Below are 56,865 nucleotides of genomic sequence, written 5' to 3'. Positions count from 1 at the left end.
CGGCGGCCTGCGGGACCTGGAGGACCCGGCCGCGGTCTGTGCCGGGGACCCGTTCCGGGTGACGGCCGCGTACGACCTCCACGGCGAAGCGCACGGCGGCCTGCGGGCCGCCTGGTTCCGGGCCGGACCCTCACTGATCCGGGACCAGCCGGTGTCCGGACGCGCCCTCGTCCTGCTCACCGCGCTCGGCGACGACGCGGACCCGCGACTGCGACCGGCGCTCACCGCGCTCGCCGCCGACGCCCCGTGGCGGGTCGACTGGACGCGGGTGCGAGGAGATCTCACCCCGCCCTGGCCCGGGCCCGTGGCCGCGCTGGCCCACGGCACGGGCCGCTGGGCGGACCATCTGCTCGTGTGCGACCAGCGCGGCACGATCCGATCGCTGCACCCCGACGACGCCACGCCCATGGCGGGCTCCGTCCCCATGCCCGTACGGATCACCGCGCTCGCCCCGCTCCCCGACGGCACGCTGCTGATGCTGGACGAGCGGGGACGCCCGCACACCCACGGCCGTACGCCGCTGACGGAGGCCGTCGCCGCCACCCTCGCGAAACACCCCGGCACGGCACTGGCGGCCACCGACGGTCTCGTCCTGGCCGGCGACCGGCACGGCTCCCTGCACGCGTTCGGCCTGCGGGGCCTCCACCAGGCCGCTCCGCACCGAGGCCGGGTGACATCCGTGACCGTGCTCCACGACCCCGCACCGCTGGTCTGCAGCGGAGGTGCCGACGGCACGGTCCACACCTGGTCCCCGGGCGGGTCGGCGGGCGGCGCGCCGCTCACGGAGCGCCCCTGCCCGGTTGTAGCGCTCTCCGGCCTCGGTCCCGCTCTCGCTGTCGCCTGGGCCGACGGCCTGGTGGAACTGCGCCGTCTCGACACGGGTGAGGTCCTCGGCTTCCGCCCCGGACAGCCGGTGCGCGGGCTTGCGGTCTGCGGTGACCGGTCGGTCGTCATCGGGACGGACGAGTCGCTGTTCCGCCTCACGGCACGACCCGCGCCCGCTCCCTGAGGCCGGACCCGGGCTGCTTTCCCACCTCCGGTGGCAGCCGGGTCCGCCCGGCGACGCCCGCCGGGCGCAGTCGGCTCCCGTGCGGCGCGGGCCCGCGTGGTTCAGCGCGGCTCTTCTGACGCCGGTGGCACGGCCGGCGGCTTGCGGCGACCGCGCAGCCATACGGTGAGGGCCCCGAGCCCTCCGGCGCCGACGAAGAAGGCCACCTTCGCGCCGACCTTGACAGAGACCCAGCCGAGCAGGACGGGGACGCGCCAGCCCTGCCACCACGCGACGCCCACCATCGCCAGCGCGGTGACCGTTCCGGCCGCGACCGCCACGGCGGTCCTCGCCCTCGTCCACATGTGCCCGTCCGCGCCGTCCCCCGTGTACGTGTTCATACGCGTCAGGCTAGATGCGGAACTTCCTGTACCCGTCCACCTGAAGGACGATCGCGAATCCGACTGCGGGACCGGTCGTGACGCTCAAGTCCGTGGACCGGAAGGTGCTTGTTTCCAGCGCCGCCGAACCGGACGTGCGGCGGCCGGAACGGCGCTCACCTGCGGCTCGGTCCACGGTGCCCGCCGGCCGGCCGCGCCGGGGCGTCACACCGCCGTGGCGGACGCCGGTGCCGTCTGCGCCGGCGGGGTCAACTGGTCGGCGAGCCACGTCGGTACGCCGCCCAGGAGACGGAAGAGGCGCCCGGCCTCGGCGCGCAGACGCTCCGCCTCCGGCTCCGGCTCGGTGTCGGCGAGGGCGGCGAGGGCCGGGGCCGTACCGACGAGATAGCCCAGCTCCTCGCGGATCCGCAGCGACTCCGTGAATCCGTGCCGCGCTTCGGCCAGTTCGCCGTCACGGAGGGCGAGCGCGGCCAGATGGCGCCAGGTGAAGGAGAGCAGGAGCGTGTCGCCCTGGGCGACGGCGCCCGCGTGGGCCCGGTGGTAGGCCGCGCGGGCGGCCTGGGGGGATTCGGCGAGGTGTTCGGCGACGAGGCCCCGGCGGAAGTCGAGGAGAGGGCGGCCGGGGGCCGCCGGTGCGAGCAGCGCCGCCGCCCGGCCGAGTGCGGCCCTGGCCTCGTCCGTCCGGTCACGGACACTCAGCACGGTCGAGGCGTACGCGAGTTGTCCGCGCTCGCAGGCCGCCGCGCCACGCTCGTCGTCGTCGCCGGCCGCGGCCTCCGCACTGCGCAGGGCGTCCTCGGCGTCCTCCCAGCCCTTCCCGGTGAACAGGCAGCGTTCCACCAGCAGCGCCGCGCGCTGCAGCGTGAGCGCGGGGGACGACGAGTGCGGGGCGAGCAGGGCCGCCGCGTCGGTCCAACAGCCGCGCGAGCGCAACCGCCATACCGCGGTCTGGAGGGCATCGTCACCTGCGGTGGTTCCGGAACCAGACATGGCGGTATCCGCCACATTGCCCTCCCCGAGCGCGCCATTGTGCTGTTGAGTCAGACCGAATCTCAGCATGGATAGGCATGCCTGGCCAAGAGGTCTGGTGAATCAGTTCACAATCACGGGGTGTTGCGCCGTTGCGGGCAGGTGACAGCGGCGCGACCCAGGGGCGCTCAGATACGCCTGCACGCCCCCGTTCGGGTGGAACGGCCCAATGGCTTGACCGTGGACCGCCTTGACGGCCGCTCGGGGCCGAGAGCGGGAGCAGCAGGGCCGTGGTCAGCTGATCCTCAGCGCCAGGAAGAAGTCCAGCTTGTCCTCGAGCCGCGACAGATCGCGGCCCGTCAGCTGCTCGATCCGGCCCACCCGGTACCGCAGCGTGTTCACATGCAGATGCAGCCGTGTCGCGCACCGCGTCCAGGACCCGTCGCAGTCCAGGAACGCCTCCAGCGTCGGAATGAGCTCCGCCCGGTGGCGCCGGTCGTAGTCGCGCAGCGGGTCCAGGAGCCGGGCCGTGAAGGCGCGGCGGACGTCGTCGGGCACGAAGGGGAGCAGCAGTACGTGCGAGGCGAGCTCATGGTGCCCCGCCGCGCACACCAGTCCTGGGCGGGCGGCGGCGACGCGGCGGGCGTGGCGGGCCTCTTCCAGGGCGCCGCGCAGGCCCTCCGCGGAGTGGACCGCGGCGCTGACACCGAGGGTGAGGCGGCCGTCGCCGTCGAGCCCGGCCGAGAGGGGGTCGCGGACGACGGCGAGCAGGGCGTCCGCGTGGAGTCCGGCGCTGCTGGTGCCGATGTCGGCCGCGGGGCCCTGGACCAGATCACCGGATGCGCCGAACGCCTCTGAGGCGGCCGTCGCGGCCACGGCGGGCAGCGGCACCAGCGCGATCGCCTCCTCCCCGGTGTGCGCGACGGCGATCCGGTCGGCCGACTCCGCCCCTGTCGTCGCGGGGTCGACCAGGATCTCCTCGAGGAGCGACTGGCTCACGGGCCCCGCCTCGATCGGGGCACCCGACTGCTGCTCCCACTCCACCCGCGCGACGACGACCTGCCAGTGCGGGGCGGTGCCGAGGCCGGGCAGCAGCACGGGCGCCGCGACCCGGAGCCGCGCGGCGATCTCGGCGGGCGCGGCGCCGGTCTGGACGAGCTCGAGGACCTCCTGGGCGAGTCTGCGCCGTACCGTGCGCGCCGCCTCGCGCCGGTCGCGTTCGACGGCGATCAGCTGGGTGACGCCCTGCAGCAGGTCGAGGCGGGCGGCGGGCCAGTCCGACGCGTCGGCCTCGACGGCGAGCAGCCAGTCGGACAGCACGGTCTGACGGACGTCCCGCGACGCGGGCGCGGCGCCCCGTCCGGTGTTGTGGATCGGGAAGAGCGAATACGTCGTTCCTCCGGTGACGACGCGGTGCGGGCCACGCCGGCCGGTACGGGTCGCGGCCAGATGCTCGCCGGCGAGCGCGGCGCTCACCCCGGCGGGCAGCGGATCGCCGGCGCCCGCGATCTGCCGGCCGGTGGGGGACAGGACCCAGGCGCGCAGGTCCAGGTCCGAGCCGAGGAGGTCGAGGACGACCTCGGGGCCGCCGCCGGCCGGGCCCGAGGTCATCATCCGGCGGTGCCGGTCCACGACGGCGGCCAGATCCCCGGCCCGCTCGCCCGACACCTGTCGAACGACATGCTCGGTGATCGTTGCGAAAGCGACGGACTCGTTCACGGCGAACAGTGGCAGCCGGTGATGCAGACAGGCCCGGACGAGGTCCTCCGGGATGTCCCCGAGCTCCGCCTCGCCGGCCGCGAGCCCCACGACCCCTGAGCTTGCGAGAATACGTACAAAAGGCTCGGAATCCTCGGCGGAGCGACGCCAGGCCAGGCCGGTGAGGACCAGCTCACCGCCCGAGAGATAGCGGCTCGGATCCCGCAGGTCGGTGGTCATCACGCCACGGACGGTGCGGTCCAGCTCGTCGTCGCCGCCGAGCAGCCGCAGTCCCAGCGCGTCGGTCTCCAGCAGTGCGCGCAGCCGCATCTCGTCGCCGCCGATCTGTCTCGTTGTAGCCGTTGGACTGGTCAGGAGGTTGTGCCGTTGTTTCCGGAGGAAAGCGGAGAGGTTACCGGGTTCCGCCTTTCGTTCGAATCTACAAGACGAGGGTGGCGACCAGCCAACTCCTTCATGGTTTCGGTGACTGCACCGCGCGGGACGGTGCTTGTGTACTTGGGCCACACCGCGTTAACAGGACATGAATATCCAGTCGAGGCCCGGCCGTCCCCAGGTCCTTGTGAACGACCGAATCACGTAGAAGAGAGCCACTCATGGACTTCCTTCGCCCTGCCAGCTGGGAGGAGGCGCTCGCGGCCAAGGCCGAGCACCCGTCGGCTGTGCCCATTGCGGGTGGCACCGACATCATGGTCGAGATCAACTTCGACCACCGGCGGCCCGAGTACCTCCTGGACCTGAATCGCATCGTCGAGCTGCAAGAGTGGGAAGTCGGCGAGGAGAACGTCCGTCTGGGCGCCTCCGTCCCGTACACCCGGATCATGGAGAACCTCCGGGCGGAGCTGCCCGGCCTCGCCCTCGCCTCGCACACCGTGGCCTCCCCGCAGATCCGCAACCGTGGCGGCGTCGGCGGCAACCTCGGCACCGCGTCCCCCGCCGGTGACGCCCACCCGGCCCTGCTGGCCGCGGGCGCCGAGGTCGAGGTCCAGTCGGTGCGGGGTGCACGGTTCATTCCGATCGACGAGTTCTACACCGGCGTCAAGCGCAACGCGCTCGCCCCCGACGAGCTCATCAGGGCCGTTCACATCAAGAAGGCCGACGGCCCGCAGCAGTTCTCGAAGGTCGGCACCCGCAACGCGATGGTCATCGCCGTGTGCGCCTTCGGTATCGCGCTGCACCCCGGGACCCGCACCGTGAAGACCGGCATCGGCTCCGCCGCGCCCACTCCGGTGCGCGCCAAGGCCGCCGAGGAGTTCCTGAACGCCGCGCTCGAAGAGGGCGGCTTCTGGGAGAGCGGCAAGATCGTCACTCCCTCGATCGCCAAGCAGTTCGCGGAGCTCGCCTCCGCCGCCTGCAACCCGATCGACGACGTCCGCGGCACCGCCAGGTACCGCCGTCACGCCGTCGGCATCATGGCCCGCCGCACGCTCGGCTGGACCTGGGAGCAGTACCGCGGAACCGGCCGCACGCTTGAAGGAGCTGCCTGATCATGCGCGTGAACTTCACGGTCAACGGCCGTAAGCAGGAGGCCGACGACGTATGGGAGGGCGAGAGCCTTCTCTACGTGCTGCGGGAGCGCCTCGGCCTGCCCGGTTCCAAGAACGCCTGTGAGCAGGGCGAGTGCGGTTCCTGCACGGTCCGCCTCGACGGTGTGCCGGTGTGTTCGTGCCTGGTCGCCGCCGGCCAGGTCGAGGGACGCGAGGTCGTCACCGTCGAGGGCCTGGCGGACTTCGCCAGGCAGCGCGCCGAGCGCGGTGGTCAGGGGCACCTCCCACGCCCGGAGGCCTGTGGGGGAGAGGCCGGCGCCTGCGGCACCTCCGACCGGGCCGGTACGTCCCTCCAGGACGCGCAGCACCGGACCGCCGGAGGCACCGACTCGCAGACCGGCGAAGGCACGGAACTCGCCCCGATCCAGCAGGCGTTCATCGACGCCGGCGCCGTCCAGTGCGGGTTCTGCACCCCGGGTCTGCTGGTCGCTGCCGACGAGCTGCTGGAGCACAACTCCTCCCCGTCCGACGCGGACATCCGTGAGGCGCTCTCCGGCAACCTCTGCCGCTGCACCGGTTACGAGAAGATCCTCGACGCGGTCCGTCTGGCTGCCGCACGTCAGGAAGAGGCGGTCTGAGCACCATGGCGCTGAATTCCCGAGTCGCCGCCACTCCGGCGGGCACTCCCACCAAGGTCACCCAGGGGTCGCAGACCAAGGGCGGTATCGGCGAGTCCACGCTCCGCCCCGACGGCACCCTCAAGGTCACCGGTGAGTTCGCGTACTCCTCGGACATGTGGCACGAGGACATGCTGTGGGGGCAGATCCTGCGCTCCACGGTCGCGCACGCCGAAATCGTGTCCATCGACATCTCCGAGGCCCTCGCCCAGGCCGGTGTCTACGCCGTGCTCACCTACGAGGACCTGCCGACCGAGGTGAAGAACTACGGCCTGGAGATCCAGGACACCCCGGTGCTCGCCAACGGCGTCGTACGCCACCACGGCGAGCCGGTGGCCCTGGTCGCCGCCGATCATCCGGAGACCGCGCGCCGCGCCGCCGCCAAGATCAAGGTTGAGTACAGGGAACTGCCCGTCGTCACGGACGAGGCCTCCGCGACCGCGCCCGACGCGCCGCTGCTGCACCCCGGCCGCGACGACCACCACGCGGCCCACGTCGCGCACCCGAACATCGTCCACCGCCAGCCGATCGTCCGCGGCAACGCCGACGAGGCCGCCCGGCGCGCGGACGTGATCGTCAAGGGCGAGTACACCTTCGGCATGCAGGACCAGGCCTTCCTCGGCCCCGAGTCCGGTCTCGCCGTGCCGGCAGAGGACGGCGGTGTCGACCTGTACGTCGCCACCCAGTGGCTGCACTCCGACCTCCGCCAGATCGCACCGGTCCTCGGCCTGCCCGAGAAGAAGGTCCGTATGACGCTCTCCGGCGTCGGCGGCGCCTTCGGCGGCCGCGAGGACCTGTCGATGCAGATCCACGCCTGTCTGCTGGCGCTGCGCACCGGCAAGCCGGTCAAGATCGTCTACAACCGCTTCGAGTCCTTCTTCGGCCATGTCCACCGGCACCCGGCGAAGCTCTACTACGAGCACGGCGCCACCAAGGACGGCAAGCTCACACACATGAAGTGCCGGATCGTCCTGGACGGCGGCGCCTACGCGTCGGCCTCCCCGGCGGTCGTCGGCAACGCCTCCTCCCTCTCCGTCGGTCCGTACGTCGTGGACGACGTCGACATCGAGGCGATCGCGCTCTACACCAACAACCCGCCCTGCGGCGCCATGCGCGGCTTCGGCGCGGTCCAGGCGTGCTTCGCGTACGAGGCCCAGATGGACAAGCTGGCGGCCAAACTGGGCATGGACCCGGTGGAGTTCCGCCGGCTCAACGCCATGGAGCAGGGCACGCTCCTGCCGACCGGACAGCCGGTCGACTCCCCGGCCCCGGTCGCCGAGCTCCTCCGCCGCGTCAAGGCCATGCCTCTGCCGCCCGAGCAGCAGTGGGTGACCACCGAGGGCGCCGACGTCCGCGCGCTGCCGGGCGGTCTGTCCAACACCACCCACGGCGAGGGCGTCGTCCGCGGCATCGGCTACGCCGTCGGTATCAAGAACGTCGGCTTCTCGGAGGGCTTCGACGACTACTCCACCGCCAAGGTACGCATGGAGGTCGTGGGCGGTGTGCCGGTCGCCACCGTGCACACGGCGATGGCGGAGGTCGGCCAGGGCGGTGTCACCGTCCACGCCCAGATCGCCCGCACGGAGCTGGGCGTCACCCAGGTGACCATCCAGCCGGCCGACACCCAGGTCGGCTCCGCCGGCTCCACCTCCGCCTCCCGCCAGACCTACGTCACGGGCGGCGCGGTGAAGAACTCCTGCGAGGCCGTCCGCGAGAAGGTGCTGGAGATCGGACGCCGCAAGTTCGGCTCGTACCACCCGGCCTGGGCCACCGCCGAGCTGCTGCTCGAGGACGGCAAGGTCGTCACCGACGGCGGCGAGGTCCTCGCCGACCTCGTGGACGTGCTGGAGGACGAGGCCGTCGAGGTGGAGCTCGAGTGGCGCCACCGGCCGACCGAGGCCTTCGACCTGCGCACCGGTCAGGGCAACGGTCATGTCCAGTACTCGTTCGCCGCGCACCGCGCGGTCGTCGAGGTGGACACCGAACTCGGCCTGGTCAAGGTCGTCGAACTGGCCTGCGCCCAGGACGTCGGCAAGGCGCTCAACCCGCTGTCCGTCGTCGGCCAGATCCAGGGCGGTACCACCCAGGGCCTGGGCGTGGCGGTCATGGAGGAGATCATCGTCGACCCGAAGACCGCGAAGGTGCGCAATCCCTCCTTCACGGACTATCTGATCCCCACGATCCTCGACACGCCGACCATCCCCGTCGATGTGCTCGAACTCGCCGATGAGCACGCCCCTTACGGACTCCGCGGCATCGGAGAGGCCCCGACCCTTTCGTCCACGCCGGCCGTTCTCGCGGCGATCCGCGACGCGACGGGTCTGGAGCTCAACAGGACGCCGGTACGCCCCGAGCACCTCACCGGCACCTGATCCCCCACACCTCTCCGGACGGTGCGTGCCTCCCAGGAACCGCGCTGGTCCGTCCAGGAACGGCGCGGCTCCGTATGCCCGCACCGCCCGGAGAGCACGTACCGCACCGCTCGCGGTAGCGCACCACCCGGCAGCAGCCGGTAGCAGCAATCGTTCGTCTCGGGCCGTCCCCCGGGTCGTGCAGCCAACGCAAGATCCCAAATCCCGCAGCTCTTCCGGCGTTCGCGCCGTATGCGGGTGCCCCTTTGAACCTTGGGAGTAGGCATCATGACCCAGTCGTCAGTGGAGCCGAGGACCACGGCGGAGGACGCGGGCCCCGGCTCGCGCGTCCCCGCCGGACGGTCCTGGCTCGACCGGTACTTTCACATCTCCGAACGAGGATCGACGGTCTCGCGCGAGGTGCGCGGCGGCATCACCACCTTCATGGCGATGGCATACATCCTCCTGCTCAACCCACTGATCCTCAACGGCAAGGACGTTGCGGGCAACGTCCTCGGCCAACCGGGACTCATCACTGCGACTGCTTTCGCAGCCGCCGCGACCACCCTGCTGATGGGCTTCTTCGGCAAGGTCCCGCTCGCCCTCGCGGCCGGGCTGAGTGTCTCCGGCGTCCTCGCCTCGCAGGTCGTGCCCCAGATGACCTGGCCGCAGGCCATGGCCATGTGTGTGACGTACGGCGTGGTGATCTGCCTCCTGGTCGTCACCGGCCTGCGTGAGCTGATCATGAACGCGATCCCGCTCCCGCTGAAGCACGGCATCACGATGGGCATCGGCCTGTTCATCGCCCTGATCGGCCTGGTCAAGTCCGGCTTCGTCGGCAAGGGTTCGGAGTTCGGGCCGCCCGTCACCCTCGGCGCCGGCGGCGAGCTCGCGGGCTGGCCCGTCCTCATCTTCTGCTTCACCCTGCTCCTGATCTTCATGCTGCAGGCCCGGGCCGTGCCCGGCGCGATCCTGATAGGCATCGTCGTCGGAACCGTGGTGGCGGTCGTCGTCCACAACGTGGCCGGTCTCGATGCCAAGGCCTGGAACATGGCCCCGCCCGAGCTGAACGGCGGCGCGGTCTCCATGCCCGACTTCTCCCTCTTCGGGCATGTCGAGTTCGGCGGCTGGGGCCAGGTCGGCGCGATGACCGTAGGCTTCATCGTCTTCACGCTGGTGCTCGCCGGCTTCTTCGACGCGATGGCCACGATCATCGGTGTCGGAACCGAGGCCGGGCTCGCCGACGAGCGCGGCCGGATGCCCGGTCTCTCGAAGGCGCTGTTCATCGACGGTGCCGGCGGAGCGATCGGCGGAGTCGCGGGCGGTTCGGGACAGACCGTGTTCGTCGAGTCGGCCACCGGCGTCGGGGAGGGGGCGAGGACGGGTCTCGCCTCGGTCGTCACCGGGCTCTTCTTCGCCGCCTGTCTGTTCTTCACCCCGCTCACCGCCATCGTGCCGCCGCAGGTGGCCTCCGCCGCCCTGGTCGTCATCGGCGCGATGATGATGCAGAACGCCAAGCACGTGGACTGGAGCGACCGTTCGGTCGCCGTCCCGGTCTTCCTGACCGTCGTGCTGATGCCCTTCACCTACAGCATCACCCCGGGTGTGGCCGCCGGAGTCATCTCCTATGTCGCCATCAAGGCAGCCCAGGGCAGGGCCCGTGAGGTGGGCGCCTTCATGTGGGGCCTGAGCGCGATCTTCGTGGTGTTCTTCGCCCTTCACCCGATCGAAGGCTGGCTGGGCGTCCACTGACCCCGCCGCGTCCTTCACGTATTCCCCGACCGTTGAGGAGACCGACATGCTGGACATCGCCGACGAGCTGCACCGGTGGGTCGAGCAGGGACGCGACTTCGCCGTCGCCACCGTGGTGGCGGTCGGCGGCAGCGCGCCCCGCCAACCGGGTGCCGCACTCGCCGTGGACGGCGAGGGCACGGCGATCGGGTCGGTCTCCGGGGGATGCGTGGAGGGCGCCGTCTACGAGCTGTGCCGGCAGGCGCTCGAGGACGGTGTGAGCGTGTCCGAGCGCTTCGGGTACAGCGAAGAGGACGCCTTCGCCGTCGGACTGACCTGCGGCGGGATCATCGACATTCTCGTCACCCCGGTGCGTGCGGACGCTCCCGCCAGGGCCGTCTTCGCGGCCGCACTGTCCGCCGCCGCCGACGGCCGGACGGCGGCGCTCGTACGGATCACCGAAGGGCCCGCCGAACTGATGGGCCGCGCCCTGCTCGTCCGGGCGGACGGTTCGTACCAAGGCGGGCTGGGCGGTCATCCGGAGCTCGACCGCAGCGCGGCGGGCGAGGCCCGCGCCATGCTGGACGCGGGACGCACCGGCACCGTCGGGCTGGGTGAGGACGGGTCCCGCTGCGGGCAGCCGCTGACCCTGCTCGTCGAGTCCAGTGTGCCGCCGCCCCGCATGATCGTCTTCGGGGCCGTCGACTTCGCGTCGGCGCTGGTCAGGGTGGGGAAGTTCCTCGGCCACCATGTCACCGTGTGCGACGCGCGGCCCGTCTTCGCGACGAGGCGGCGCTTCCCCGACGCGGACGAGATCGTCGTCGAATGGCCGCACCGGTACCTGGAGTCGACGGAGGTCGACGGCCGTACGGTGCTGTGCGTCCTGACCCATGACGCCAAGTTCGATGTGCCCTTGCTGGAGCTGGCGTTGAGGCTTCCTGTCGCGTACGTCGGTGCGATGGGCTCCCGCCGTACCCATGAGGACCGCAACAGGCGGCTGCGCGAGGTCGGCGTCACCGAGCTCGAGCTCGCCCGGCTGCGCTCGCCGATCGGTCTCGACCTCGGTGCCCGGACGCCGGAGGAGACCGCGTTGTCGATCGCGGCCGAGATCGTCGCCGACCGCCGGGGCGGCAGCGGCGTGTCCCTGACGGGCGCGCACACCCCGATCCACCACGACGGTCCGCGTGCCCCGGCGGGAGTCATCGGGTCGGTCGCCTGAGGTCCGTCGCCTGACGCTGCCATGACGCTGCCATTTACGCCCATCGAGCGATAAAAAGGGCAAAAAGTTAGAATCGAGTCATGGGAGAGCGTCCCGTCGTGCCGAACGCGCCCGAGCTCGTCATCGAGACCGACGGGGGCTCGACGGTGATGAGTCCCGGCAGGGAGTATCACGTCGGGCGTGACCCTCTGAGTGAGATCGTGCTGGACGACGCCCGGGTGTCGTGGCATCACGCCGTGCTGCGCAGCGAGGCCGGACACTGGCTGCTCCTGGACGAGAACAGCACGAACGGCACCTACGCCGACGGTCACCGCGTCCGTGAGCGGGATGTGGGGCCGGGCAGCGTCATACGGTTCGGCAATCCCGCCGACGGGCCGAGGGCCGAACTCGTCGGACCGGCGGGGCCCTCCGCGTACAGCCGCCCTGCCCACGGCACCGGCCCACCCCCGGCTCCCGAGGCCCGTTCCGGTGCCGCCGGACATGCGTCCGCCGCGCCCCCCGGTGCGCACCCCGCAGACATGCAGGCGCCCTCCGCCGACGGGTACCCCGCAGCCGACGGACACCCTCCAGCCGACGCCCACCCCTCCGCCGTCTCCCTGCCTGCGGCGACCGGCACATTCAGGCAGCCGACAACGGTGCGCCCGCTGCCCACCCGGACCATCCGCATAGGCCGTGCCCCCGAGAACGACCTCGTCGTCGACGACCTCACCGTCTCCCGCAGACACGCCGAACTGCAGGCCCGCCCCGAGGGCACGTACGAGATCGTCGACCTCGGCAGCCACAACGGCACCTACCTCAACGGTGTGCGCATCACCCGCGCCCGGATCTCCCCGGACGACATCGTCGGCATCGGGCACTCGGCGTTCTGCCTCGTCGGCGACCAACTGCAGGAGTTCGTGGACTCCGGCGAGGTGTCGCTCGACGTCCAGGACCTCGCCGTGGCCGTGGACGGCGGCCGCAAGGTCCTCCTGGACCATGTGTCCTTTCCTGTGGGAGAGAAGTGCCTGCTCGCGGTCGTCGGACCGAGCGGCGCCGGGAAGTCCACCCTCCTCAACGCGCTCACCGGGCTGCGCCCCGCCGACCAGGGCACGGTCCTCTACGACGGCCGCGATCTCTACCACGACTACGCCGAGCTGCGGCAGCGCATCGGACTCGTACCGCAGGACGACATCCTGCACCTCCAGCTCACCGTGCGCCGGGCCCTCCAGTACGCCGCCGAACTGCGCTTCCCCGGTGACACCGCGGAGACCGAACGCGAGGCCCGGGTCGAGGAGGTCATCCACGAACTGGGCCTGGAGCAGCGCGCGGACCAGCCCATCCACACCCTCTCCGGCGGCCAGCGCAAACGCGTCAGCGTGGCCCTGGAGCTGCTGACGAAACCGTCGCTGCTGTTCCTCGACGAGCCGACATCGGGACTGGACCCCGGCATGGACCGCTCGGTCATGCACATGCTGCGAGGCCTGGCCGACGACGGCCGCACCGTCATCGTGGTCACCCACAGCGTGCTCAGCCTGGATGTGTGCGACCGGCTGCTGGTGCTCGCGCCCGGCGGCAGGGTCGCCTACTACGGCCCCCCCGACGACGCCCTCTCGTTCTTCGGTTTCGATCACTGGCCCGAGGCCTTCGAGGCGTTCGAGAACGACCGGGACCGCGACTGGGCGGGCAAGTACCGGACATCGCCCTTCCACCACCAGTACATCGCCTCGACCATGCAGCCCCGGCTGGCCGGAGGCCGGAAACCTCCAGGCCCGCCCGCGCCGCCCCCGCCGACGGCGCAGAGCTGGAGTGCCCAACTGAGCACCCTCGTGCGGCGCTACGCATCCGTGCTCAGTGCCGACCGCACCTTCATCATCATCATGATCGGGCTGCCGTTCGGGATGGGTTTCATGGCCCGGGGCCTGGCCGAGGGCAGATTCACCCAGGAGACCGCGATAGACGCCCTCCTCGTGCTGTGCGTGGGCGGAGTCCTGACCGGTATGGCGAACGCGGTGCGCGAGCTCGTCAAGGAACGCGTCATCTACCGGCGGGAGCGGGCCGTAGGGCTCTCGCGGTCCGCCTATCTGATGTCGAAGGTGGTGGTCCTGGGCGTCATCACGGTCGTCCAGGCCGTCGTCCTCACCCTTGTCGGACTCTTCGGGGTCAACCTCAGCGCGCCGGGCGGCGACGGTGTCCTGATGCCGCCGCTCATCGAAATCATCCTGGCCGTCGCGCTGCTGTCGTTCACCGCGATGATGTTCGGCCTCCTCGTCTCCGCCCTGGTGCCGAAGGAGGAGGTCACCATGCCGCTGCTGGTGCTCCTCACCATGGTCCAGGTCGTCTTCTGCGGTGCCCTGATGAAGCTGGACGGAGTCCTGGGGCTGGAGCAGTTCGCGTGGCTGGTGCCGGCCCGGTGGGCGTTCGGTGCCATGGCGGGCACGGTCGACATCCACCGCATCGTGCCGGGCCCGGACACCGCCGATCCGAGGTTCGACCACTCCGCCGGGGTGTGGCTGGTGAACATGGGCATGATGGTGGTGCTCTGCATCGTCCTGTGGTTCGCGGTCTCTGTGCTGCTCCGGCGCCACGAGCCCGCGATCATGAGGAAGTAGAGGGAGTGGAGGAAAGGGCGACGTGACCGATTCCGCTGCCGTGCCCGGGTTCCGGCCCACCCATGTCGTCCCCGGCGACGGGCTCCTCACCTGGGAGGCGCCCGACATCAGCCGCCCCAGCACGCCGCTCGACCCCTTCCTGCCGGTGGAACTCGTGGACCGGATGGGCGAATGGGGGCGCGTCCTGTGCGCCAACGGCTGGTCGGCCTGGGTCGACGGCCGCCTTCTCGTCGCCGTACCGCAGTCCCCGCAGATCACCGGACAGCCGCCCGCCCGCACGGCGGATCCCCGGCCGCTGCTCGCCCGCGCGGAGGAGGCGCTGGCCGAGTACCGGCGTGCGGCGGAGTCCCTGGCCTCGGGACATTCGGACGGCGAGACCTTCCGCCGGCTCACCCACGGGATGCGGGTGGGGATGGTCGTGGACGGCGAGGCCCTCTGGCTGTACGACGCCGAGCACGAGCGCTGGCTGTACTGCGACGGCACCCGGCTGGCCACCTTCGCGACCGGGTCACCCCCGCACAGCGCTCCCGCCGACGGCTCGGCCGCCGTCGGCGCGGCAGGCAGGACCGAGGCCGGGGCGGCCGGGGCGTCCCACGCGCCGCCGGGCGGGCCCCCCACGGCGGCGGGGCATCCGTCCACCCGCATCGTCACTCCACCCAAGTCCGCCCCGGGCGGGAGCGGTGGTGGGACAGGCGGGCGGTGAAGGACGGGGTCGCCGGGCGGTCGGGACGCCTCTTCGCGGACTGCTCGACCCTATCCGGGGGGACCTCCGGAAGCGCCGCCGCTGCCGTCGTCCCGCCGAACCCGGCGGGTGCTCCCGGGGCCGTCCGGCGGAGCGGCCGGCGTTGTCCCGGGGCCGTCCGGCGGGGCGGCGGCCGGCACCTCGCCCCTTCGCCGCACCGGAGCGGCGAGCAGCGACCCGACCAGTCCGGCCACCAGTCCCCAGGCCAGCCCGAGACCGATCGCCCCCCACAGCCGCGGCTCCAGCGACACCTCACCGCCGAGGCCCTCGACGTCGCCGATCCCGATGAGCGACAGCCCGTAGCGGGCGGTGACCCGTACGAGGAGACAGACGACCAGCATGGTCAGGGCCAGAGCGACGCCCATGTGCAGGGCGTGCCGCCACGGCCGGATCCGCGCCGGTGACCGTACGGCCATCAGGAACGCCGCAGCGACCAGCAGCACGGCGGCGATCACCAGCAGCCACCACGCCCGGCCGTCGCGCTCGGAGAGCGTGGAGAGGTTGAGCGTCGTACCGCCCGGGGTACGCAGCACCTCGTCCAGCAGCCGGGGAACGGGCAGTCCGAACAGCCCCTCCACCTTGCCGTCCCACGACGCGCCGAGGCCCAGAGTGAGCGACAGCCAGACCAGATTGGGCAGCCCGAGCAGGATCACGGCGAACGTCCGGTCGGCGTGGCCACGCGTCGCGGCGACGACCAGCCCGACGCACAGCCCGACGACGACGTACGCGAGCAGCAGCGCCACCATCGCGAACGCGGCCGGGCGTACCGACTCCTGGAAGCGCACCAGCCGCGCGGGCAGCGGGGCCCGCCGTGACACCAGCAGCGCCAGGGCGATCACACCGATCAGCCAGAGCAGGCCGAAGAACAGCGTGGACCCCACGTCCGCCGCGAAGCCGACTTTCGGCGTGGCGTCGAGGAGGTCGCCGACGTCGCCGAGCAAGGAGTCCTCACCGAGCGAGATCTCGAAGGTGTGGCGGGCCGCTCCGGCCAGTCCGGCGAGCGCCAGGAGCCACAGCAGCGCCAGCCGGACGAACCGGCCGAGCAACTCGCCGGTCCCCGCGACGGCACGGTGCCGCAGGGGGCGCAGGAACAGTTCCGCCGTCACCAGCGCACCCACCAGGCTCACGGACAGCGGCAGCACGGTGAGCTCCGCCTGCGATTCGGCAATGACTCCGGCGTCGCCTGCGAGGTTCACGGTGCCCCCCGCCGCCATGACCACGACGGCGGCGACGACGTGCGGGAACGCGTTGTCAGGGAGACCGGTCCCGCCTGCCGCCCACAGACCCAGAGCGGCCACGACGATCATGGCGGCGAAGCCCCCCACGACCGCCACCAGGGCGTCGACCCAGTCGCGGACGTCCGGCGCGGCGCCGCCCCGGGCGTTCGATCCCCGCTGGTTCACGCTGCCGAGGTGCTGGCTCACGCTGCCACGGTATGCAGCAGTGGCGGCCCCCGCGCGCCGGGAGGGCCGACCGTAGACGGCCGGGGCCGGTCCCGGCCCGCAGGCGGGTGCGGCCTCCTCACCCGACCCCACACACGAGCCGCTCGGCCCCGGCGGACGACCGCGCCCGTCCGCCGGGCCCTGCGGACGTCGGCTTGCGGGCCTTGCCGAGCCGGAGCACACAATTGTGGGCAAGAGGCATATAGGTGAGGAATGAGCTCCCCCGTCCGGAGGAAGAGCCCGTGAGCGACCAGCCGCCGCCTGGCCGGCCCGAGGGACCTCCCTCCGGCCCGCTCTGGGGCAGGGAACCGCCGCCGCCGCCGCAGCCGGCCGGGCCGCCCAGTGGTCCGCCGACCGGAGGCGGCTCCGGCCGTACGGGCGGGGGAGCGGGAGGCCATCAGGGATCCGGTGGCGCCGAAGGGGGCGGCGGACCGTGGTACCGGTCCGTGCCCAAGATCGCCGCGATCACCGCGCTGACCGTCGTCGTGATCGCTCTCGCGGTCGTCCTCACCCGCCCCGGCGGCGGCCCGGCCGGAGCCGAGGTCTTTCTTCAGGCCGCCGACACGACCGGCCCCGACCCCTTCACCGAGTCCTCGGCCACCGGCACCGCCGACGCACCGCCCGCCGCCCTGCCGACGTCGGCCGCGACCCCGGCGCCGACGGGGAATGCCGTGCGCGGCGTGGACGGTGCGACCCCCGGCCTCTACGGCGGTACGCAGAAGTCCGCCAGTTGCGACATCGAGAAACAGATCGGGTTCCTCACCTCCGCGCCCGAGAAGAACCGTGCCTTCGCCTCGGTCCTCGGCATCGAGCCGTCCGCCGTCCCCGGCCATCTCCGGTCGCTGACCGCCCTGCGGCTACGGCTGGACACCCGTGTGACCAACCACGGCTTCAAGGACGGCGCCGCGACGTCGTACCAGGCGATCCTGCAGGCCGGGACGGCCGTCCTCGTCGACGACCGCGGAGTCCCGCGGGTGCGGTGCGCCTGCGGCAATCCGCTGACGCCCCCCGTCCGGGTCCAGCGCGCCGTCGAGCGCAAGGGCGAGCCCTGGGCCGGTTTCGAACAGTCCCGCGTCGTGGTCGTCGTGCCCGCGCCCCGGCCGGTGGACGTCTTCGTGGTGTACGACCCCGGGAACGACGAGTACTTCGCCCGCGACCGCGGTGACACGGGCGTGCACGACAAACCCGTTCCGCCGCCCCGGGATCCCTTGACCCCGACCCAGGTCCCGGCGGAGCCGACGACCGACAAGCCCGCCGGCCTTGAGGAGTCGCAGCGGACGGAGACCTGCGCATCCGGCGACGCAGCCGCCACCTGCCCGCCGTCGTCTCCCTCGTCCGGAGGAACCTCTCCCGGCGAGCAGTCCCCCGAGAGCCCGGCGACACCACCGGCGCCGTCGCACACACCGCCGGAAGGGTCGACCACCGCCGGGACCACGGTCGAGCCGCCGCCCGACGGTTCGGTGTCCCCGGACGGGACCCCACCGCAGGAACAGCAGCCACCGCCGCAGTCGCCGGCACCGGAGTCCCGGTCCCTGCCCGGGACCGCCGCCGCCTCCCGTACGCAGTCGCTCGAATCGCCCCCGGCCACCCGGGAAATGCCTCCCGTGGCGGCTTGGAGGCCGCGCGAACAGGAGTGATGAGGAGCTTCGGTTGCGGGACAGAACACAGGGCGAGCGATCACGGGGCTCACACGAAGCGCAGCAGTTGCAGCAGCTTGTCGAAGACGATCCGGTCGCTGATGCCGACGGTGACGGCCAAGCGGACGACCCGGGTGATACTCCGGCCGTGGCGCTCCAGAACACCGATCTGCGCGACCTCAGAGGCCCTAACTGGGCAGGCCCTGCACCTGCTGTTCCTCCCCGCCCTGGGCAGCGCGGCGGGGGCGGATGCGCGCCGCCAGAAGTGCCACGTCGTCCTCGGCGTCGTCCGCGCCCAGTTCCCTGACCACCGCGTCGACCATTTCGTCCACCGGCGTGCCGGGCGCCAGCCGCACCCGGGTGAGCCGTGCCAGCGACTCGTCGATGTCCTCGCGGCGCCGCTCGACCAGACCGTCCGTGTACAGCAGGAGGGTGTCGTCCGGTGTGAGCTCGCGGGTGATGAGTTCGTACCCCCCGAGGCCGGTGCCGAGCGGCGGCCCCGCCGGTACGTCGATCAGCTCCGCCGTCCAGTCACTGGTGAACACGACGGGCGGCAGATGCCCGGCGCTGGCGAACGAACCGAGGCCCCGCGCCGGGTCCACCCGGACCAGCAGACACGTCGCCGGACGGGCACTGGTGTCGGAGATGGCGATGTCGAGCTGCCGCAGCACCCGGTGCGGCGGCAGATCCGCCGCGGCGACGTCGCGCAGCATCGAGCGGTACATGTTCATGTCGACGGCCGCCTCGACGCCATGGCCCATCACATCCCCCATGACCAGCAGAGTCCGCCCGTAGTGCAGGCGGACGGTCTCGAACCAGTCCCCCCCGACCAGATTGCCGCTGCCGACCGGAAGATAGCGGGTCGCGATCTCGAGATTGGGATGCGGCTTGCCGGGATCGGTCAGCAGCGCGCGCTGCAGTTCGGCCGTGGTCCGCTGCTCCGCGGCGAACTCCCGGGCGTGCGTGATCGCGACCGAGGCGCGGCGGGCGGCGTGCCGGGCGATGAGGATGTCGTTCCCGCCGAACCCGGAGTTACGGGCCAGCAGGACGACTCCCATGACCTTGCCCGAAGTCTCCGTGAGCGGCACCGCCAGCACCTCTGTGCCCGTGACTGCGTGCCCGGTGGCGGGCAGACCGGACGCGACGGCCCGCGCGGCGGCCGACTCGCCGGCGTGGCCGCCCCGGCCCTCCCGTTCCGTCGCGCCGAACAGCTCCGTCGCCCCGGCCGAGGCGGCCCTCCGCATCCTGGCCGGACCCGGGCTCCTCCTCAGCGTGCCCTTCGGTGGCGGAGCGGGGAACAGGTCGACCGCCACGGTGTCCGCGAGCCAGGACCCCAGGAAATCCGTCAGCTCCCTGCACGTGGTGTCCTCGTCGAGGGTCGTCCCGATCCGCTCGGCGGCGTCGTCGCCCGCGGCGAGGCGCACCTGGACCGGCTCCAGCCCTTCGTACGGTTCGGCGACGGGGTTCTCGACCACGACGCACAGGACGCCGGTCACCGCTCCGTGTTGCTCCAGCCGCACGCAGGTCGTGTGGAAGCGGGCGCCGGGGCCGGTGACCCGGGTCCGGGCGACGCCGTCGTCCCGCACCCCGGCCAGCACGTCCGCGGGACCGAGGTACTGCTCCGCGAGCACGCCGGGGTGCCGGCCGACGAGATTTTCCGGCGACTCCCCGGCCATACGGCAGTAGGCGGCGTTGGCGAAGAGGTAGCGGAGGTCCGTGCCCAGAACCGCGAAGCCGGCCGTCGTGCCCCGCAGCACCTCGTCCAGGGCCCAGGTGCCGAGACCGTCGGCCTCGGACGTGCGGAGCCCGTGGCGGCTCTGGAGCCACTCCGGACGATCGGCTGCCACACGATCACCTCCTCCCCTCCCGGGGCGGTGACCCCAGCTTGCTCCACAGCCCCACCGCTCGCATCACCTGAAGATAACTCCCGTGCTCATTCGGGCAGCGTCCGGCTCCGAGGGGACGGGCCGAGGCGAGACTCCAGTGTCAGCGCGAGAACCGCCTGGTCGTCCTTGTCGTTGTCCGACGAACCGGCCGACCAGCGCTCCGTGTCGGACCGCAGGAACTCCACGACCGCCTCCGGGTCCGGCGTGCGTGCCCCGTCGAAGCGGTCCGCAAGCCTTTCCAGGACCGGGTAGAAGGTGCCGTTCGCGTCACGCGCCTCGCTCACCCCGTCCGTGTGCACCACGATCACCTCGCCGGGCCCCAGCGAGTGCACGGTGGTCTCCACCTCCCCGCCGGGCAGCATGGCGCCCAGCCCGAGCGGCAGCGCGGGAGCGGTCACCAGGCGTCGAGCGCCGTGCGGGCCGACGACAATGGGAGGGGGATGGCCGCGGTCGACGACACGCACCTCGCCGTCCGACGGCGGGAACTCCAGCAACAGCGCCGTCACGAACAGCTCGGGGTCGCCCTCGTCGCCCGCCGGGCCGTTGCGGGCGATGCTGAGCTCGAGGCGCTCCGCGAGACTGCCGAGGCTCGGCCACTCGTGGGCGGAGACCCGGAAGCTGCCGAGCACGGCGGCGACGGTCTGGACCGCGTCCAGTCCCTTCCCTCGGACATCGCCGATGAGAGCCCGCACGCCGTACGGAGTCACGCACACCTCGTACAGATCGCCGCCGACGAGCGTGCCGCCCTCACCGGCCGAGTAGAACCCGGCGGCCGTCACCCGACCGAGCCGTTGCGGCACCGGGCGCAGCAGGGTCCGCTGCATCGCCTCGGCCACCGAGTTCACCTGGATCAGATGCCGCATCGTGCGCTCGCGCTGCCAGGCGAGGGCGGTGCTGGCGGCCCCGATCAACAGGGTGGCGGCGTACACGGCCACGTGGTGCTCCTCCCCGAAGTGCCCGGGGCGGAGGGCCGCCATCAGCATCTGCAGCCCGAGGCAGACGAAGGTCGACAGAAGGGTGCCCCGCGGGCCTCGTGTCGCCGCGGCCAGCGCGGGCACACCGATGAGCAGGAAGCTCACGGGTTCCTGGCCGCGAACGGCTGCCTCAGCGGCCAGATCGAGCAGTACCGCGATGAACGGCAGCCACCACACCCATCCCCGGCGCGGGAACAGGCGCCCCTCGGGTGGCGTACTCCTGTGGGGCATGGACGCACCTCTCAGGAACCGTGGCCGTCCGGACCGGGCACGGGGCGGGCGATCTCGCGGACGGAGGCCTCGATGTGGGCGAACTGGCGGTCGAGGCCGCGCAGCCACACCTCGAGGTCGATCAGTACGGGCAGGGGCGGGGCATCCGCCGGTACCGGGGGAGGCGGGTCCGGGGCGCGCGGCTGCCGTGAGTCCTCGGTGGCCAGGGCCGCGATCCGGTCGGCGGTCGCGGCGAGGCCGGCGGCGGTGGTCCGGGCCCAGTCGGCGGCCCCGGCAGGGACGGTGGCCACGGGCAGGTCGATGCGGGGGAGCCACAGGGCGCCGAGGAGGATCTGGTTCGTGGCGATGAGCAGGGCGTGCCAGTCGACGAGTCCGCGGGACCCGATACCGGTCGGCTCGCTCCGGTACTGCGCGTACGCGGACTCCGCGAGCTGCAGCCGGCTCAGCGTCGGCAGCGTGGACGGCGGAGGTCTGGCGCCGGGCGGGGTGGCCAGCAGCGTGGCGACGGTCCCCGTGATCAGCGGGCCGCAGGAGCGGATCAGGCCGGCCATGGTTCTTCGCACCTCGTGCCGGGCGCCCGCGGGCCATGCGAGCAGCCCGCACAGCAGGCCCACGGCGCTGCCCGTCACGACATCGACGAGGCGTTGCTCGGCCAGGTGCCAGGACGCGGGGGCTATCTGGGCGAACGCGGTGGCCACGACGAGCGTGAACAGCGCCTGGGCCCAGGCGATCCCGAGCAACGGCCCCAGGGCGAACGCGGCCAGCATGCCGGGTACGAGGACCGCCGCGTACGCGTCGGTGTGCTCTCCGAAGGCGACGAGCAGTGCGCCGGCCGCCACCGCCCCGACGAGGTTCCCGGCGAGTGCCTGGCGGACCGCGGCCCAGGTCTCCCCGGCCGTGGTCCGGCCCAGCGTCAGCACGACGAGCAGTACCCAGAATCCGTGGGCCAGATCGAGGGAGCCCGCCACCAGTCGTGCGGCGCCCAGGCCCAGCGCGGTGCGTACGGCGTTCTGGAACTGCACCGAGTGCAGCGTCATGTTCCCGGTGAGGCGTTTCAGCCACAGCCGCGGGGTGCTCGTCTCCGCGTACCAGAACAGTTCCCGTGGCGGGATCGGGGCCGTCCTGATTCCGTCCGAGGCCACCCGCAGGGCGGTCTCCACGATCCGGGCGGACTCCGCGACAGCCACCACCGCGGCCTGGCGCCGCAGCACCGGCACGGGCGGTACGGCATCCGGCGGTCCCTTGGCCTGTCCGATCCGCAGCTGCTGGAAGTCATGGATCGCCTCCTGCAGCTCACCGGGCCGCGGGGGCGGCCGGTCGTCGCGCAGCGCGACTGCGGTCGCGCGGCACAGGACGGCGACGCGACGCAGGAGCGCATCGCAGGCCGAGAACGCGAGCTCTGCGCCGCCCTCGCCGGTGCCACTCTCGCCGGTGCCACTCTCGCCGGGGACGGCGACCGGCTCCGGGTGCGCGGCCGAGGTGGTGGCGGGATTCCCGGTCGAAGTGGCGGACGTGGCCGATGTTGCTGGTGCGGCGGTACCGGGCCGGCCGGTGGGAGTGGCGGCGGACGCGGTGCCCGGCTGCCCGGTGCGACCGGCCGACGTGGCGGTGCCCGGCCGCGGAGCCAGGGCGCTCGTTTCTTCGAGATGGGCCAGCTGGTCGAGGAGGCGGCGGGTCGCGGAGCCCGCCTGGGCCAGCGCACGGTCCCGTCGGCCGGGACCGGCGGGCCGCTCCGCCGGGGGGAGCCTGGAGAAGCGCAGCCCGTCGCCGGTGGCACGCAGTTGATCCGGGGAGGCGCCGGCCGGACGGTCGGCGGCGCCGGCGGCGAGAACGAGAGCCTCTGCCAGACGGATCCGGTAGGAGACGGGGGCGGGTGCGGGGAGGAGGAACACTTCGCATGCCGCGAGCAGCAGGACGCCGACGGTGAGTCCCGTCAGCCGCATGCCCAGTGTGTCCGGGGCGTACGGAGGGAAGCAGGCCAGGATGTAGAAGAGCTGCAGTCCAGGGGCCGCGCCGGCCGGGCGGGGGCCCGCGACGGCGGCGAAGACGAGAAGGAAGGCGACGACGAGCATCCCGAGCACCGCGGCCCAGGTGCTTATCGCCAGCGCCGTCCCCAGGGTGACCAGCAGCAGAGCGACCGGGAGCGCCTTGAGCATCACCACGGCCCGCTGCCTGCCGGATCCGGGGATCGACGACAGGACCCCCATGGCGACGGGCGCGAAGAGGGCGTACAGCGCCAGCGTGGGTTCATGGAACCCGTACAGAAAGATGTAGAAGCCCGTGCTCGTGGCGACGGTCACGCGCACAGCCCGGCGCAGGATCGCCGTCCGCTCCGGCCCGGTCTTCACGATCGGGCCTCCCCGGCCGCAGCGCCACCGTCCGCCGCGTGCACGGACGGTGGCGGGAGTCCGGTTGCCCGCCGCCGGACGGTCGGGGCCGTGACACCGGACCGGTGCGGGTGGCCGGGGTCGCCGGGGACGACGCGAAGGACCGGGGTGGTGGCGGGGACGGCGGGATCGAGGGCGAAGAAGCCGGCCCGGATACGGAAAGGCGCGACCGTGACCGCGATGAGGGCCCCCGTTCGCGCGGCCGACGACGACTCAGCGCGCATGGGCACGTTCCTCTCAGACGGCGCCGTCTCGGCGTCGTGAGTGGGTCGGGCGTGCGACCTGTTCCCATTGTGGGGCGACGCCGTTCGGTCCGCAGCCCGGCCGTCCCGGATCGCGGGGGAGGGCGGGCCGGGGCCACCATGGCAGGAAGCGCGAGGCAGAGGCGGGAGGTCGTACGGTGCACATGCTCCTGCCCGTCCTCTTCGCACTCGCCGCGGCGCTCAGCAACGCCGTCGCCACCGTGCTGCAACGCCAGGCGGCCCTGAGCGTGCCGAGCTCCGCCGGCTTCCGCGCGGGCCTGATGCTGGATCTGCTGCGCCGCCCCGTGTGGCTCGCGGGGATCCTCGCCGTGATCGCCGCGGGACTGTGCCAGGCCCTGGCCCTGAACTCCGGGCCGCTGACGATCGTTCAGCCGCTCTTCGTCCTCGAGCTGCCGCTCACGCTCATCGTCGCCTCGGTCCTGATGCGCCGGCACCTCGCGCGTGCCGGCTGGGTGGCCGTGGCCTGTGTGGTGGTGGGGCTCGGCGTCGCCCTCGCGGCCCTGGCCCCCACGGGCAATCGCACGCATGTGTCCATGGATCGCTGGCTGCCGGTACTCGCCGTCTGCGTGGGGGCGGTCGTCGTACTGGCCGCCGTGGCCCTGCGAAGACCCCAGGGCCGGGCCCGGGCGGCCTGTCTGGGCACGGCCACCGCCATCTGCTTCGCGCTCACCGCGGCCCTGATGAAGGAGGCGACCCACATCCTGGACGACTACGGGGCCGAGGCGTTCTTCACCGCGTGGCAGACCTACGCGTTCGCCGCCGCAGGCGCCGGTGCGCTCTTCCTGCTGCAGAACGCGATGCAGGCGGGCCCTCTGGTCGCCTCCCAGCCCGCGATCACCCTGGGCGACGCGATGGTGAGCCTTGCGCTGGGCGTGGCCGTGTACGAGGAGCATGTCCGTGCCGGTTGGTGGGTCCTGCCGCAACTGCTCGGCTTCACCCTGATCGCGGCGGGTGCCGTGGCCCTCTCCCGTATCCCGCTCACCCAGTCCCTGGTCGCGCCCGACGCGACGGCCGACGCACCTCCTGCGGCCACGCAGCCACCGTGATCGGCATGCCGAACGCCCTCCGCCCCGCGCGGGCGTGACTCCCGACGTCCCGGGGCACGTCGGCGTGAGCCCGGGGCCGTACCCTCGGCCACGTGTCGCCAGGGGCGGCTCGGGCGACCGTGACCCGTACGCGGGCGACGGAGGCCATCGCGCAGACGCGTGCTCACCTACGTACGCCGGGGGTGAGCAGGTCCACCGAGAACTGAGGCAGGCGGCCCACCCCGCACCGATGCCGTCGGTACCGGCTGGGACACTCCCACCATGGACACCACACCCGAGCAAATAGGCTCACGGGCAGCGGCCGGATGGACCGTCGCGCTCGCGGGCCTCGGAGCAGTCACCGGCTTCGTCTGGGACGGGCCGTTCCTCGCCGTCACCTGCGCCCTCTCCCTGGGAGGCGGCGCCGCCCTGGGCACGGTCCTGTCCCGCCGTCGAATGATCGAAACCATTCGGGAAGGCCAGGGGAAGGCCGCCGCGCTCGGGTACGCCGACGGAATCGGGGACATGGTGGTGCTGGGGATATCCGCGTACGGAGCCTCCGTCTTTCCGTTGTCAGGCCCCGACGCGGTGGACCCGGCCGAGCGCAAGGCGCGCCGTAGGGCCGCCTACCACCTCACGGCCGCCGACGGGCTCCCCCACCACATTCGTGAGGCCGCGGCCGCCGCTCTCGAAGCGATCGATGACGCGCGTGACGACGACACCCGGTCCGCCATCGCGGACCTCATGAAGGCCGTCCACGAGCAGCGCCGCCGCACGTGACCACAACAGGCCCGGGACGGTAGCCCCCTGCGCCTTCCACGTTCCCGTCCTCCCTCCTGCCGCTCCCCGGCGGCCGAGCGTGCGAGAGCAGGACGGAGTCCCGCCGGCCTGTCGCGGCGAGCAGCTGGACGACGCGCCGCCACTCCGCGAGCTCCACTGCACCGCGGCCGGCGTCGTCGGCCGCCTCTTCCTGCCGGGGGTTGAGGTGGCAGGCGAGCAGCCCGCTGAGCACCGCGGTCGGCCCGGCCTCCGGCGCGGCACTCGGCGGGAGGTACGGCACCGGGCCGCACCGAACTCGGCGGGAGACCGGTCCCCCCTTTCGAACCGCGACTGCGCGCTCAGCTGACGGCAGCGCCGAACCACTTGGGCAGCTGGCTGAGCAGATCCTGCTGGTCTTCACCGACCCACGCCACATGGCCGTCCGGCCGCAGCAGCGCCGCGGGCGCGTCCAGTTCCTCGCTGACGTCGACGACGTGGTCGACCCGATCTGCCCAACCTGCCACCGTAAGCCGCCCGGTCTGGTCGAGCAGCAGCCCGCGGCCGCCGTGCATCAGCTCGTAGAGGCGCCCCTGCTTCAGCTTCACGTCCCGCAGCCGCCGGCCGAGCAGTTCGTGGCCTTCGCCGAAGTCGTAGCGGACCCCGACCGCGGTGATGATCCCGGTCACGTACCGGTTCACCTCCTCGAAGTCCATCAGCTTCGAGAACAGTTCCCGCAGCGCGGTCGCACCCGGATCGGTCCCCAGCAGCGTGATCTGCGCGCGGGTGTTGTCCAGCACGCGGGCGCCCACCGGGTGCCGTTCGGCGTGGTAGCTGTCCAACAGCCGCTCCGGTGCCCAGCCGTTGACCGCGGCGGCCAGCTTCCAGCCGAGGTTGAACGCGTCCTGCACGCCGAGGTTGAGGCCCTGCCCGCCGGTCGGCGGGTGGATGTGCGCCGCGTCGCCGGCCAGCAGCACCCGGCCGACCCGGTAGCGCTCGGCCTGCCGGGTGGCGTCGCCGAACCGGGACAGCCAGCGGGGCGAGTGCACACCGAAGTCGGTGCCGGCAACCGCCCGCAGCTGTTGCTTGAACTCCTCGAGGGTCGGCGCGGTCGTGCGGTCCTCGGCCACGCCGTCGGCGGGCACGACGACGCGGTGCGTCCCGTCCCCGTTGGGGATGGTGCCGAACCGCAGTTGGGTCTTGCGGACTTCCTCGACGACGGCGGCGACCGTCGCCGGATCCTCGGTCATCTCCATATCGCCCAGCAGCGTCTCGACCTTGGCGGGCTCGCCGGGGAAACCGACGCCGATCCCCTTGCGCACCGTACTGCGGCCGCCGTCGCACCCGACGAGGTAGCGCGAGCGCAGGTGCGTGCCGTCCGTCAGCTCGACGGTCACCCCGTCCTCGTCCTGACTCAGCCCGACCACTTCGCAGCCGCGCCGGATCTCGGCACCGAGTTCGAGGGCACGCTCGTTGAGCAGTCGCTCGGTGACCGGCTGCAGAGTGGAGAGACCGTACGGATGCGCCGTGTCCAACCGGTCAGGCCACGGCTTGTGGATGCCGCCGAACAAACCGCCGACCTGGAACTTCTCACTGACCGCGAGGAACCGGTCCAGCAGGCCGCGCTGGTCCATCAGCTCGACGCTGCGCGCGTGCAGGCCCCGCCCGCGGGACTCCCCGGTCGGCTCGGTCAGCTTCTCCAGCACGACCACCTGCACGTCGTGCAGCCGCAACTCGCCGGCCAGCATCAAGCCGGTCGGTCCGCCGCCGACCACGATCACGTCAATCATGAAAACCCCCCATTTCAACAACGTTGCATTCGGCCAGCTGCTCCGCGCAGTCCGGCAGCGCGTACACCCGCACCTTCGTGCCGAGTTCCCGCAACCGCACCGCGAGTCCCACCGGAGGTTCGACGCCCGCGAGACCCACACGTCAACAAAAGAGCACGTACTTCGCGAATCCCTGATTTCCACAGGTTCTGGCTTCAGCCGGAGATTCTGCAGGACGACCCGGGCCTTGCCGCAAGCCCCCCGGTGCGCTATACCTTGAGAGTGGCAAGGAGTGGGTAACCTCCTTGCCTTCGCCTTTTGTCGTCCGCTGCGGACGGACAAACTCCTCCCGAAGCGGTGGAGGGTCCGGTACCGGAACCATCGACGGTGCCGCGGCGGCGCAGCCCTCTCAACGTGAGATCTGGCGCGGTGTGTGCCTCCGATCAGGGGCGGCGGTCCGCAAGGACGCAGAACTCGTTCCCTTCCGGGTCGGCAAGTACGACCCAGCTCTCACCGCCTTGGCCGACGTCGGCGTGTCGAGCACCTAGGTCGAGCAGGCGACGGACCTCTTCGTCCTGCTCCCTGTCGGTTGGGCTGACGTCGAGGTGGAGCCTGTTCTTGACGGTCTTGCCCTCGGGCACGTGCGCGAATGTCAACGTCGGTGGCACCGGGCCGAGGTGCTTCTTGTCTTCAGGCGCCATTGGGGGGCCAATGGTGACAATTCCGTCGTCTTCGTCTTGCACGTCGTAGTCAAGGACCGAGCACCAGAACCGGGCGAGACCGTTGGGATCGGCACAGTCGATCGCAAGCTCGGTGAACTTACTGGCCATGTCAGGACCTCCCAGTCAAGTAGCGGTCCGCCAAAGGCCACACGTCAGTCGCAGTGCTCGACGGCGAGGACACCCAATTTCGCCACCCGGCCCGTCATCGTCAAGGCCCCCAGCCTGGGGCCACATCGTGCTGCCGGTCGTCCTGATCGGCGTCGGCCTGCTCATCCTTATCGAGGGTGGCGCCTGACGAGTTCCCCCGCGATTGAGACGGGGGTGAAGCGGGCGATGGTGTGGTGCGGGCCCGCGCCCGATCGCCGTCCTGGCAAGATGGCGGCATGGAACGTGTGCTTGGAATCGGTGGGTACTTCATGCGGGCCGCCGACCCGTCGGCGCTGAGTGCGTGGTATCGCGATTGCCTGGGCCTGGACGCCGATGAGCACGGCCTGTGGCGCCAGGGAGCCGGGCTGACGGTGTTCGCGACGTTCGAGTCCGAGACCGACTACTTCGGGTCCCGCGCCCAGCAAACCATGCTCAACTTCCGCGTCCGCGACCTGGATGCGATGCTCGCGCAACTGCGCGCCAAGGGAGCGGACGTGGCCGAAGAAACGCAGGACATGGAGGGTGTCGGTCGATTCGGCTGGGCCACCGATCCTGAGGGCAATCGGGTCGAGCTGTGGCAGCCCGCCTGACCGCGTCGTCACGCAGGCGGTGACGTGCGGGTGGCCCACCAGGTTGTCGAGGGGTGAACCTTGGTCAGGCCCGCGCGGCCATGTCCCACTGCGCCGGTTGCGGGCACCCGTTCATACAGACGTGGTCGACTCACGAGTCCGGTCTCGTCCGCGGTCTGCTGTGCAACCTGTGCACCAACGTTGAGGGGACTGCGCCGCCGCGCCATCTTCGGGGGTTCCCCGTACGGGTCCCTCCCGTCTGCGGTGATCCGCGGCTTGCGCCTTCAGTACGGGAAACCGGTGACTCAGGCGCGGAGAGCGGCGTCGAGATCGCGAATGAACTCTCCCACGCGCCCGCCACCGGGAGGTGCGGCGGGCAGACGGCCGAGCACCGCGGTGAGCGCTGTCGGTGCGTGATGACGCGCCCATTCAAGAGTCCCCGCAGTGACACGCTGGTCTTCTCCGGATGCCAACTCTTCTGCTCGTGCCGCATGCGCTGCCGCACCGAGAATGTGTTTCACCTGATGAGCGCTTGCCTTGGGATGAAGGTACGCAGCGGCGGCCGCATGGCTCGCCGCTCGTGCCGCGTCGACCGCAGCGGGTGAAGCGGCTTCTTGTGCCGCTCTGTACGCCGCCCACGCGCTCTGCCGCAGAGCGCCCGTGCGCCGGCCGCCCCCAGCGAAAGCGTGTGCTGCATCGATGGCGTCGCGAGGGCGCGTGTCAGCAGGAAGGTTCTGTTCGAAGATGGACAGCGTCCTGCGCGCACAATCAGCCGCGTAGCCCGCGATCTCGCGAAGTTCGTGTTCGCTCAGCTCGATCTTGTCCGACTCAGTAGGCACGGCTCAATCTTGCCGCAGGTCGCCGATCGGGACCCGCCGATCCGGTCGGACGACTGCTGTTCAACATGCTCGGCACCGTGGCCGAGTTCGAAGCCGACCTCATCCGGATGCGCACCCGCGAAGGCATGGCCGTCGCCCGGCCGAGGGCCGACTCCGCGGCAAGCACCCCCAAGCGCCGACGTTCCGACAGGACTCCGGGCTGTACTGGTCTTTGAACGGCGTCATCGACCTCGGAAGTACCCCTGTGCACTCAACAGCATGTCAGATTCTGGGAGTTCACCGGCTCGGGAGCGCCGTGGCCACAGAACGCCAGTCGTCGATGGCGTCGACGGGCACACTTTTATGAGACCGCGGCACAGGTACGGCAGAAGGACCTGGAGGAACACCGGCTCCGTCTGATCCAGCACCCGCCGGCCGCCCACCCGCTTCCGGCCCGGCATGGGCGCGGGCAAGAGCGACCGGACGAACTCCAACTCGGCATCCGACAACAGACACCTGGCGGCCCGGCAGGTCCGGCGGTGCCGAGTGCCGGGCGGTGCGGGGTGTCTCACACGACGCAGAACTCATTGCCCTCGGGGTCCTGGAGCACCACCGCGTAGTACTCCATGGCCGGCTCGTCCATGATCCGCAGCACGGTGGCGCCGGCCTTCGTCAGCCGCTCCACCGTGCTCGTGACCCGCTGCGTGCGGATCGCGACCGGTACGTCCCGGCCGCCGCCGACCTTGAGATCCAGATGCACCCGGTTCTTGGCCGTCTTCGGCTCGGGGACCTGCTGGAACCACAACCGTGGTCCCCGGCCTTCCGGATCGACGACGGACTCCGGTGTCTCACCCGCGCCGTCGGTCAGCTCCTCCTCGGGCACACCCATGTCCGCCCAGTAGTCCCGCCAGCTGGCATGCCCGCCCGGCGGCGGCTCCGGCACATAGCCGAGGGCCTCGCACCAGAAAGCCACGAGCCTTTGCGGGTCGGCACAATCGATGGTCACCTGCAGCGTCATCTCCATGCCGGGAGCATCCCAGACGGGTCCGACAGTCCCCGCGAATCCGTTGACCAAAACGGCACAAAAAGCGTTTCATTGCAGGTGACGGGCCAATGCAGGCTCCCGGAGGAGGCGGCCCCCATGACCACACATCCCAGCATCGAGCAGCACCCCGACCTGGCCGAGATGCGCGCCCGCTTCGAACGGGCCACGACCACGCCCCGTGCCCAGGCGATAGAGACACTGGCCCTGCTCACGGGCCTCTATCTGGCGGCCTCGCCGTGGATAACCGGGTTCAACGGCCTCACCACGCTGGCCGTGTGCAACCTCATCACCGGTGTCGCCTACGTCCTGTGCATGAGCGGGCTCGGCTCGGCGTACGAGCGGACCCACGCCATGGCCTGGTGCGCCATCGTCATCGGTGCATGGACGGTCATCAGCCCGTTCGTCGTCGCCGGTGATGTGACCACGACGCGGACCGTCGTCAACAACGTCATCGTCGGCCTCCTCGCTCTCTGCCTCGGCCTGGCCATGGCCGCGATGACCGGAGGACGCCCGGCCGCACGTCCTCGTGCCTTCCGGGCGGCCGCACGCGGCGGCCGGTCGAACATCGACCCCATGCGCTGACGCGCGCCCCGCTCCACTGGGCCCCGGCCCGGGAAGGGCCGGGGCCCTTCCCGTCACCGAGCCGTGTTCAGTCGCGTACGCGGGCGATCAGCAGCGCCACATCGTCCTGGCCGGTCCCTCGGCGCAGGGAGTCGAGGAGTCGGTCACAGGTCTCCTCCAGACCTGGCTGCGGGTCGTCGAGCAGCCTCAGCAGCACCTCCAGGCGGACATCGATGTCCTGGTCGCGCGTTTCCACCAGCCCGTCCGTGTAGAGCACGAGCCGGTCGCCCGGTTCGAGGTCGACGGTGACGGCCCGGAACGGGACGCCGCCGACGCCGAGCGGGGCGCCGGTGGGCAGTTCGAGCAGACGCGGCGGGCTGCCGGGCCGCACCAGCACCGGGGGCAGATGGCCGGCGGTGGCGATGGTGCACTGCCCCCGGTGGGGGTCGTAGAGGGCGTAGAGACAAGTGGCGATGTACGACTCGAGACCGATGGTGATCGCATCGAGGTGGCGGAGCACCTGCGCGGGATCGAGGTCGAGCACGGAAAGGGTCCTGGTGGCCGTGCGCAGCTGGCCCATGGCCGTGGCGGCGTTGATGCCGCTGCCCATGACGTCGCCCACCACCAGCGCGGTCCGGTCCCCACTGAGCGGCAGGATGTCGAACCAGTCACCGCCGACCTCGCCGGCGGCACCGGCCGGCTGGTAGCGGGAGGCGACGTCCAGGCCGACCACGGGCGGCGGCTGCTGGGGCAGCAGGCTGCGCTGAAGCGTCAGCGCGGTGTTGCGCTGCTGCTGGTACCAGCGGGCGTTGTCGATGCACACAGCTGCCCGGGCGGCCAGTTCAGAGGCCAGGAGCACATCGTCGGAGTCGAACGGCAGCGGATTGCGGAAGCGCTTCAGGTCCAGCGCGCCGAGCACCTCGCCCCGGGCGATGAGCGGCACGGCGAGATACGAATGGACGCCTGCCTGCGCCAGCAGTTCGGCGGACTCGTCGTCGCGCGCGATGCTCCGCAGGTCATCCTCGCCCACATGCGTGACCACGACCGGTTGCCCGGTCTGGACACACTTGGTGACCAGGCGGTCGGAGTCGTACCGGGCGAGCTCGCCCGGAGGATCGGCCGCCCGGACCGCCGGGGTGGGGTCGACCGCGGAGACGGCGAGAGCCCGGATGAGAGCCTGTCCGCCCGCGGGGATCTCTTCGCGACGGCCCTGGACGGCGGAGTCCAGGACGTCCACGGCGGCTATGTCGGCGAGCTCGGGCACGGCGACGTCGGCAAGCTCCCGGGCGGTCTCCCGCAGATCCAGGGTGGTGCCGATGCGCACCGACGCATCGGCGACCAGGGAGAGCCGGTGCCGGGCCCTTTCCGCCGTCCGGGCCGCCTGGTGGCGGTCCGTGACGTCCACGACCGACGCCGCCACCCCCAGAATCCGCCCGCCGGGGTCCTCGAGCCGGTACAGCGACACCGACCACGCCTGCTCGGTGCCAGGGTCGGAGGGGATACGTCCGACCACCTGCCGGTCCAGCAGCGGTGTCCCCGTCTCCAGGACCTTGCGCATCGCCGCCTCGATGGTGCCGTCGTCGCGGAACGGCAGGGTCCCGCCCGCGGGCCGGCCGATCTGCTCCGCCGCCGGGATGCCGTTGATCCGTTCCAGTGCCGCGTTCACCGCCACGTAGCGCAGATCGCCGTCCACGACGGCGAGTCCGATGGGGGACTGGTCCACCAGGCGTACGGACAGGGCCAGGTCCCGCTCCACGCGGCGCAGTGTCGCCTGTTCCGCGGCCAGGCCGAGCGCGTAGTAGCTGCCGTGCTCGTCCTGCAGCCGCATGTTGCGCATCTCGAGCAGGCGGGTGCCGCCGTCCTTGTGTTTGACGGGGAAGACTCCGGCCCAGCTCTCGCCGCTGCTCATGACCTGCGCGAACAGCTGCAGTACGAGATCGAGGTGCTCGTCCGCGATCAGCAGCTGGGCGGCGAACTCGCCCAGCGCCTCCTGGGACGTGTAGCCCAGCAGTTGCTCCGCCTGCGGGCTCCACAGGGCGATCCGGCCTTCGGAGTCCAGCACGATCGCGGCCATGCGCAGGACGTCCAGCAGCCCACCCGGCGGGGCAGGCCCGAACTCCACCTGACCGGCCGGGGCCGGACCGGCGGAGAACGCGTCCGTGCCACTCATTCGCAAGCAGCTCCTCCCGCCGCCGTCACGGCGTACTCATGCCGGCGGTGCCCACCCCACCGGACCGCGCGCGTTCCATACTCCCTCCGCGACCATGGACACGCACCCCCCGCGTGCGGCTTTATCCGCCGGGGACGACCGATGAACTCCTCGGAGCGGCGTGGTCTGTACCGGCATGGGAGACCTTGTCATCACCGAGAACACCACGCTCGACGGCGTCATCGACGCTCGCGAGTCGTGCTGCTCCGCCACCCGGACGGTGCAGATGCGTCGCGTTCCGTGCCGGTGGGGCCGGCCCGGTGCACGACGGCCACGGCGGCGAGGCCGAGGGCGAGGCCGATGGCGGTTCGGACGCCGAAGGGCTCGTCGAGCATGAGGGCTCCCCAGAGGGCCGTGACCGGCGCCATGAGGAACATGAGTGTGTTGACCCTGGTCACGCCCGAGCGGCGCAGGATGAACCAGTACAGGCCGTATCCGCCGAAGGTGGCGAGGACCACGAGCCAGCCGACCGCTGCCCAGAAGGCGGCTTCGGCGGGTGGCGTCACGGCGCCGGTTGCGGTGGCGATGACGGTGAAGATGACGGCGCTGGTGGCGCAGTGGACGGTCAGGGCGACCTGAGGCGCGATATGGCTGCTCGTCGTAGGGCCGGCACGCCGTGTGCGGGTGTCCAGGAAGGTCGCCGCGACCAGGGAGAGCATGCCGAGGAACGGTACGGCGTACGCCCATGGAGGTACCCCCGTGGCCGCGCCGGCGTCGGCGTCGGCGAGCGTGACGACGGCGACGCCCGCGACGCCGAGCAGCAGCCCGGTCCACTGTCGGCGGTTGACGGGCTGACCCAGCAGGGGGCCGGCGAGGGCACCCGCGACGAGGGGCTGGGTGCCGTCGACGAGGGCGGTGGTGCCGCTGGACACGCCCAGCTGGATCGCGGCGTACACGGTGAGCAGATAGCCGCTCTGCGACAGGGCACCGATCACGGCCTGGCGCAGCACGTCCCGCGCGGTCAGTCCGCCCCATGCTGCCCGGCTGACTGTGGCGGCGACGGCGACGAGTACGACGGCCAGTGGCAGGAAGCGCCACATCAGGACCGTGACCGCGTCGGCGCTGCCGGCGCCGAGTGCGGCTCCGATGAAACCGGAGCTCCAGCAGATGACGAAGGCGGCTGAGAAAAGCACGTTCATGGCGGTCACCACGCGCGGGGCGAGGGATCGGGGACGGAAACGGGGCAGGACTTCAGGTATACAGATCGGTCTACCCCGCCCACTATACAGATCGGTATACTTCTCGTCATGGACAGTCCGGCACAGACCCCCGCTCCTGTGCGCCGCGTCGCCATCACCCCCGGCGCGCGCCGCGTTCTGGACGCCGCCGCGCGGCTCTTCTACGAACGCGGGATCCATGCCGTCGGCGTCGATCTGATCGCCGCGGAGGCCGGGGTGACGAAGAAGACCCTCTACGACCGGTTCGGTTCCAAGGAGCAGCTGGTCGTGGAATACCTCGCCGCGCGCGACGAGCACTGGCGGGAGTTCCTCGACGAGCGCCTCGGGGCGGCGGGAAAGTCGGCAGAGGACCGTGTCCTCGCCGTCTTCGAAGCCTCCCGCGCGTGGTCGGAGCGGTTCAGCACCCGGGGATGCAGCATGGTCAACGCCCATGCGGAGATCGATGACCCGCGGCATCCCGCCCATGCGGTCATCACCGGCCAGAAGGCGTGGATGCTCGCCCTCTTCACCTCCCTGGTCGGTGACCTCGCCCCGGACAGGGCCCGGGCGCTGGCCCGGACGCTCATGCTGCTGCACGAGGGGGCGCTGGTCGCGTACGGCCTGGACGTCTTCCCGGACCCGCTCGGCGCCGCACGGGAGCAGGCCCGTGCGCTGCTCGAAGCGGGCTGACGACGTGCCAGGTTTCCGTCCCCGCGCCATCGCCTGCGCCGGTGGCCGGTCGTGACGGTGCAGCTCGCGCTATGTTGAGCACGAAGCGGGACAAGAAGGAGGCACACGGTGCCATCAGGGCAGCAGGCGCGCGCGCAGGCGTCTGCGATCACGCCGGGACGGCAGTCCCCGGACGCGGAACCGTCCCCCGCGGACAAGGTCCGCGCTCTGTTCGGCGGCCACCGGCTGTCTCCCGGGCAGCGGCGTATCGCGCAGTACATCACCGACAACCTCACCGAGGCCGCTTTCCTGTCGATCACGGATCTCGCGGACCGCGTCGGCGTCAGCCAGCCCTCCGTGACGCGGTTCGCGTCGTCCCTGGGCTTCAGCGGTTACCCCGCGCTCAGGGAGGCCCTCCAGCCGATCGCGCTGAGCGCGGTCGCGGGCGCCCCGGACACGGGGGAGGAGCGCCGCAACGAACTGCAGGCGGCCGTCGACGCCGAGATCGCCAACCTGGAGAGCCTGCGGAGGGTGCTCGCCGACACCGACCAGGTGCTCGACATCGGCCGCGAGCTGGCCAGGTCGGTCCCCCTGACGGTGCTGGGGCTGCGGATCTCCGCGTCGCTCGCGGAGTACTTCGCCTACGCGGCGCGGCGGATCCACCCGGACGTACGTCTGGTGTCCCGCGGCGGCAGTGTGGCGTACGACGCCCTGCTCCAGTCCCGGGAGGCGGGCGGGACATGGGTGCTGGCCTTCGCGATGCCGCGGCACGCCAAGGAGACCTTGTCGGCGGTGCGGGCCGCGCGCCGAACGGGCCTGCGTATCGCGCTGATCACCGATCCGACGCTCGGCACCCTCGTGGAGGAGGCCGATGTGGTCCTGAGCGCGGGAACCGGGTCCCGCCTGGTGTTCGACTCCTACGCGGCCCCGGGTGTGCTGTCCGCGGCCATCCTTCAAGCCATGGCCGATGCCGACCCCGAGCGGACGCAGATGCGGCTGGAGCAGTACGAGCAGGCCGCCGAGCAGCACGACTTCTTCCTCGAGTACTGACTCGCAGGCGCTGTGCATGCGATGACTTTCAGCCCCGGCGGGAATGAAATTTTTCATACCCTTGCTTACTTGGCAGTATATATATTTACTTCTCCTGGCACCCCAGGACGACACTCCTCCTCGTCGGCCCACACGGTGTTAAGTGCGGGCGCTCCGCTCCCCTCGGAGTGCCCGCTCCGGCGAGCCCCGGCCGACCCCTGGGCCGGGGCCGCCGCCGGTGATCAGCTCTGATTGCCCTGACGGGCTCTGCTGCGACGCAGGCTCAGTTCACGGCTCCGGACGCCCGGTTCGCGCCCCCGGGCGAGAAGGTGACCGGCAGCTGCCCCGGGCCGCGCAGGCCGCCGGGCCGCCACCGCAGCTCCCCGGGCGGCACGGCGAGTGCGAGACCGGGAAGGCGCCGCAGTACGGTCCCGATGGCCACCTGACCCTCCAGCCGCGCCAGCGGCGCCCCCAGGCAGTAGTGGATACCGTGCCCGAACGCGAGATGGGCGTTGTCCTGCCGGGTGATGTCCAGGCGGTCCGGGTCGGCGAACCGCTCGGGGTCGCGGTCGGCGATGGCGGAGGCGATCAGCACGGTCGCTCCGCGCGGGACGGTCACCCCGGCGATGGAGACCTCCTCGCGCGCGAACCGCGCGATGCCGGGGCTGACCGGGCCGTCGTAACGGAGGAACTCCTCGATCGCGCCGGGCAGCAGTTCCGGGTCCTCCCGCAGCATCTGCAGCTGGGCGGGATTGGCGAGCAGTGCGGCGATGCCGCCGCCGATCAGATTGACCGTGGTGATGTATCCGGCCGCCAGCAGCAGGAACGACATGGCGATCAGCTCGTCCTCGTCCAGCCGCTGCTCCTCGTCCCGGGCGATGAGGAGCGCGCTGAGCAGGTCCTCGCCCGGCCGGGCCCGCTTGGCCTCCAGGAGGCCGGTCAGATAGGCGCGCATCTTCCGCCATGCCGCGTCCACCACGGCCGGGTCCGGCTGTTCCGCCCTTCGCAGGATCATGTCGTCGGTCCACTGCTGGAAGTCGTGCCGGTCCCCCACGGGCACTCCGAGCAGTTCGCTGATCACGGTGACCGGGAGGGGCAGCGCGAAGTCCGCGACGAGGTCGGCGCGGCCGGCGGGCGCGATGTCGTCGAGCAGCCGGTCGGTGATCTCCTGGACACGGGGGCGGAGCTCCGCCACCCTGCGCGCGGTGAACGCCTTCGAGACCAGCCGGCGCAGCCGGGTGTGGTCGGGCGGGTCGCTGCGGAGCATGCTGCTCAGCAGGGACTCGCGTTCCGTCACGGGCAGCTGCTCCATCAGCCGGGGGTCCGCCGCATCGCGTACGTCGCTGCTGAGCCGCGGATCCGACAGGGCCGCGAGGCCGTCCTCGTAGCGGGTGACCAGCCAGGCCTCCACGCCGCCCGCGAGGACGGCGCGGCGCACCGGCCCGTCCTCGCGCAGCTGATGGTAGAGCGGGAACGGATCCGCGACGAACGCCGGATCGGCGTAAGGAAGTAGGACCGGCTGCTGGCTCATCGTGCCTCCCGAAGCGTTGCGACCGACTACGACGGAATGGTGCAGACAGGTATGGACTTGAGGGTATATGTCCGAGTGTGACTGGCCTGGAGACTTCGCCGAAGGGAGCCGTTGCCATGGAGCGGACCACGTGCTGCGTGGTGGGAGGCGGCCCGGCCGGAATGGTCCTCGGCCTGCTGCTGGCCCGTGCGGGCGTCGAGGTCACGGTCCTGGAGAAACACGGCGACTTCCTGCGCGACTTCCGGGGCGACACCGTGCATCCGTCCACCTTGGCGCTGCTCGAGGACCTGGGGCTGGCCGAGAAGTTCGCCGCGCTGCCGCAGCGGCGGGTGACAACGGTCCAGCTGCCGCTCGGCCCGGACCGTTCGCTGGTCACGGTCGGGGACATCGGCGCGCTGCGGGGCAAGTACAACTACATCGCGATGGTTCCGCAGTGGGATCTGCTCGACCTCCTGGTGGACGAGGCCCGGCGGGAGCCGTCCTTCTCCGTCCGCATGAGCACCGCGGCGACCTCCTTCCTCATGGAGCGCGGGCGGGTCGCGGGGGTGCGGTACCGCACGTCCGACGGCCGCACCGGTGAACTGCGGGCCACCCTCACCGTGGCCTGCGACGGCCGGGGCTCGCTGGCCCGGTCGCTGCCCGAACTCGGACTTCGCAGCTTCGCCTGTCCGATGGACGCATGGTGGTTCCGGCTGCCGCGACGGGCGAGCGATCCGCACGGTCTCGTCGGAGGCGTCGGCGACCGGTTCTTCACCGCGCTGATCGATCGCGGGGACTACTGGCAGTGCGCCGCGCTGATCCCCAAGGGAACCGACGCCTCGCGCCGCGCCGCCGGACTCGAGCGGTTCATGGCCGAGTTCACCGAGGCCGCTCCCTGGCTCGCGGACCGGGTGCACGCGCTGCGGTCGTGGGACGAGGTGAAGCTGCTCGACGTACGGCTCGACCGCCTCCGGCGCTGGTACCGCCCGGGGCTGTTGTGCATCGGCGACGCGGCGCACGCGATGTCGCCCGTGTTCGGCATCGGCATCAATCTCGCCGTCGAGGACGCCGTGGCCGCCGCCCGCCATCTCGTCGGACCCCTGCGCGCGGGCTCGGTCGGTCCGCGGGACGTACGCGCCGTCCAGCGTCGCCGCCGGCCCACCACGGCCGGGACGCAGGCGTTGCAGCGCGTCGCGCACCGGCAGGTCATCGAGCCGCTCCTGTCGGGACGCCCGGCCTTCGGCGACCCTCGTCGGGCGAAGCGGATGACGGAGCTGATCACCACCTCGCGATGGCTCAACCGGGTGCCGGCGTACTTCCTCGCCTACGGCGCCCTGCGTGAACGTCCCCCGGCCGCTTCGGTCCGGTGAGGGGGAGGGGCCCTGCCCGGCACCGCGCGCCGCCCCGCACCGTGGCGCCGATGGCCGGCCTCCTTGGGCGCTTTCCGCGCAAGCGGTCGGTGGGCAAGCGACGTACGCGGTCAACTGCTCCACACCTGGGAAGAGTTCACTCGCGGCGCTGTCGTTGCGCGAGTGACCGGCCTGTCCGGCGCACTCCGGCTGCGAAGCATCACGGACCGGCAGTGACCTGGTGAAGGCGGCGCGCCCCGGTAGGTGATGCTCGTTCCTCACAGCTCCCGATCGCGGCCGTACGGACGAGCCCGGCACCTCCCGGGCGGACAGCCGTCCGCCGCGACACCCACCGCGAAGAACCCGAACACGCGGGCATGGGCGTGCGGTGGTGCTCCAAGATGGGGCAGCCATGTCGTGGAAGGTCAGCAGCCGCATCGCGAGCCGCACCGGCGGAGAGCCGGTGATCGGCACGCCGGTCGCTGCCGCCGTGCGTGCGGGTGTCTTCGGCGCGACCGGCGCGGTGCTCGCCGTCAGCGGCCACCGTCTGGCCTCCGGCCATCCGGTCTCCTGGCGGGCGGCGGCTCTCGCCGGCCTGGTCCTCTTCGTTCTGGCCCTGCCCTTCGTACGCTCCCCGCGGTCGCTGCCCGAGGTCGTGTCGGCCACGGCGGCTGCTCAGGGCGCCCTCCACATGTGGTTCGCACACACCCGGAGCCGCGGTGTGCACGGCTCGCACAGCGCGGCCGGTGGCGGCGGCCCGCAGGAATCGTGGCCGGCCGACCGTCACGGCGTGGTGATGACCGCCGCGCACATCGCGGCGGCGCTCCTGGTGGCCTGGTGCCTGCAGCGGGCGGACGCCGCCGCCCGGTTCGCCGGACGGTGCCTCGACGACGTGGTCGCGGAGTTCCTCGGACGTCCGGTCCCCCCGGGGCCGCTCGCTCTTACGGCACCGGGATCGCGGACGGTCCGGGAGCGGGGTCCGGTGCTCCCGCGCGGTTCCCGGGCGCTGGCGCATTCGGTGGTGCGCCGGGGTCCACCGGCGATGCCCGCTCTCGCCGTCCGATCCCGGGCGCGTCCCGACGTGCCCGCACAGCGCACCACATCCTGGGAGCCACCCATGTCCCGTATCGCCCGCGCGCGTACCGCGCGCCGTCTTTCGGTCCTCACCGGCGCCGTTCTCACCGCCTCCGTCGCCTTCGCCGTCCCGGCGTCGGCGCATGTGGAGGTGGAGGCGGAGGGCGCCGCCGCCCTCGCCGAGAACGTGACCCTGAACTTCGACGCCGAGTCGGAGTCCGACAGTGCCGGCATCACCGGGCTGGAGGTGATCCTCCCCGAGGGCATCGCCCCGGCCGACATCACCTACAAGGAAGGTCCGGACGGCTGGAAGTTCGCAGCCACGGACCGCGGTTACACCGTCTCCGGCCCGGCGGTCCCCGCCGGGGACGACGTCGGGTACTCCGTGACCGTACGACAACTGCCCGATGCCAGGTCGCTGACGTTCAAGACCCTGCAGACCTACGGCGACGGCCGCGTGGACCGGTGGATCGAGCTGGAGAAGTCCAGCGGCCACGGCCACGGGCACGGCAATCCGGCGCCGGTTCTCGCACTGCTGCCCGCGGCGCCGGGCGCCAAGCCCGTTCCCCCCGCCCCCGGTGACGGCAGCGCGACCGGCGCACCCACCGCCGCGGCCCCGGACAAGGGGGCCCCGGACAAGCCCGCCACGCAGGGCGGCGAGTCCGCGGGGAACGCGGACAAGGCGGCCGCGAAGAAGGACGACAGCTCCTCTCCCGCCCTTGCGGTCGTCATCGTTGCGGTCGTGCTCGTCGCTCTCACCGGCGCTGCCCTGTGGTGGAAGCGCCGGGGCGCGGCCGGCCACGGCTGACACCCGTCCGCACCGTCGTCGTGGAGGGGCCCGGTCTCCCGGGCCCCTCCACGCGTCCCACGGGTCAGTTCGCGGCCGTCGCGCCCAGCCGCAGATTCCAGCGTCCGGAGCGCCCCGTCAGCGCGATCGAGGACAGCGGCGGTACGTCGATCCGCCAGAACGCCGACAGCGGCGCGTCCAGGGCGTGGACGACGGCGGCCCGTACCGCGGAAGGCTCGACGACGGCGAGTACCCCGCCCGCTTCAGAGGACACCGCTTCCGAGGACAACTGCCGCAGCCAGCCGCCGACCCGCGCATGCAGTTCGCGCACGGACTCCCCGCCGTGCGGAACGGCGTCCGCGTCGGACATCCACGCGCGAAACCCCTGCGGATCGGCGGAGATCACTTCCTGCGGGGTGCGCCCGGTCCAGGACCCGAAGTCGCAGTCGCGCAGGGCGGTTTCGACAACAGCGTCGACGCCCCACACCTCCGCGGTCTCCCGGCACCGCACCGAGGGCGCCCGACAGCACCGCACCTGAGCGGCCGGTGCCGCGGGCGCAGAGGCCAGGGCCTCGCGCCGGGCGCGTTCGTCGAGGGGCCCGTCGCCGAAACGTGCTTCCCGCACGGCGGACCCGGCGGCCGCGCACACGAGAGTGAGGCGGACGGTCATGGCTGAAATCCTCCCGCGCGTGCTGTTCGGCGTGCGCCGTGCGTCCACCGGGATGCTACGGCCTGCCGCCGGTGTCGCCGGTCCTGGTCACGGGCACTGTCGACGCCTGTCACGATCGTCGGTACCCTCTCCTGCGACAGGACGACAACATTACGGAAGCCCGGTGAAAACCCGGCACGGTCGCGCCACTGTGTGCCGTGCGGATGCCCCCGTGAGGGAGCGACCGCCCGGTGAGTCAGACCCGTACTCCGTCGTCGCGAGCTCCACATGAATGCGGGACGCGTGTTCCCGAGGAGGTACCGTCATGGCGCAGTCCGCCATCACCCCCCTTTCCAGCCCTGCGGCCGTACCGGCCGTGGTGAAGTTCCCCCTCAAGGCGGTCGCGCCCTGGGCGGTCTTCTTCGGCCTTCTGATGCTCGTGCTGCTGTACTTCGTGGGCACCGAGCAGGGTGCCCTCTCGGTCTTCTCCGGTGAGAACGTCCATGAGTGGGTGCACGACGGACGTCATCTGCTCGGCTTCCCCTGCCACTGAGACGGGATACCGACATGAATTCCGTCACTGTGCGCACCCTGTTGGTGCGCGGAATGATCGCGGGTGTGTTCGCCGGTCTGCTCGCCTTCGGCCTCGCCTACCTGATCGGCGAGCCGCAGGTGGACGCCGCCATCGCCGTGGAGGAGGCGCACGCCCACGCCCATGCCCACGGCGCTGAGGAGGTGGAGCTGGTCAGCCGCGCCGTGCAGTCGACGGCCGGTCTCGCCACCGCCGTTCTCGTGTACGGCACGGCGTTCGGCGGCATCGCCGCCCTTGCGTTCTGCTTCGCCCTGGGACGCATCGGGGGATTCGGGGCCCGCGCCACAGCGGGACTGGTCGCTCTGACCGGCTTCGTCACCGTCGCCCTGGTGCCGTTCCTGAAGTACCCCGCGAACCCGCCCGCGGTCGGCGACCCGGACACGCTGAACAAGCGCACCGCGCTGTTCTTCCTGATGATCGTCCTGGGTGTGCTGCTGGCCCTCGGCGCGGTCGTTCTCGGCAGGAAGCTCGCCTCCCGCTGGGGCAACTGGAACGCCACGGTCGCCGCAGGTGCCGCCTTCGCGGTGGCCGTGGGGATCGCCCTGGCCTTCCTTCCGGCCGGTGACCCGGTTCCGAAGGAGTTCCCGGCCGACGTGCTCTGGGAGTTCAGGCTCGCCTCATTGGGTGTCCAGGCACTGCTCTGGGCCGCCCTGGGCCTGATCCTGGCCCATCTGGCCCACCGGGTACTCGAGGCGGGGAGTCCGGCAGCGGGCACGGCGGAAGCGGCGGAGCCTGCCCCGGCCGCATCCGTACCGGCCCACTGACACCACCGAAGGCACCACCGACAGACACCATCCTGAACCCGCCGGGGGCGCGCCCGGCGGGTTCAGTCGTGCGGGGGACCGGCGCCCCGGGAACGGCCGCCGGCGAAGCACCCCGGCGGACACCCACCATCGGGCCGGTACTCCCGCGGCGGCAGGCACCTCACAGGGGCACGACCGTCGTCTCGGTCGCCTTGACGCTGGTCCACACGGAAGTTCCGTCGGCGAGGCCGAGTTCCGCGGCGGCCTGCGGGGTGATCTCGGCGACGAGGTCCGGCGCCTGCTCCGAGGTGATGAGGACCCGCAGCCGGCTCCCGCTCGCGGTGATCTCCCGTGCCGTCCCGGACCAGATGTTGCGAGGGCTGCCGCCGGGCTTGTCGCGGTGAACGGCGACGGCCTCCGGGGCGATGATCGCGAGGGCTTCGGTGCCCGGGGGCAGCGGATCGGCGACGACCAGCGTCCCGCCCCCGGACAGCGCGAGACCCTCGGCGGTGGCCGTGCCCGGCCAGGCGTTGCGTCCGAGCATCCTGGCCACCCACGGGGAGCGGGGATGCCGGGTGACCTCGCTGGGCGGGGCGTCCTGCAGGGCGCGGCCGTCGTCGAGTACGAGTACGCGGTCGGCGAGCGAGACCGCCTCGACCGGATCGTGGGTGACGATCAGACAGACACCGCCGAAACCGCCCAGGTGGGTGCGCAGCGTGTGCCGGACATGGGCGCGCGTGGTCTGGTCGAGCGCCGCGAGCGGCTCGTCGAGCAGCAGCAGTCGTGGCCGGGCGGCCAGCGCCCGGGCGAGGGCGACCCGTTGGGCCTGGCCGCCGGAGAGCTGAGCGGGCCTGCGGTGCGCGAGGTGCCCGACACCCAGCCGGTCGAGCCACCCCTGTGCGCGGCGGCGGGCCTCGGCGCGAGGTGTGCCGTGGGCACGCAGCCCGTACGCGGTGTTGGCGAGGGCGCTCATGTGCGGGAAGAGCGCACCGTCCTGGGGGACCCAGGCCACTTTGCGCCGGTGCGGCGGCAGGCCGCTGACGTCGGTGGCGCCGAGCCTGAGGTCGGCGTGGGACCGCACGGTCAGTCCGAGGAGTGCGCGCAGCAGGGTGGTCTTCCCCGCGCCGTTGGGGCCGACGACGGCGATGGTGGTGCCCGGTTCGGCGTCCAGGGTCAGCCGGTTGAAGCCGGTGACCTCGGCGTGCAGGGACCAGCGATCCTCCGGCTCGTGGGGTGGTGCGGCAGCGGGCGCGACAGCGGCGACAGGGCCCGGCGCAGGCGCGGGCCCGGGCTCCGTCACGGGCCCGGGCCCGCGCGACCGGTCGGCGGGGGCGCCCGCCCATCGGCCGCGCAGCGCGACGAGCACCAGCATGGCGATGGCGAGCAGCAGCAGCGAGACCGAGGTCGCGGCCTCCGGCTGGTCCTGGAGCAGCAGATACACCTGCAGCGGCAGCGTCTGGGTGGTGCCGGGCAGATTGCCCGCGAAGGTGATGGTCGCCCCGAACTCTCCCAGGGCCCGGGCCCAGGTGAGTGCCGCTCCCGCGATGAGTCCGGGGGCCACCATGGGCATGGTGACGGTGAGGAACACCCGTACCGGAGAGGCCCCGAGGGACGCTGCGGTCTCCTCGTAGCGGGGACGCAGTCCGCCGAGTGCCCCTTCGAGGCTGATGACGAGGAACGGCATGGCGACGAAGGTCGCGGCGAGGACCGCGCCGGAGGTGTGGAACGGCAGGGTGATGCCGAACGTGTCCTCGAGCCAGGGGCCGAGCAGTCCGCGGCGGCCGAAGGCGAGCAGCAGTGCCACACCGCCGACGGTCGGCGGAAGCACCATCGGGAGCAGGACGAGCGAGCGTACGAACGCCTTGCCGGGGAACGGCACCCGGGCCAGCAGCCACGCGAGCGGCACACCGAGCAGCAACGAGATGCCGAGTGCCCAGAAGGAGACGAGCAGCGAGAGCCGCAGCGCCTCGATGGTCCCCGGAGTGGTGAGGTGGCCGGCGAGTTCGCCCCAGGAGGTGCGGGCGAGGATCCCGGTCAGCGGCAGCATCAGGAACACGACCGCGAGCAGCGCGGGAGCCGCGAGGGCGATCGGCGTGCGCGGGCCGGGTGCACGGCCGCTGAGTCGTTTCATCGGTGATCCCTGGGTCCGGGACGGAGGTCGGGACGGAGGTCGGGACGGAGGTCGGGACGGACGGGGAGAGGCTGCCCGTCCCCCGGAACGGACAGCCCCCGCGCGGCCGTCGGCGCGGCTACGGCTGCTGGAAGCCCGCGTCCTTGAGGATCTTCTGCGCCTCGGGCGTGCTCAGCCATGCGACGAACGCGGCTGCGGCCTCGGCGTTCTTCGAGGTCTTCAGCGTCGCGGCCGGATACTCGGCGATGGCGTTCTGGGCGTCCGGGATCTCGACGGCGTCGACCTTGTCGGTGGCCGTGGCCGCGTCCGTCTTGTAGACGAGGCCCGCGTCGGCCTCGCCGAGTTCGACCTTGCTGAGCACGGCGCGGACGTTCGGCTCCTGGGAGACCGGCTTCACCGTGATCTTCTGGGCGTCGAGGATCTTCTTGCTGTAGCGGCCGACCGGCACCTCGGGAGCGGCGAGCACGACCTTCAGCCCGGGATCGGCCAGATCCTTGAGGCCCTTGACCTTCTCGGGGTTGCCCTCGGTGGTGGCGATGACCAGACGGTTCTTCGCGATGACCGTGGGAGTGCCGGTGTCGTTCTTGAGGGCGTCCATCGTCTTGGTGTCGGCAGTGACCAGGGCATCGGCGGGGGCGCCCTGCTCGACCTGGGCGGCCAGTTCCTGGGAGCCGGCGAACGAGAACGTGACCTTCGTGCCCGGGTGGGACTTCTCGTACGCAGCGCCGGCGGTCTTGAACACATCGGTGAGTGAAGCGGCAGCCAGCACCGTGAGGTCGGCCTCGGGAGTGCCGGCGGCGGACCTGGTGGCCTGCGCGCCACTGTTCTTCTTCGTGTCGTCGTTGCCACCACAGGCAGTGAGGGGGACGAGCAGGGCGGCGGTCAGCACGGCAGCGGCGGTTCGCCGTCCGGTGAACGTGAGGGACATCGGGATGGGACTCCTTGGGACGCGGTCGGCACATGCCGCCCGAGCGGATGGTGATGAGCCGCGCCGGTGACGGGCGACGCCGCTTTGCTGCGCGAAGGGTCAGGTGCGGTCGATGTGAACGCTGGTCGACTTCACGCGGGCGGTGGCCTGCATGCCGACCTCCAGACCCAGCTCCTCCACGGCCTCCCGGGTCAGAAGCGATACGAGCCGGTGCGGACCCGCCTGGATCTCGACCTGGGCCGCGACGTCGCCGAGCTTGACCGCGGTGACGATGCCGGGGAAGGCGTTGCGGGCCGAGGTGTACGAGGCGTCCTCCTCGCCGATGCCGCCCTGGGCGACCTCGACGGAGAAGGCGGCCAGATCGCGGCCGTCGATGAGGCGGCGACCGGCGTCGTCGCGATGGGTCGCGACCCTGCCGGCGTCCGCCCAGCGGCGTGCGGTGTCGGGGCTGACGCCCAGCAGACGTGCCGCCTGTCCGATCGTGTAGGACTGCATGTGCCATACGATAGGACGATTTCCCTGGCATCTGCAATTGTCGGTGCGATTCTCCATCGCAGATGCGAGGTACTTCGGAGAAAGGGCCGAGGGTCTGGGTGGGTGTGGCTAGAGTGCTACGAGGACAGCGAGACAAATCCGGCATTCCACTTCGCAATCGAGGCCTTCCCATGAGCCTGAGCATCCGCAACCAGTTCCCTGGAACCGTCACCGGCGTCACCCCGGGCGAGGTCATGGCGACCGTGAAGGTGCACCTCGACGGAGGACACGACATCACGGCCGCCATCACCCTCGAAGCCGTCAGGGAGTTGGGCATCGCGGAGGGCTCCGCCGTTCGCGCTCTGGTCAAGTCCACCGAGGTGGCGCTGGCCACCGGCCCGGTCGACGGACTGAGTATCCGCAACCGGATCCCGGGCACGGTCACCGGTGTGTCCGCCGGCGGCGCCATGGCCGGCGTGAAGGTCCGGACCACGGGAGGGGAGCTCACCGCCGCGATCACCAGGGACGCGGTCGACGACCTCGGCCTTGCGCCCGGGTCGTCGGTCGTCGCGCTGATCAAGTCCACGGAGATCTCGCTGGCCAACGCTTGAGGCACCGTCAGCGCATCCCGGTCCGTCGTCGGGTGCGGTGGTAGGGGAGTTTAGGGGTGACACCGGGCCGACGGCGCATGACAGGCTACCGGCGGTAGCAAGCCGCATCGTCCGCCTGGGTCACCCCCCGTTCCAGGCGGACGGTGCCTACCGGTGCGCCCGCGCCCTCATCGGCCGGTCACCGTGACTGCCGGTCACCGCCCCGGCGTGTTCCGCCGGTCGCCCCGCCGCAACGGAGGAAGTCCGAATGCTGAGCAGGCTGTTGCCGGGCGGCGTGGTCGTCGAGTGCTTCGGGGACCCGCCGGAGGCGGAGCTGTACCCGGAGGAAGCGGCTCTCGTCCGTAACGCGGTGGAGAAACGGCGCAAGGAGTTCACGACCGTCCGGTACTGCGCCCGCCAGGCGCTGCGCAGGCTCGGGCTGCCGGCGGGACCGGTCCTGCCCGACCTGCACGGCGCCCCTCGCTGGCCCGCTCAGGTGGTCGGCAGCCTCACCCACTGCGAGGGATACCGGGCCGCGGCGCTCGCGTACGGGACGGATCTGACGATGCTCGGTATCGACGCCGAGCCGCACGAGCCGCTCCCCGTCGGCGTTCTGGAGGTCATCGCCCGTCCCGCCGAGCGGATCTGGATACGGTCCGCGCCGCCCGGCCTGCACTGGGACCGGCTGCTGTTCAGCGCGAAGGAGTCGGTCTACAAGGCGTGGTATCCGTACACGGGGCAGCGGCTGGGGTTCGAGGACGCGGAACTGCGGTTCGACCCGGCCGGCACCTTCACGGCCAGACTGCCGGCGTGGCCACCGGCCCGGGGCCACGGCCGGCGACCGGTCCCGGACCGGCTCACGGGCCGCTGGCTGGTCGGGGGAGGGCTGGCACTCACCGCCGTCGCGGTACCCGTCGTGGAACACCCCTGACCGCGCGAGCGGACGGCGCGGAACCACAACGGGCTTCCCGCCGCATCGCCGGGTCCCCCGCGCCGCACCGCCGACCCGTCGTCCCGGTGGGCCCGCGTAGGGGATACGGGCCCCCCACTAGGGGTCGGTGCCGGTTTTCGGCGCCATAGCGGCTCGTTTGACTTGGGACCGCTCGTTCTTTCGCTTCGCGGAGGAACGGCTTCTCTCGATGCCCGGCCCGATGGCCTTCCCTCGCCGAGCAACTTGCACAAAATGAATCACGAGCTACTAGGAGACTCGATCTCATGACGCTCACCCTCGAAGCCAATCAGTGGGTTCGCCTGGAGCAATTGGATGCGGCTGTGGCCGGGTCGACCCCGGTCGCCCTCGACCCCGAGGCCTGGCAGAACGTCCGCACGTCGCGGGAGACTCTGGAGAAGTTCGTCGAGAACGACCGGGTCATCTACGGCGTGAACACCAGCATGGGAGGATTCGTCGACTGGCTCGTGCCGATTTCGATGGCCCAGGAGTTGCAGGAGAACCTGATCAACGCGGTGGCCACGAACGTCGGACAGCATCTCGACGAGCCGACGGTGCGCGCCATCATGCTGTCCCGGATAGTGTCGCTGGCCAGAGGCAACTCGGCGATATCCCCGGTGAATCTGGAGAAACTGATCCAGATCTTCAATGCCGGGATCAGCCCGTGCGTGCCGGAGAAGGGCTCGCTGGGCACCAGCGGCGACCTCGGCCCGCTCGCCGCCATCGCACTCGTCTGTGTCGGACAGTGGAAGGCCCGGCTGGACGGGGAGGTACTCCCCGGAGCACAGGCGCTGGCCAAGGCGGGCATCACCCCGATGACACTGAGCTTCAAAGAGGGCCTGGCACTGATCAACGGCACCTCCGGCATGGTCGGCCTCGGCAGCCTGGTGTTCGCCCGGGCCCGCAGACTGCTGGACACCTACCTGACCGTGTCGGCGCTGTCCGTCGAAGGTCTGCGCGGCATGACCAAGCCGTTCGACCCCAGGGTGCATGAGCTCAAGCCCCACCGCGGGCAGCGTGAGGTCGCGAAGCGGCTCTGGCAGTTGCTGCAGGACTCGACTCTGGCGGTCAACGAGCTCGACACCGAGACCACGCTCGCCGGTGAGATGGACGACTCGGCGAAGCACGCGTCGCAGCCCATCGAGGACGCGTACTCGATCCGCTGCACCCCGCAGATACTCGGCCCGGTGCTGGACAACATGGGCCACGTCGGAGAGACCCTGGAAGCCGAGCTGAACTCCTCGAACGACAACCCGCTGGTGGTGCCGGAGGAGAACGACGTATTCCACAACGGTCACTTCCACGGCCAGTACGTGGCCATGGCCATGGACCATCTGGTCATCTCGCTGGCCACTCTCACCAACCTGGCCAACCGCCGGATCGACCGTTTCCTGGACCAGAGCAACAGCAACGGGCTGCCCGCGTTCCTGTGCCGGGAGAATCCCGGTCTGCGCCTGGGGCTGATGGGCGGTCAGTTCATGACGGCGTCGTTGACCGCGGAGACCAGGGCGATGGCGATGCCGATGTCGATCCAGTCGCTGACCAGTACCGGCGACTTCCAGGACATCGTGTCCTTCGGGTTCGTGGCGGCCCGCAAGGCCCGCGAGGCGCTCGTCAACGCGACCTACGTGGTCGCCTTCGAGCTGCTGTGTGCGTGCCAGGCGGTCGACATCCGCGGCACCGAGGGTCTGTCGAGCGGCACCCGGCGGCTCTACGAGCGAACCCGTGAGCTGGTGCCGTACTTCGACCGGGACGTCACCCTCACCGACTACGTGGAGGCGATCGCCCGAGAGATCCTGACCGAACCCTGCGCCGAGGACTCGCGGGTGCAGCGGTGAGCGCGCGGGCCGGCGACCGCACCGCGATCGTCTTTCCGGGGATCAAGCCGAGCCCGTTCGAGGACTTCGGCAAGTTCATGCTCATCAACCCGATGGCCCGCAAGCTGACCGCTGTCGCGGACGAGACGCTGGGGTATTCGCTGGTGGACCGTTACCGGGCGGCCGACAGCGAGTACTCCGAGTACGAGAGGGTGTCCTTCCTGGTCGTCTGCCTCGCGCTGGCGTACTGGGCAGAGGAAACCCAGGACCTCAAGCCCGACATGTGCGTCGGGGCGAGCTTCGGAGGGACGCCCGCGGCCGTCTACGCGGGCGCGCTCGACTTCGCAGAGGCGGTCTGGCTGACCGCCCGGTGGAACGACTGCGTGGCAGAGTTCTTCGCCGGGGAATACGGCGACGTGGTAACCCAGTCGTTCGCCCGCACACCCGAATCCGGGTTCGCGGAGATCCTGCGGGAACTGGACGATGCAGGCGAGTGGTACGAAATCGCCTGCCATGTGGACAACGACTTCTGGATGCTGTCGGTGCGGGAGAGAAGCCTGGACCGGCTGCAGAGCAGCGTGCGGGCCATGGGTGGCCTGCCGCTGAACACCATGCGCCCTCCCATGCATGCCCGGGCGTTCGCCCCGCTGCGGGACATGATCGAGGCGGAACTCGTCGACAAGCTCGAGTTCAACGATCCGCTGCTGCCCATCGTCTGCGATCACGACGGAAGCGTGCTCAGCACGGGTGAGGCGGTCCGGCGGCTTCTTCTCGACGGAGTCGTGCGGACCGTTCGCTGGCCCGAGGCGATGGCCACGCTCGGGAACCACGGCGTGCACCATGTGGTCGTCTCGGGCCCGGACGGCCTGTGGGGCCGAGTGGACTGCGTCCGCAGCAACTTCGACGTACTGACGCTGACCCCGGCCATGGCCCTGCGGCCCCGGCCCCGGCGAGCAGCGGTGGCATGACCGGAAGGCTGTGGCCGGCCGGGGAGCCGGCCACAGCCGCATGGTGGTCCAGGGCCGTGAAAGCGTCCCGCTGCGTCCTGTACGTGTGTCCTTGCGTGTGCGCGTGTGCGCGTGTGGCCCGTGTCCCGCGGCCCGTACCTGCCTCGCGGAGGGGAGTGGGGGCGGACCTGGCGGTCCGTCCCCGATGTCAGCTGGCGATACCGCCGCCGCCTGCAGGCAGCAGGTCCTCCGCGCCGGCGAGGCTGCTTCGGGGGTGGTCGGGATTCTGCCCGCGTAGCTCGTACACCGCCAGCAGATCGGTTCGCCGCGTGATGCCCAGCTTGCGGTAGACGCGCGTGAGGTGCTGCTCGACGGTGCTCACGGTGATGTAGAGCAACTGGCTTATCTCGCGGTTGGTGTGGCCGAGCGCCGCCAGCTCGGCCACCCGGCGCTCGGCCTCGCTGAGGACCTGGCGCGTCCGCTGCCCGTCCGGGCGCCAGCCCGGCTGGGCGGGAGGCCGCTGTTCGGTGATCCGTTGTTCGGCGCCGGACCCCTCGTCGGCGGTGGTGGGAGCGGTGGCGAGACAGGCCCTGGTGACCTGGGCGGCGCGGCGGGCCAGCAGGCGCGCGCGGTCGAACTCGCCCAACTGCTGGTGCACGACGCTGAAGTCGCCGAGCGTCCTGGCCAGCTCCAGCCGGTCCTGAGCCGCGGTCAGGTGTTCGACGCTCTGGCGCAGCAGGGCGGGACGCTGGGGCAGTTCGCTGGCGGCGGCGAGCACCCGCAGGGAGATGCCCCGCACGCGCACGTCCGTGGCCCTCGCCCGGTCCAGTTGCTGCTTGATCAGGTCACGCGCTTCCGTGGTGTGGCCGAGTTCCAGGTTCACCTGGGCCAGGTTGCTGCGCCAAGGGTTGAGCGCCGGGAAGTCGACCTTCCACTCGCGCATCAGCCTGCCGCACAACTGGAAGTCCCCGCCCGCCGCGAGCGCCTGGTTGGTGGCGAGGAAGCAGCAGCCCCGGGCCTCGAGGTACTGCAGGCCCACAAAGGTGTCGAACATGGCGTCCGGCACCGGCTGCCGCAGAATCTCAGCGGCTGCCTCGAAGTCGCCGAGGCAGGTTCGCGCGGCCACCAGGGTGGCGCGCGGCTGGCCTATCAGGACGCCCCACGCCTTGGGAGGCATCAGTTCGAGCGCGTGTTCCGCATGGTGCACGGATGTGGACAGGTCGCCGAGGCGCAGGGCGATGCCGGCGTTGATCCCGCTGAGCACGGCCTCCCAGGTGATCTCGCCGAACCGGGCGGCCTCCTGGATCAGCCGCTCGCACCAGGAGCGCGCCAGATCAGGCTTGTTGCCGCACAGCAGCGCGAGGACCGCGCAGGCGACGACCTCGAGCGCGGTCTCCCCGACATGGCAGCTTCGCAGGATGTGCTGGGCGGACGTGGTGGCCGCGTCGCTGCCACCACGGACCCAGAGAGTGGTCATCCGGTTGACGGCGTCGGCCCATGTGCCCTTGCGCGGCGAGGGGTTCGCGACCTCGGTGTTCAGCGTACGGTCCGAGCCGAAGTACCAGTGGAACGCGGCGGAGAGTTCGGCGGTGCCGGCCTCGTCGAGCAGGCCGGGCGTGCCGGTCAGCGCGGCCCCGGCCTTGGTCGCGGCCTCGGCCTCCCCGTGCCAGAGCGAGTAGCGCACGACCGCGCCCGCGGCATGCATCGGTAGCTCACCCGCTTCCACCGCGGCCTGGAGGCAGGGCAGATACAGGGTGGCCGCGGCGGGGTTCTCCCGCCACAGTGCGCGGGTCAGGGCGTACATCGTGGCCTTGCGCTCACGGTTGTCCGCACACGCGCCGACGGCGAACTCGAGACAGCGCACCGCGGTGTCCGCGTCGCCGGAGGCCAGTGCGTGCTCGGCGGCGTCGCGCAGCACGGGAGCCGCCCAGTGATCGGGCGCCTCCTCGGCGGACAGCAGATGCCGGGCCACGTCCATCGCGGCCGCGCCGCGTTGATGAAGCAGCTTCGCCACCTGTGTATGGAGGACCGACCGCTCGCAGTGCGGCATGCTGTCCAGAATCGCGGCCTCGCCGCGGGGATGACGGATGCGTTCACCCAGCAGCAGGGCGGCGTCGGCCAGAATCCTGACGAGTTCCTCTGTGTCCTCGAGCCGGGTGCCGAGCAGTTGGGCGATCAAGGCCGTTGTCGAGTGGTCGCCGAGCAGGGCCGCGACGCGCGCCACGCCCAGGAGTTCGGAATCCCACCGGTAGAGGCCGGCCAGTACCGCGTGGGCATAGGCATCACCGGCGATGGGAGCATCCTGTAATTCACCGGTGGCGGCCGGCACGGTGCTCAGGTTGTCTTCGACCAACGCGTGCAGCAGCATCGGATTTCCGCCGCTGAGCTTGTGGTAGCCCTGCGCCGACTGGGTGGCTTCCGGTATCCCGGCTTCTCCCGCGAGCAGGACGGCGATGTCCTGCACGGACAGCGGGGACAGTCGGATCTGGCTGTACGGGTGGCGAGTCAGCTCCGCCCGGAATTCAGGGAGGGTGGGTTTGCCGCGATGCCATTTGCTCAATACTATGAGCAGCCGTGTGCTCACCATCCTGCGTTGCAAGGAGAGCAGGAGTCGCAGCGACGCGGTGTCGGCGAAGTGTATGTCATCGATCGCGAGGACGACGGGTTGCCGGGCACACAGATCCAATAAGAGGCCGCACAGTTCCCGGGCCTTGGTGTCCAGGGTGTGGCGCGGAGTCAGTTGACTCTTTCCGCTTTCTCCGCCCGGTTCGTCGGGGATCCCTATGACCTGAGCGGCGCAGTCGGGCAGGCCGGCCGTCGGGCCCGCACTGCGGAACAGCTGGTCGACGACGCCCATCTGAAGTGTTTGCTCGGACCTGGCGCAGATGGCGGTGAGAACCAGCGCCCCGGATTTCACCGCCTGAAGCGAGAACTCATGGAGCAGATAGGTCTTTCCGCTGGCCAGGCCGCCCTCGACGAGGGCGAGCCTGCCGTTGCCTTTCGTGCTTTGCGAAAGGAGCTCTCGCAGCAGGGACCGTGCGGCTTCGTACCCCATTCTCGCCATATATGCAAACCCCCCGTGCTTGACAGTAGCGAGACTGTATTCTGTTCTGTCCTGCCTGTGCCGCTCCGGTGAAGCTACAAACGGTGCTTCGCGATGGCTCCCCCGTCGATCCTGATCTGAGTCCCGGTCACATAACGCGACTCGTCCGAGGCGAGGTAGACCACCGCGTGCGAGACGTCGGCCGTCGACACATGGGTGATGGGCATTGCCTGGATCGTGGCCAGAATCGGATCGATATCCTCTTTGGTCGGGGTGTCCAGATCTGGGCGGTATGTCTTGAACATGGCTTCGTTGTTGGTCATGTCTGTGTCCACGCTGGTCGGGTGAACCGAGTTCACACGAATTCCCTGCGGAGCGAGCTGGAGTACGAGTTCCTTCGCGTATTCAACGAGAACCTGCTTGCTGAAACGGTATCCGACGTAGCCGGAGCCTGCCATGACATCCTCGCCCATGGGCGGCAGGAAGCTGGCGATCGAGCCGGACAGAATGATCGAGGCCGAGTCGCGCAGGTGTGGCAGCGCGGCGTGCACGGTGTTGAGCATGCCGATCAGGTTGACGTCGATGCTCGCGGCGAAACCGCCGACCGGCACGTCCGGGCCCATCGGCAGGATGCCGGCGTTCGGAATCAGCACGTCAAGACCGCCGTCGAACTCCGCGACGCCCTCGGCGACGGCCGCGCGCACCGCGGAATAGTCCCGTACGTCCGCGTACTTGACGACCGCGCGGCGCCCTGTCTCCCGTACCAGCCGGGCGGTTTCCTCGAGGTCCTCGTTGCTGGCCATCGCGTAGCCGGCCGATTCGATTTCCTTGCACAGGTCGACGGCGATGATGTCGGCGCCCTCCCGGGCAAGGTGCACGGCATGGCTGCGACCCTGCCCTCTGGCCGCACCGGTAATTGCCACGACTTTGTTCTCCACGCGACCCATGTATGGTGAACCTCTTCTTCTTGAGAATTGATCCCGGCTCGCTATGTTGTAAGGTGAAATGGCCTTTGGTGGTGCTGGAGTTCCGCATGAGCAGCCGGCGGGCCGACCGCTTCCGTGGATCCGAGCGGTCGCTGCGCCCGACGTTATATCCGGCCATGGCGCATCCCCAACCCCTAAGTCGACCCCTATACCGAATATGCCGAGCGGGTGGAACGCCGTTATGGAATGCTCCGCTCCGCGAAGGCGATAGCGTGCACCGCTGGTGTCGTGCTCGTGACGCGCAAATGACATGTGGCTGGTGTGCGTTAAGCGTGACAGGCGGGGTTGACCGCAACTCTGAGGCTGCGTACGCTGCCCGACATTTAATGGCGGTCCCGCCAAGTGCTGATGACGTCGGCATAAACGATCAGTCGCGGGAGGCCTGTTTCGCACTGCCCGGCCGCGATGCCGCGGAGCGGATCGCGACGGTGCGCGTCCTGGCCGTGCTCACCGGCCATGAGGGCGGCGAGCTTTCCGGCACGGTCGGCAGTGAGGCGATGCCGCCTGCCGCTACGGCGGGCAGGCCGCCCGGCCTGTCCGCGACGGGGGCCCCTCGCGCCGGGAGCCGCCGACGCGTCGGCCCCGGTCTCCTTCCCTTCGAAGGACCGGGGCCGAGGGATCTCTCGGGTCGGGCTGTGGTTCCGTTGCCGCCAAGTGGCCGGCTCTCAGGGGTCGGTAGGGGTTCTCGACAGCGCTCGTACGCGAACACGATGGCCGCCGACCCGGGGAGGCCGGCCGTGAGCGTGAACGAGACGACATGCGGTCAGCTCGCGCTCGGGGCCAGTTGTGAAATGCTCGCCCAGATCCGTCCGGGTGTGGCGAACGTTTCCAGGCTGAGCAGGTCGTCGAGGAACCGTATGTCGTACTCCGACTCCAGGTCGCAGATCAGCTCCACAGTCGCCAGGGAATCCAGACCGTAATCGCGAAGCGGAGTGTCCTCGGTAATCGTGTCGGCCGGGGAGACAAACGGAAGGTATTTGCGCAGAATTGCGTCGAACTTCGCGTCGAGCATGGCGACTCCGATTCTGTGGCGGGGCTGCTCTTCGCGATGCAAGACCATTGCCTGACATCTCTGCAACCCCTAGTCGCCCCTTACCCGATGGAGATCGCAATGGTCGACGTGGTCGACTCCGCGCTGACGTCACGCTTCCTGCGGGGGCTGGCCACCGCCCCCACGAACACGGCGCTCCGGGTCGGTGCCCGGTCCGTGAGCTACGCCGAGCTGCACGAGCTGGCCCTGAACTGGGCGGGGGCCCTGCACGCCGGTCCGGCCGGGCCCCCGCGCGCGGTCGGTGTGCTGACCGGAAAGAGCGTCGAGGGCTACGCCGGCATCCTTGCCGCGTTGTACGCCGGGGCCACGGTCGTCCCGCTGCACGCGGGGTTCCCGTTGGCGCGTACCCGGCGGATGCTCGAGATGGCCCGGGTCGACGCCGTGATCGCCGACGAGCAGGGGCTCGTTGTGCTCGCCGAACCGGCCCTCGCGGGAACGGAGTTGCCGACGCTCGCCCCAGAGGTGGCCGATGACGGTGCGCCGACCAGGATCCCGACGGCCGGGCACCGGCTCGACGCCCCGGTCCGGGTGCGCGACCGCGACACGGCGTACGTGCTGTTCACCTCGGGGTCGACCGGGCGGCCCAAAGGAGTGCCGATCACCCACGGCATGGCACGGCACTACTTCATGCTCGCCGACCGCCGCTACGACTTCACCTCCGACGACGTGTTCTCCCAGACCTTCGACCTGAACTTCGACTGTGCGATGTTCGACATGTTCTGCGCCTGGGGCGCCGGAGCGAGTGTCCACCCCGTTCCGGCACAGGCGTACCGCGACCTGGCGGGGTTCTTCGCCGAGCGGAACATGACGGTGTGGTTCTCGGCCCCGAGCGCGATCACACTCGCCCGGCGCATGGGGGGACTGGCCCCTGGCGGGATGCCGACGCTGCGCTGGAGCCTGTTCGCCGGCGAGGCGTTGCGGGCCTCCGACGTCGTCGACTGGCACGCCGCCGCGGGTTCGTCGACCGTGGAGAACATCTACGGCCCGACCGAGCTCACCCTGACCATCACCGGCCATCGCTGGTCACCGGAGGACTCGCCGGGGCTGTGCGTGAACGGGCTGGTGCCGGTCGGCACCGTG

47 protein-coding genes and 1 riboswitch (2 of these 48 running past the window's edge) are annotated in these 56,865 nt (G+C 71.2%); of the genes, 25 read left to right on the top strand and 22 right to left on the bottom strand.

The genetic code is table 11. The features are described 5' to 3' along the window. On the top strand, positions 1-1,009 hold the 3' portion of the coding sequence (locus tag ACFU5O_RS31855; protein ID WP_384245717.1) for a hypothetical protein. It extends 296 nt beyond the left edge of the window; 1,009 of the gene's 1,305 nt are visible here — the last part of the coding sequence; its start codon lies beyond the left edge, outside the window; its stop codon occupies positions 1,007-1,009. Positions 1,010-1,110: 101 nt separating this feature from the next. Here the strand turns inward: ACFU5O_RS31855 and ACFU5O_RS31850 are convergent, their stop codons facing one another. The 3 genes from ACFU5O_RS31850 to ACFU5O_RS31840 form a co-directional block, all read right to left on the bottom strand. Next, a complete protein-coding gene (locus tag ACFU5O_RS31850; protein WP_384245716.1) occupies positions 1,111-1,389 on the bottom strand; it encodes a hypothetical protein in 279 nt (92 codons plus the stop codon). Positions 1,390-1,593: 204 nt separating this feature from the next. Then, positions 1,594-2,379: a hypothetical protein gene (locus ACFU5O_RS31845; protein WP_384245715.1), complete on the bottom strand. Its 786-nt coding sequence runs from the start codon at positions 2,377-2,379 to the stop codon at positions 1,594-1,596. A gap of 273 nt (positions 2,380-2,652) precedes the next feature. After that, positions 2,653-4,386, bottom strand: a complete 1,734-nt coding sequence (locus ACFU5O_RS31840) for a PucR family transcriptional regulator (RefSeq protein WP_384245713.1) — start codon at positions 4,384-4,386, stop codon at positions 2,653-2,655. A 284-nt stretch (positions 4,387-4,670) separates the two neighbouring features. On the opposite strand from ACFU5O_RS31840, the gene ACFU5O_RS31835 reads away from it, so the two are divergent. From ACFU5O_RS31835 to ACFU5O_RS31805, 7 genes are all read left to right on the top strand, one after another. After that, entirely contained in the window at positions 4,671-5,561 is an 891-nt protein-coding gene (locus ACFU5O_RS31835) for an FAD binding domain-containing protein (RefSeq protein WP_384245712.1), read from the top strand. 2 nt (positions 5,562-5,563) lie between these two features. After that, entirely contained in the window at positions 5,564-6,199 is a 636-nt protein-coding gene (locus ACFU5O_RS31830; protein ID WP_384245711.1) for a (2Fe-2S)-binding protein, read from the top strand. 5 nt (positions 6,200-6,204) lie between these two features. Next, positions 6,205-8,610 (top strand): xanthine dehydrogenase family protein molybdopterin-binding subunit, encoded by a 2,406-nt coding sequence (locus tag ACFU5O_RS31825; RefSeq protein WP_384245709.1) that lies wholly within the window; start codon positions 6,205-6,207, stop codon positions 8,608-8,610. Positions 8,611-8,877: 267 nt separating this feature from the next. After that, positions 8,878-10,341 carry an NCS2 family permease gene (locus ACFU5O_RS31820; RefSeq protein ID WP_384245708.1) on the top strand — a complete coding sequence of 488 codons (1,464 nt, stop codon included), beginning with the start codon at positions 8,878-8,880 and terminating at the stop codon, positions 10,339-10,341. A 46-nt stretch (positions 10,342-10,387) separates the two neighbouring features. Beyond that, on the top strand, positions 10,388-11,539 hold the full coding sequence (locus tag ACFU5O_RS31815; RefSeq protein WP_384245707.1) for an XdhC family protein: 1,152 nt from the start codon (positions 10,388-10,390) through the stop codon (positions 11,537-11,539). A gap of 80 nt (positions 11,540-11,619) precedes the next feature. Then, the gene (locus ACFU5O_RS31810) at positions 11,620-14,127 is read left to right on the top strand and encodes an FHA domain-containing protein (RefSeq protein ID WP_384245705.1); all 2,508 of its coding nucleotides are present in this window, start codon (positions 11,620-11,622) and stop codon (positions 14,125-14,127) included. A 22-nt stretch (positions 14,128-14,149) separates the two neighbouring features. Continuing rightward, entirely contained in the window at positions 14,150-14,830 is a 681-nt protein-coding gene (locus tag ACFU5O_RS31805; protein WP_384245703.1) for a hypothetical protein, read from the top strand. A gap of 50 nt (positions 14,831-14,880) precedes the next feature. On the opposite strand, the gene ACFU5O_RS31800 is transcribed toward ACFU5O_RS31805, so the two are convergent. Beyond that, entirely contained in the window at positions 14,881-16,272 is a 1,392-nt protein-coding gene (locus ACFU5O_RS31800; RefSeq protein ID WP_384245734.1) for a streptophobe family protein, read from the bottom strand. A 485-nt stretch (positions 16,273-16,757) separates the two neighbouring features. On the opposite strand from ACFU5O_RS31800, the gene ACFU5O_RS31795 reads away from it, so the two are divergent. Continuing rightward, positions 16,758-17,948: a DUF6777 domain-containing protein gene (locus ACFU5O_RS31795; RefSeq protein WP_384245702.1), complete on the top strand. Its 1,191-nt coding sequence runs from the start codon at positions 16,758-16,760 to the stop codon at positions 17,946-17,948. Between the two features lie 188 nt (positions 17,949-18,136). On the opposite strand, the gene ACFU5O_RS31790 is transcribed toward ACFU5O_RS31795, so the two are convergent. From ACFU5O_RS31790 to ACFU5O_RS31775, 4 genes are all read right to left on the bottom strand, one after another. Further along, the gene (locus ACFU5O_RS31790; protein WP_384245701.1) at positions 18,137-19,795 is read right to left on the bottom strand and encodes a SpoIIE family protein phosphatase; all 1,659 of its coding nucleotides are present in this window, start codon (positions 19,793-19,795) and stop codon (positions 18,137-18,139) included. An 86-nt stretch (positions 19,796-19,881) separates the two neighbouring features. After that, positions 19,882-21,039, bottom strand: a complete 1,158-nt coding sequence (locus ACFU5O_RS31785; RefSeq protein WP_384245700.1) for a PP2C family protein-serine/threonine phosphatase — start codon at positions 21,037-21,039, stop codon at positions 19,882-19,884. Positions 21,040-21,050: 11 nt separating this feature from the next. After that, positions 21,051-23,387, bottom strand: a complete 2,337-nt coding sequence (locus tag ACFU5O_RS31780) for an FUSC family protein (protein WP_384245699.1) — start codon at positions 23,385-23,387, stop codon at positions 21,051-21,053. Continuing rightward, positions 23,384-23,650 (bottom strand): hypothetical protein, encoded by a 267-nt coding sequence (locus ACFU5O_RS31775; protein WP_384245697.1) that lies wholly within the window; start codon positions 23,648-23,650, stop codon positions 23,384-23,386. The genes ACFU5O_RS31780 and ACFU5O_RS31775 overlap by 4 nt, the downstream gene beginning before the upstream one ends. Before the next feature lie 182 nt (positions 23,651-23,832). On the opposite strand from ACFU5O_RS31775, the gene ACFU5O_RS31770 reads away from it, so the two are divergent. Further along, complete coding sequence (locus tag ACFU5O_RS31770) at positions 23,833-24,735, top strand: DMT family transporter (RefSeq protein ID WP_384245696.1); 903 nt, start codon at positions 23,833-23,835, stop codon at positions 24,733-24,735. A gap of 261 nt (positions 24,736-24,996) precedes the next feature. Continuing rightward, complete coding sequence (locus ACFU5O_RS31765) at positions 24,997-25,494, top strand: hypothetical protein (RefSeq protein ID WP_384245695.1); 498 nt, start codon at positions 24,997-24,999, stop codon at positions 25,492-25,494. Positions 25,495-25,832: 338 nt separating this feature from the next. On the opposite strand, the gene rox is transcribed toward ACFU5O_RS31765, so the two are convergent. Next, entirely contained in the window at positions 25,833-27,260 is a 1,428-nt protein-coding gene (gene rox / locus ACFU5O_RS31760; protein ID WP_384245693.1) for a rifampin monooxygenase, read from the bottom strand. Between the two features lie 422 nt (positions 27,261-27,682). Then, positions 27,683-28,069, bottom strand: coding sequence for a VOC family protein (locus ACFU5O_RS31755; RefSeq protein ID WP_384245691.1), 387 nt, complete (start codon positions 28,067-28,069; stop codon positions 27,683-27,685). Positions 28,070-28,344: 275 nt separating this feature from the next. Here ACFU5O_RS31755 and ACFU5O_RS31750 point away from each other — a divergent pair, with 275 nt between their 5' ends. Next, positions 28,345-28,698, top strand: a complete 354-nt coding sequence (locus ACFU5O_RS31750; protein ID WP_384245689.1) for a VOC family protein — start codon at positions 28,345-28,347, stop codon at positions 28,696-28,698. 284 nt (positions 28,699-28,982) lie between these two features. Here ACFU5O_RS31750 and ACFU5O_RS31745 read toward each other — a convergent pair whose 3' ends face one another. Next, entirely contained in the window at positions 28,983-29,516 is a 534-nt protein-coding gene (locus tag ACFU5O_RS31745) for a putative immunity protein (protein WP_384245687.1), read from the bottom strand. Between the two features lie 65 nt (positions 29,517-29,581). On the opposite strand from ACFU5O_RS31745, the gene ACFU5O_RS31740 reads away from it, so the two are divergent. Further along, positions 29,582-29,731 (top strand): hypothetical protein, encoded by a 150-nt coding sequence (locus ACFU5O_RS31740; protein ID WP_384245685.1) that lies wholly within the window; start codon positions 29,582-29,584, stop codon positions 29,729-29,731. Between the two features lie 332 nt (positions 29,732-30,063). Here the strand turns inward: ACFU5O_RS31740 and ACFU5O_RS31735 are convergent, their stop codons facing one another. Further along, positions 30,064-30,519, bottom strand: a complete 456-nt coding sequence (locus ACFU5O_RS31735) for a VOC family protein (protein WP_384245683.1) — start codon at positions 30,517-30,519, stop codon at positions 30,064-30,066. A 117-nt stretch (positions 30,520-30,636) separates the two neighbouring features. On the opposite strand from ACFU5O_RS31735, the gene ACFU5O_RS31730 reads away from it, so the two are divergent. Beyond that, positions 30,637-31,122, top strand: coding sequence for an SPW repeat protein (locus tag ACFU5O_RS31730; protein WP_384245681.1), 486 nt, complete (start codon positions 30,637-30,639; stop codon positions 31,120-31,122). 67 nt (positions 31,123-31,189) lie between these two features. Here ACFU5O_RS31730 and ACFU5O_RS31725 read toward each other — a convergent pair whose 3' ends face one another. After that, positions 31,190-33,271 (bottom strand): SpoIIE family protein phosphatase, encoded by a 2,082-nt coding sequence (locus ACFU5O_RS31725; protein ID WP_384245680.1) that lies wholly within the window; start codon positions 33,269-33,271, stop codon positions 31,190-31,192. Positions 33,272-33,489: 218 nt separating this feature from the next. Then, on the bottom strand, positions 33,490-34,449 hold the full coding sequence (locus tag ACFU5O_RS31720; protein ID WP_384245678.1) for a DMT family transporter: 960 nt from the start codon (positions 34,447-34,449) through the stop codon (positions 33,490-33,492). A 108-nt stretch (positions 34,450-34,557) separates the two neighbouring features. On the opposite strand from ACFU5O_RS31720, the gene ACFU5O_RS31715 reads away from it, so the two are divergent. After that, positions 34,558-35,157 (top strand): TetR/AcrR family transcriptional regulator, encoded by a 600-nt coding sequence (locus ACFU5O_RS31715; RefSeq protein ID WP_384245676.1) that lies wholly within the window; start codon positions 34,558-34,560, stop codon positions 35,155-35,157. Between the two features lie 108 nt (positions 35,158-35,265). Next, positions 35,266-36,186 (top strand): MurR/RpiR family transcriptional regulator, encoded by a 921-nt coding sequence (locus ACFU5O_RS31710; protein WP_384245674.1) that lies wholly within the window; start codon positions 35,266-35,268, stop codon positions 36,184-36,186. A gap of 262 nt (positions 36,187-36,448) precedes the next feature. Here ACFU5O_RS31710 and ACFU5O_RS31705 read toward each other — a convergent pair whose 3' ends face one another. Beyond that, positions 36,449-37,696: a cytochrome P450 gene (locus ACFU5O_RS31705; protein WP_384245672.1), complete on the bottom strand. Its 1,248-nt coding sequence runs from the start codon at positions 37,694-37,696 to the stop codon at positions 36,449-36,451. Between the two features lie 116 nt (positions 37,697-37,812). Here ACFU5O_RS31705 and ACFU5O_RS31700 point away from each other — a divergent pair, with 116 nt between their 5' ends. Further along, positions 37,813-39,045, top strand: coding sequence for an FAD-dependent oxidoreductase (locus ACFU5O_RS31700; protein ID WP_384245671.1), 1,233 nt, complete (start codon positions 37,813-37,815; stop codon positions 39,043-39,045). A gap of 391 nt (positions 39,046-39,436) precedes the next feature. Continuing rightward, the gene (locus ACFU5O_RS31695) at positions 39,437-40,906 is read left to right on the top strand and encodes a DUF1775 domain-containing protein (protein ID WP_384245669.1); all 1,470 of its coding nucleotides are present in this window, start codon (positions 39,437-39,439) and stop codon (positions 40,904-40,906) included. Positions 40,907-40,970: 64 nt separating this feature from the next. On the opposite strand, the gene ACFU5O_RS31690 is transcribed toward ACFU5O_RS31695, so the two are convergent. Further along, positions 40,971-41,555, bottom strand: coding sequence for a histidine phosphatase family protein (locus ACFU5O_RS31690; protein ID WP_384245668.1), 585 nt, complete (start codon positions 41,553-41,555; stop codon positions 40,971-40,973). 154 nt (positions 41,556-41,709) lie between these two features. Next, positions 41,710-41,796: riboswitch (cobalamin riboswitch) on the top strand. Positions 41,797-41,859: 63 nt separating this feature from the next. Between ACFU5O_RS31690 and ACFU5O_RS31685 the strand changes: the two genes are divergently transcribed. Together ACFU5O_RS31685 and ACFU5O_RS31680 are read left to right on the top strand one after the other, a co-directional pair. Continuing rightward, positions 41,860-42,087, top strand: a complete 228-nt coding sequence (locus ACFU5O_RS31685) for a CbtB domain-containing protein (protein WP_384245667.1) — start codon at positions 41,860-41,862, stop codon at positions 42,085-42,087. 14 nt (positions 42,088-42,101) lie between these two features. Beyond that, entirely contained in the window at positions 42,102-42,890 is a 789-nt protein-coding gene (locus ACFU5O_RS31680; protein WP_384245666.1) for a CbtA family protein, read from the top strand. A 160-nt stretch (positions 42,891-43,050) separates the two neighbouring features. Here ACFU5O_RS31680 and ACFU5O_RS31675 read toward each other — a convergent pair whose 3' ends face one another. The 3 genes from ACFU5O_RS31675 to ACFU5O_RS31665 all read right to left on the bottom strand — a co-directional run bounded on the left by ACFU5O_RS31675 (position 43,051) and on the right by ACFU5O_RS31665 (position 46,423). After that, entirely contained in the window at positions 43,051-45,000 is a 1,950-nt protein-coding gene (locus ACFU5O_RS31675) for an ABC transporter permease (RefSeq protein ID WP_384245665.1), read from the bottom strand. A 118-nt stretch (positions 45,001-45,118) separates the two neighbouring features. Next, positions 45,119-45,928 carry a molybdate ABC transporter substrate-binding protein gene (gene modA, locus ACFU5O_RS31670; RefSeq protein WP_384245663.1) on the bottom strand — a complete coding sequence of 270 codons (810 nt, stop codon included), beginning with the start codon at positions 45,926-45,928 and terminating at the stop codon, positions 45,119-45,121. Positions 45,929-46,027: 99 nt separating this feature from the next. After that, a complete protein-coding gene (locus tag ACFU5O_RS31665; protein ID WP_384245662.1) occupies positions 46,028-46,423 on the bottom strand; it encodes a molybdopterin-binding protein in 396 nt (131 codons plus the stop codon). Positions 46,424-46,593: 170 nt separating this feature from the next. Between ACFU5O_RS31665 and ACFU5O_RS31660 the strand changes: the two genes are divergently transcribed. The 4 genes from ACFU5O_RS31660 to ACFU5O_RS31645 all read left to right on the top strand — a co-directional run bounded on the left by ACFU5O_RS31660 (position 46,594) and on the right by ACFU5O_RS31645 (position 50,726). Further along, positions 46,594-47,013, top strand: a complete 420-nt coding sequence (locus ACFU5O_RS31660; RefSeq protein WP_384245661.1) for a molybdopterin-binding protein — start codon at positions 46,594-46,596, stop codon at positions 47,011-47,013. A 247-nt stretch (positions 47,014-47,260) separates the two neighbouring features. Then, positions 47,261-47,923 (top strand): 4'-phosphopantetheinyl transferase, encoded by a 663-nt coding sequence (locus ACFU5O_RS31655; RefSeq protein WP_384245660.1) that lies wholly within the window; start codon positions 47,261-47,263, stop codon positions 47,921-47,923. A gap of 284 nt (positions 47,924-48,207) precedes the next feature. Further along, positions 48,208-49,779: a phenylalanine aminomutase (D-beta-phenylalanine forming) gene (locus ACFU5O_RS31650; RefSeq protein WP_384245659.1), complete on the top strand. Its 1,572-nt coding sequence runs from the start codon at positions 48,208-48,210 to the stop codon at positions 49,777-49,779. After that, the gene (locus ACFU5O_RS31645) at positions 49,776-50,726 is read left to right on the top strand and encodes an ACP S-malonyltransferase (RefSeq protein WP_384245658.1); all 951 of its coding nucleotides are present in this window, start codon (positions 49,776-49,778) and stop codon (positions 50,724-50,726) included. Before ACFU5O_RS31650 ends, ACFU5O_RS31645 begins: the two co-directional genes overlap by 4 nt. Positions 50,727-50,913: 187 nt before the next feature. Here the strand turns inward: ACFU5O_RS31645 and ACFU5O_RS31640 are convergent, their stop codons facing one another. The 3 genes from ACFU5O_RS31640 to ACFU5O_RS31630 all read right to left on the bottom strand — a co-directional run bounded on the left by ACFU5O_RS31640 (position 50,914) and on the right by ACFU5O_RS31630 (position 55,746). Next, the gene (locus ACFU5O_RS31640; RefSeq protein WP_384245657.1) at positions 50,914-53,769 is read right to left on the bottom strand and encodes an AAA family ATPase; all 2,856 of its coding nucleotides are present in this window, start codon (positions 53,767-53,769) and stop codon (positions 50,914-50,916) included. Between the two features lie 74 nt (positions 53,770-53,843). After that, positions 53,844-54,695 carry a mycofactocin-coupled SDR family oxidoreductase gene (locus tag ACFU5O_RS31635; RefSeq protein ID WP_384245655.1) on the bottom strand — a complete coding sequence of 284 codons (852 nt, stop codon included), beginning with the start codon at positions 54,693-54,695 and terminating at the stop codon, positions 53,844-53,846. Between the two features lie 802 nt (positions 54,696-55,497). Next, a complete protein-coding gene (locus ACFU5O_RS31630) occupies positions 55,498-55,746 on the bottom strand; it encodes a phosphopantetheine-binding protein (RefSeq protein WP_384245654.1) in 249 nt (82 codons plus the stop codon). Between the two features lie 87 nt (positions 55,747-55,833). On the opposite strand from ACFU5O_RS31630, the gene ACFU5O_RS31625 reads away from it, so the two are divergent. Next, positions 55,834-56,865 carry the 5' portion of an AMP-binding protein gene (locus tag ACFU5O_RS31625; protein WP_384245652.1) on the top strand. Its footprint extends 537 nt past the window's final position, so the window shows 1,032 of its 1,569 coding nt (coding positions 1-1,032); it begins with the start codon at positions 55,834-55,836; its stop codon lies beyond the right edge, outside the window.

Source organism: Streptomyces sp. NPDC057445 (genome assembly GCF_042802855.1).
Taxonomy (GTDB): Bacteria; Actinomycetota; Actinomycetes; order Streptomycetales; family Streptomycetaceae; genus Streptomyces.
This window is presented reverse-complemented; position numbering and strand designations above follow the sequence as displayed.

What these genes read in the sequence shown, in the direction of transcription:
- ACFU5O_RS31850 (WP_384245716.1), bottom strand. Translation starts at nt 1,389, where the DNA reads ATGAACACGTACACGGGGGACGGCGCGGACGGGCACATGTGGACGAGG.
- ACFU5O_RS31845 (WP_384245715.1), bottom strand. Translation starts at nt 2,379, where the DNA reads ATGTCTGGTTCCGGAACCACCGCAGGTGACGATGCCCTCCAGACCGCG.
- ACFU5O_RS31840 (WP_384245713.1), bottom strand. Translation starts at nt 4,386, where the DNA reads ATGCGGCTGCGCGCACTGCTGGAGACCGACGCGCTGGGACTGCGGCTG.
- ACFU5O_RS31835 (WP_384245712.1), top strand. Translation starts at nt 4,671, where the DNA reads ATGGACTTCCTTCGCCCTGCCAGCTGGGAGGAGGCGCTCGCGGCCAAG.
- ACFU5O_RS31830 (WP_384245711.1), top strand. Translation starts at nt 5,564, where the DNA reads ATGCGCGTGAACTTCACGGTCAACGGCCGTAAGCAGGAGGCCGACGAC.
- ACFU5O_RS31825 (WP_384245709.1), top strand. Translation starts at nt 6,205, where the DNA reads ATGGCGCTGAATTCCCGAGTCGCCGCCACTCCGGCGGGCACTCCCACC.
- ACFU5O_RS31820 (WP_384245708.1), top strand. Translation starts at nt 8,878, where the DNA reads ATGACCCAGTCGTCAGTGGAGCCGAGGACCACGGCGGAGGACGCGGGC.
- ACFU5O_RS31815 (WP_384245707.1), top strand. Translation starts at nt 10,388, where the DNA reads ATGCTGGACATCGCCGACGAGCTGCACCGGTGGGTCGAGCAGGGACGC.
- ACFU5O_RS31810 (WP_384245705.1), top strand. Translation starts at nt 11,620, where the DNA reads ATGGGAGAGCGTCCCGTCGTGCCGAACGCGCCCGAGCTCGTCATCGAG.
- ACFU5O_RS31785 (WP_384245700.1), bottom strand. Translation starts at nt 21,039, where the DNA reads ATGCCCCACAGGAGTACGCCACCCGAGGGGCGCCTGTTCCCGCGCCGG.
- ACFU5O_RS31775 (WP_384245697.1), bottom strand. Translation starts at nt 23,650, where the DNA reads ATGCGCGCTGAGTCGTCGTCGGCCGCGCGAACGGGGGCCCTCATCGCG.
- ACFU5O_RS31770 (WP_384245696.1), top strand. Translation starts at nt 23,833, where the DNA reads ATGCTCCTGCCCGTCCTCTTCGCACTCGCCGCGGCGCTCAGCAACGCC.
- ACFU5O_RS31765 (WP_384245695.1), top strand. Translation starts at nt 24,997, where the DNA reads ATGGACACCACACCCGAGCAAATAGGCTCACGGGCAGCGGCCGGATGG.
- rox (WP_384245693.1), bottom strand. Translation starts at nt 27,260, where the DNA reads ATGATTGACGTGATCGTGGTCGGCGGCGGACCGACCGGCTTGATGCTG.
- ACFU5O_RS31755 (WP_384245691.1), bottom strand. Translation starts at nt 28,069, where the DNA reads ATGGCCAGTAAGTTCACCGAGCTTGCGATCGACTGTGCCGATCCCAAC.
- ACFU5O_RS31750 (WP_384245689.1), top strand. Translation starts at nt 28,345, where the DNA reads ATGGAACGTGTGCTTGGAATCGGTGGGTACTTCATGCGGGCCGCCGAC.
- ACFU5O_RS31740 (WP_384245685.1), top strand. Translation starts at nt 29,582, where the DNA reads ATGCTCGGCACCGTGGCCGAGTTCGAAGCCGACCTCATCCGGATGCGC.
- ACFU5O_RS31735 (WP_384245683.1), bottom strand. Translation starts at nt 30,519, where the DNA reads ATGGAGATGACGCTGCAGGTGACCATCGATTGTGCCGACCCGCAAAGG.
- ACFU5O_RS31730 (WP_384245681.1), top strand. Translation starts at nt 30,637, where the DNA reads ATGACCACACATCCCAGCATCGAGCAGCACCCCGACCTGGCCGAGATG.
- ACFU5O_RS31725 (WP_384245680.1), bottom strand. Translation starts at nt 33,271, where the DNA reads ATGAGTGGCACGGACGCGTTCTCCGCCGGTCCGGCCCCGGCCGGTCAG.
- ACFU5O_RS31720 (WP_384245678.1), bottom strand. Translation starts at nt 34,449, where the DNA reads ATGAACGTGCTTTTCTCAGCCGCCTTCGTCATCTGCTGGAGCTCCGGT.
- ACFU5O_RS31715 (WP_384245676.1), top strand. Translation starts at nt 34,558, where the DNA reads ATGGACAGTCCGGCACAGACCCCCGCTCCTGTGCGCCGCGTCGCCATC.
- ACFU5O_RS31705 (WP_384245672.1), bottom strand. Translation starts at nt 37,696, where the DNA reads ATGAGCCAGCAGCCGGTCCTACTTCCTTACGCCGATCCGGCGTTCGTC.
- ACFU5O_RS31700 (WP_384245671.1), top strand. Translation starts at nt 37,813, where the DNA reads ATGGAGCGGACCACGTGCTGCGTGGTGGGAGGCGGCCCGGCCGGAATG.
- ACFU5O_RS31695 (WP_384245669.1), top strand. Translation starts at nt 39,437, where the DNA reads ATGTCGTGGAAGGTCAGCAGCCGCATCGCGAGCCGCACCGGCGGAGAG.
- ACFU5O_RS31690 (WP_384245668.1), bottom strand. Translation starts at nt 41,555, where the DNA reads ATGACCGTCCGCCTCACTCTCGTGTGCGCGGCCGCCGGGTCCGCCGTG.
- ACFU5O_RS31685 (WP_384245667.1), top strand. Translation starts at nt 41,860, where the DNA reads ATGGCGCAGTCCGCCATCACCCCCCTTTCCAGCCCTGCGGCCGTACCG.
- ACFU5O_RS31680 (WP_384245666.1), top strand. Translation starts at nt 42,102, where the DNA reads ATGAATTCCGTCACTGTGCGCACCCTGTTGGTGCGCGGAATGATCGCG.
- ACFU5O_RS31675 (WP_384245665.1), bottom strand. Translation starts at nt 45,000, where the DNA reads ATGAAACGACTCAGCGGCCGTGCACCCGGCCCGCGCACGCCGATCGCC.
- modA (WP_384245663.1), bottom strand. Translation starts at nt 45,928, where the DNA reads ATGTCCCTCACGTTCACCGGACGGCGAACCGCCGCTGCCGTGCTGACC.
- ACFU5O_RS31665 (WP_384245662.1), bottom strand. Translation starts at nt 46,423, where the DNA reads ATGCAGTCCTACACGATCGGACAGGCGGCACGTCTGCTGGGCGTCAGC.
- ACFU5O_RS31660 (WP_384245661.1), top strand. Translation starts at nt 46,594, where the DNA reads ATGAGCCTGAGCATCCGCAACCAGTTCCCTGGAACCGTCACCGGCGTC.
- ACFU5O_RS31655 (WP_384245660.1), top strand. Translation starts at nt 47,261, where the DNA reads ATGCTGAGCAGGCTGTTGCCGGGCGGCGTGGTCGTCGAGTGCTTCGGG.
- ACFU5O_RS31650 (WP_384245659.1), top strand. Translation starts at nt 48,208, where the DNA reads ATGACGCTCACCCTCGAAGCCAATCAGTGGGTTCGCCTGGAGCAATTG.
- ACFU5O_RS31640 (WP_384245657.1), bottom strand. Translation starts at nt 53,769, where the DNA reads ATGGCGAGAATGGGGTACGAAGCCGCACGGTCCCTGCTGCGAGAGCTC.
- ACFU5O_RS31635 (WP_384245655.1), bottom strand. Translation starts at nt 54,695, where the DNA reads ATGGGTCGCGTGGAGAACAAAGTCGTGGCAATTACCGGTGCGGCCAGA.
- ACFU5O_RS31630 (WP_384245654.1), bottom strand. Translation starts at nt 55,746, where the DNA reads ATGCTCGACGCGAAGTTCGACGCAATTCTGCGCAAATACCTTCCGTTT.